Source organism: Kitasatospora indigofera (genome assembly GCF_014655955.1).
In the GTDB taxonomy this organism is placed as follows: Bacteria; Actinomycetota; Actinomycetes; order Streptomycetales; family Streptomycetaceae; genus Kitasatospora; species Kitasatospora indigofera.
The window spans coordinates 1-56,403 of the sequence record NZ_BNBO01000050.1; the positions used below are offsets into that span (position 1 = coordinate 1).

Genomic DNA, 56,403 nt, shown 5'->3' on the forward strand with positions numbered 1-56,403 from the left:
GCCGGCCCCCGCCGGGGAGCCGCCCGCTCCGGCGTGCCGGGAACTACCCCGCCACCTGCACCTTGTCGGCCTGGAGCCCCTTCGGGCCCTGGACCGCCTCGAAGGTCACCTTCTGCCCCTCGGCCAGGGACTTGAAGCCGTCTCCCTCGATCGCCCGGAAGTGCACGAACAGGTCGGGGCCGGACTCCGGGGTGATGAACCCGTAGCCCTTCTCGTCGTTGAACCACTTCACCGTGCCGTTCTGCCGCTCCGCCACAACCACTCCTGCCCGGAAGACCCGTGAATCGCAACACGGCGATCATGGCAGGGCCCGGGGCTCCGGCGAGGCCGCAACACAGGGCCGGCCGGCCCTTTCGGCCGGCGGTCACCCGGACCGGTGACCCGCGCGGCCGGTGTCGCGCGCGGCCGGTGTCGCGCCCGTGCGCGCCGGCGCGGCCGCCTCCGGCCCGTCAGTCCCGCAGGGCCGCCAACTGCGCCGCGAGGGTGTCGCTGTGCTGGAAGGTCAGGCCGGCCAGGGCCACGTGCTTCCAGCGGACGGTGCCGTCGCCGTCCAGGATGAAGACCGAGCGGCGCAGGCCGAGGCCGGGGACGGCGATGCCGTAGGCGCGGGCGATGGCGCGGTCGGTGTCGGCGAGCAGGGGGAAGGCCAGGCGGTGCTTGCGGGCGAAGCGCTCGTGGCTGTCGAGGTCCTGCGGGCTGACGCCCCAGACGGTGGCGCCGAGGTCCTTGAAGCGGTCCAGGTCCGAGGTGTACGAGCAGAGCTGCTTCGTGCAGACGGCGGTGTCGTCGCCGGGGTAGAAGACCAGCACGAGCGGGCTGCCCTTGGCCTCGGTGAGGCGGTAGTCGCGGCGTTCGGCGATGTCCTCTTCGAGCAGGACGCCGGGCAGGGTGAACTCGGGGGCCCGGCTGCCGGGCTCGGGGGGCTTGGGCATGAGGGTGGCCTTCCGGGGGGATGGGGGACGTTTCGGGAAGGTGGGGCGAGGGTGCCGCGGCGACGGCGGTGGGGCCGCCGGTCGCCTCCTCGCACCTTACGCCGCAGGTGCGGGGTGCCCTTCGGCCGAGTGGTCCCCCCGCGCGCTCCGGGACCGGCGCGGGCGTGGCCCCGGCCCGGCGGAGGTGGGCCGGGGGCGGGGCCGGTGCCCGCCGGGCCGGGCAACGGGATTGCCGGCCGGGCGTCCCGGAGCCGCCGGCCGCCCGCCGGGCCCGGTGCGGAGATCCGCACGCCGGCGGCGGGTCGCCCGGGCGGGTGACGGTGGCCGGTGGGGACCCGGCCCGCTGCTCGCGGGCCGACGGCTCCTCGGCGGCTACCCCGCGGCGTCCCCGGCGCGGGCGGCCCTGATCTCGTCGAGGTGCGTCTCGGCCCAGCGGCAGAGCTCCGCCAGCAGGGGCGCGAGGGAGTCGCCGAGCGGCGTCAGCGAGTACTCGACGTGCGGCGGCAGGACGGGGAGGGACTCCCGGCGGACGATGCCGTCGGCCTCCAGGCCCCGGAGCGTCTGGGTGAGCATCTTCTGGCTGATCCCGCCGAGCGCCCGCCGGAGTTCGGCGTGCCGCAGGGTGCGGCCGCGCAGGGCGTAGAGGACCAGGGCGCTCCACCGGTCGGCGATCAGGCCGAGCACCTCGCGTGATCCGCACCGGGGGTCGAACACGTCGGGTTCCATCGCTCTCCCCCGGGACAGGCACCGAAAAGTACGTACTACCGCCCCGGACGGTACCGCCCTACGGTCGGGTGCGGCAGCCGATCGGCCCGGGCGGACCGCGGGGCCGAGGGGCGGGCCGGGCCGAGGGCTCGTCCCCGCCCGGTGCCCGCCCCGGAGCAAGATCGGGAAGTGCCTGTCGGGGGCGCCGCCGACCGGCATGATCGGTCCGACGCCGTGGCCGCCGAACTCGCGGCCTCCGTACGGTGATGACGCATGGACGAGAAGGAGAGCAAGCGGATGAGGATCGCGGTTCTGGGCACCGGAGAGGTCGGCCGCAGGCTGGCCGGCAAGCTCGCCTCGCTCGGCCACCAGGTCACCCTCGGCTCCCGGACGGCGGACAACGCCGAGGCGAAGCAGTGGGCCGCGGACAACGGTGGTGCGCACGGCACCTTCGCGGACGCCGCCGCGGCCGGGGACCTGGTGGTGAACGCCACCGGTGGCCTGGTCTCGATGGCGGTGCTGGAGGCGGCCGGCGCGGACAGTCTGCGCGGCAAGGTGCTGGTCGACGTGTCCAACGCCCTGGACTTCTCCGCCGGCTTCCCGCCCGGCGTCGTCACCCCGGACGGCGGCAGCCTCGCGGAGCAGCTGCAGAAGGCGTTCCCGGAGACCCGGGTGGTCAAGACCCTGAACACCATGAACAACACCGTGATGGTCGACCCCGGCCGGGTCCCCGGCCACCACAACGTGTTCGTCAGCGGCGACGACGCGGGCGCCAAGGCGGAGGTCTCGGCGATCCTGGAGTCCTTCGGCTGGGCGCCGGACCGGATCATCGACCTGGGGGACCTGTCGAGTGCCCGCGCCACCGAGCTGCTGATGCCGCTGTGGCTCCGGCTGTACGGGGTGCTCGGCCCGGTGGACTTCAACATCTCGGTGGTCACGGGGCCGCCCGCGGAGTGACGTCGGTGCCCGGTGCCCGGTGCCCGGTGCCCGGTGCCCGGTGACGGTGACGGTGGTCGGTCCCGGTCCCGGTGACGGTGCCGGGCACCGGCCGCGCCGCAGGCCGCCCGCCGGGCCCGGCCGCGGGCCGTCGTAGGGTCGGGGCATGACCGTGCTGCGCTCCACCCTGCTGTTCGTCCTCGCCGCCGTCCTGGAGATCGGCGGTGCCTGGCTGGTCTGGCAGGGCGTGCGGGAGCACCGGGGGTGGGCCTGGGCCGGTGCGGGCGTGGTCGCGCTCGGGGCGTACGGCTTCGTCGCCACCCTCCAGCAGGACGCGAACTTCGGCCGGATCCTGGCGGCGTACGGCGGGGTGTTCGTGGCCGGCTCGCTGGCCTGGGGGATGGCGCTGGACGGCTACCGGCCTGACCGCTACGACGTGGCCGGCGCCCTGGTCTGCCTGGCCGGCGTGGCGGTCATCATGTACGCCCCGCGCGGCAACTGAGGCCGGCGGGGCGTCCGGCCGCCGCGCCCCGCCGCCGCCGCGCCCTGCCGCCGCCGCGCCCTGCCGCCGCCGTGCCCTGCCGCCGCCGTGCCCTACTGCCGGTACGTCGTCAGGAAGCGGCCGATCCGGCTGATCGCCGTCTCCAGGTCGTCGGCGCGCGGGAGGGTGACGAAGCGGAAGTGGTCGGGGCGGGGCCAGTTGAAGCCGGTCCCCTGGACGATGTGGATCTTCTCGCGGAGCAGCAGGTCCAGGACGAACTTCTCGTCGTCGACGATCTTGTGCACGGCCGGGTCGAGCTTGGCGAAGGCGTACAGCGCGCCCTTCGGCTTGACGCAGCTGACGCCGGGGATGTCGTTGAGGGCCCGCCAGGCGACGTCCCGCTGTTCGGCGAGCCGGCCGGTCGGCAGCACCAGGTCGTTGATGGACTGGTGACCGCCGAGTGCCGCCTGCACGGCGTACTGGGCGGGGACGTTGGGGCACAGGCGCATGCCGGCCAGCATGGTCAGGCCCTCCAGGTAGTCCTTGGCGCGGGCCTTGGGGCCGGAGACGACCAGCCAGCCGCTGCGGAAGCCCGCCACCCGGTAGGACTTGGAGAGGCCGTTGAAGGTGAGGGTGACCACGTCGTCGGCGAGGGCGGCCAGGCAGTGGTGCTCGGTGCCGTCGTAGAGGATCTTGTCGTAGATCTCGTCGGCGAGGACCATCAGGTTGTGCCGCCGGGCCAGGTCGAGGATGCCCTCCAGCAGTTCCTTCGGGTAGACGGCGCCCGTCGGGTTGTTGGGGTTGATGACGACGATGGCCTTGGTGCGGTGGGAGATCTTGGAGGCGATGTCGTCCAGGTCGGGGTACCAGTCGGCCTCCTCGTCGCAGAGGTAGTGCACGGCCTTGCCGCCGGCGAGCCGCACCACGGCCGTCCAGAGCGGGAAGTCGGGGGCCGGGACGAGTACTTCGTCGCCGTCGTCCACCAGGGCCTGCACGGACATCTGGATCAGCTCGGAGACGCCGTTGCCGAGGTAGACGTCGTCCACCGTGACGCCGGCGACGCCGCGCTGCTGGTAGTACTGCACCACGGCGCGGCGGGCCGGCAGGATGCCGCGCGAGTCGCTGTAGCCGTGGGCGTTCGGGAGGTTGCGGACGATGTCCTGGATGATCTCCTCGGGCGCCTCGAAGCCGAAGGTGGCGGGGTTGCCGGTGTTCAGCCGCAGGACGCTGTGCCCGGCCTCCTCCAGCGCGTTCGCCTGGTCGACCACCGGCCCGCGGATCTCGTAGCAGACATCCTTGAGCTTGCTGGACTGGCGGAACTCCATCAGCGGCCTCCCGAGCCTCACCCTCACCAACCTGGTCGCTTTGTTCTACCAAGTAACCACTTGGAAAGTCCAACCTTTTGGCTATGCTGATCCCCATGTCACGCCGAAGCTACGACCAGTACTGCGCCGTCGCCCGCGCCCTGGACGCGGTGGGGGAGCGCTGGAGCCTTCTGATCGTCCGTGAACTCCTCGGCGGCCCGCGCCGCTACACCGACCTGCACGCCGACCTGCCCGGCGTCTCCACCGACATCCTCGCCGCCCGCCTCAAGCAGCTGGAGGCGGACGGCCTCGTCCTGCGCCGCAAGCTGGAGCGGCCCGCCAACGCCGTGGTGTACGAGCTGACCGGGCGCGGCACCGCGCTGCGCCAGGTCGTCCTCGCGCTCGGGGAGTGGGGCACCGGCCTGCTCGGGGAGCAGCGCCCGACCGACGCCGTCCGGGAGCACTGGTTCGGCTCGCCGGCGGCGGTGCGGGCCGCCTCGGCCGGCGGCTGAGCACCGGCTGGACGGGGAGCAGGTGGACGGGGAGCGGGTGGACGGTGCCGCCGGAGCGGGTCCGGACCGGCGGGGTCAGGCGTACCGCACGGAGGACTTGAGCGCCACGGCCAGCCAGTGGTGCGCCGACCCCATGTCCGGCTCCCCGTCCGCCCGCAACTCGGCGGCCAGCGACCAGTAGCGCTCCATCCGGGTGTCCCGCCGCCCCGCCGTACGGTGGGCCAGCCCGCGGCGGAAGTCCGCCGTGTCGGTGCGGTGTTCGGCCGCCGCGTGGGCCTGGACGAAGCAGTCCAGCGCGCCGCCGGCGGCGGGCGGGCGGCCCGCCCGCAGCTCCTGCCCGGCCAGCTCGTACGCCTCGCCGAGCCCCTCGTACATCCGCACCGCGTCGCAGTCCGGCCCCGGGCCGGTCAGCTCCCGGATGGACGCGGCGGCGGCCCGGTCCGAGGCGAGCGCGTGCAGCCGGGCGTACGCCAGGGCCTGGCCCGGGGTCGGATCGCCCGGCAGCTCGGGCACGGCCGAGGCGACGATCGCCGACATCAGCCGGGCGGGCAGCCGGACCGGCAGGATCCGCCGCCAGAACGCCGCCAGGACGTCCGGGCCCGGCGGGTTCTCCAGGGCCTCGCCGAGCAGCTCCAGCCCCTCCGGCCCGGTGAGCTCGAAGGCCGCCAGGGTGGCCTCCCGCCAGCGCAGTTCCACCATCTGGCGACGGGTCTCCCGGCGTTGCCGGGCCAGTGCGCCGGCCAGTTCGGCCTCGCCGTGCAGGATCTCGGCGACCGCCGGCAGGGCCAGGCCCAGCGCCCGCAGCCGCCGGACCGTCCGCAGCCGCTCCAGCGCCCCGGCGCCGTACCGGCGGTGGCCGCCGGGGCTGCGCCCGGCCTCGGGCAGCAGCCCGGAGTCGGAGTAGAACCGGACGGTCTTCACACTGACCCCGGCCGCCTCGGCCAGCTCGCCGATGCTGTAGCCGGCCTGGTGCTCCGCCGCCGGGGCGTCCGGGGCGGCGGCCGGGCCGAGGAGCGCCGGCGGGTCCGCCGGCCGTGACGGTGCGTTCATTCCTGGCTTCCCCCTTGCCTTCGGATCTCCAGCATGACGCAGATCCGCCGCGGGGGCCGTCGGCCGGCCGGGCGGGGCGGGGGTGGGGGCCGGGCCGGGGCGGGCGCAGGGGGCGGGCGGCGGCCTGGGCCGCCGCCCGTCAGGAGGCCCACGGCGGGGTGAACACCGAGCCGTCGGGGAGGGTGGCGGTGAGCCCGGTGCTGGTGGTCACCCAGGCCTGCGCCGGCCGGTCGCCGGGGTTGTCGACCCGCAGGACGGTGCCGGCCGGGACGATCGCGGTGTCGCCGGGCAGCAGCGTGCGCGCCTGTTCGTCGAGGGTGATCAGCAGCGAGCCGTCGAGCAGCAGCAGGATCTCCTCGCGCCCGACGGTGTGCGGCACGCCCGCGCTGCCGGCCGGGACGTCCAGCCGCCAGGCGCACAGTTCGGTGCTGCCGGAGGCGGTGGACGCGTAGGAGGTGAAGCGGGCGCCGTGGATCTCGTGGACGGTGGCGGCGTCGGCGGGGACGAAGGGCATGGCGGGTTCCTCTTCCGATGGGTCGGGCGAAGGCCGGTCGGCCGGGCAAAGTAGTCAAGATGCTTGACTAGATGGTCAAGGGGATTGACCATCCTGTCAAGTGCTCTGGCAGACTCCCTGCCATGACCGAGAACGCCGACAGCTCCCTCGTCCCGCTGATCCTCGGCCTGGCCACGGACCTCGTGCAGGCCGTCGACGCCGGCGTCCGGGACCGCGGCTTCGACGACATCCGGCCCGCGCACGGCTTCGCCTTCGTCCGCCTCGCCCCGGACGGCGCCGGCGTCGGCGAGATCGCCGCCCACCTGGGCGTGACCAAGCAGGCGGCGAGCCAGCTGGTCGACGAACTCGTCCGCAAGGGCTACGTCGAGCGACGCCCGCACCCGACCGACGCCCGGGCCAGGCTGGTCGTCCTCACCGAACGCGGCTGGGCCTGCACCCGCGCCGCCGACGAGGCCGCCGCCGACGCCGTCCGCCCCTGGGCCGAGCTGCTCGGCGAGCGGCGGATCCGGGAGCTGCGCGAGGACCTGGCCCGGCTCGGCCCGTCCGGGCGGATCCGCCCGGTCTGGTGACCGGTGCCGGCCGCCGGCCGCACCCGGCGGGTCGCGCGGCGGGTCGCGCGGCGGCCGGCCGGGGGCCGGAGCCCGGACGGGTTACGGACGGGTAGGGGCAGTCGCGGGCGCCCCGACCGGTCCGCGTACGATCGTCGCGCCATGGAGAACTCAGCCACTTCCAGCGTGTCCCGCGGCCCCGGCCGCCCCGACCGCTACGCCAGCTTCACCAGCTACGTCGCCGTCGGGGACTCCTTCACCGAGGGCATGTGCGACGACGTGCTCCCGAACGGCCGTTACCGCGGCTGGGCCGACCGGGTGGCCGCCCGGCTGGCCGCGGAGCAGCCCGGGGGCGCGGGCCTCCGGTACGCCAACCTCGCCGTGCGCGGCAAGCTGATCGGCCAGATCCACGACGAGCAGATCGGCGAGGCGGCGGGTCTGCGCGGCGAGCTGGTCACCCTGGCCGGCGGCCTGAACGACGTCCTGCGACCCGGCTGCGACGTCGACCGGGTGGAGGAGCTGCTCGGGCGGTCCGCCGCCGCGCTGCTCGACTCCGGCGCCGTCGTCGTCCTCTTCAGCAGCACCGACCCGACCCGCCGGCTGGGCGGCAGCGCCCGGCTGCTGCCCGCGATCCTGCGGATGAAGGCCTTCGTCGAGGGCCTCGCCGCCGATCCCAGGGTGGTGGTCGTCGACCTGTTCTCGGCCCCCTGCTTCGACGACCCCAGGCTCTGGGCCGAGGACCGCCTGCACCTCTCGCCCGAGGGCCACCGCCGGGTCGCCGAGGCCGTCCTGGAGGCGCTCGGCCGCCCGGCCGGCTTCGACTGGCGGGCGCCGCTGCCGGCCGCCGCGCCGCCCGGCCGGCTCGCGAAGCTCCGGTCGGACCTGCGCTGGCTCGGCTCCCACCTCGGCCCGTGGATCGGCCGCCGCCTCACCGGCCGCTCCTCCGGCGACGGGATGACGGGCGCGCACTTCCGCCCGGAGCTCGGCCGGGTCGTCCCCACCGTGATCACCTGGCTGGGCATGCCGGCGGCGGGCGAGCGCCCCTGGGCGGACGACCTGCCGCACGGCGCGGCCCACGCCGAGGGGCGCTGAACGGCGGCGGAGCCCCCGGCCCGGACGGCCCTCGCGGCCGGCCGGGGCCCGGACGCCCGCGCCGTTCACCCCTGGCCATCACCCGGCGCCCGCCCTCGCGCAACCTGTAGAGTCGCTCGGCATCGGACAGCGCGCACCCTGGGGGGACAGTGCCGGACGGCCTGCTCGTGCACCTCGTGGATCAGTTCGTCACCCGCCGGGAGCAGGTGGCGACCGCAGGGCTTTCCTACCTCGCCCGGGAGTACCCGCCGGTGCGGGAGGTGCTCGGCGCACTGTCGGCCGTCGACCCGGCCGACCGGGACCGCCTGCTGTACCGGCCCGAGGCGGTGGCCGCGGACGCACAGGGGCGGCCCGACATCGTCGGCGAGCGCGGCGGCGAGCGCTGGGTGGTGGTCGAGGGGAAGTTCTGGGCGAAGCTGACCGACGCCCAGCCCTGCGGCTACCTGCGCGGGGTGTCCGAGGGCGGCGTGGTGCTGTTCCTCTGCCCGAGCTCCCGGATCGAGCCGCTCTGCGCCGAGCTGGCCGAGCGGGTGCGCCAGGAGGGCCTGGGCTACGACGAGTTCACCCCGGACGGCACCGGGCTGCAGGTGATGACCACCAGCGGCAGACGCCACCTGGTGGTGGCCTCCTGGCCGGTGCTGCTGCGCCGGATCCGCGCGGCCGCGGCCGGTGACTTCCCCCAGCTGGACTTCGAGGTGGATCAGTTGGAGGGGCTGGTGGGGCGCTTGGAGAAGGAACTGGTGGAGTGGTCGCGGGCCGAGCTTGAGCAGGGCGTCACCCGCGGCACCTTCCGCAAGGCCGTCACCACCGCCGAGCTGCTCTTCGACGGCATGGACCGGGACGCCCGCACCACCCGGACGGGCAACCCCAAGTGGGTGGACCGCAACGGGGTGCACTTCCGCGCCAGGTACGCGGTCGGCGGGCTGCACCTCTACGTCGGCTACGAGCCCGAGAAGTGGTCCCCGGACTTCCCGACCCCGCTCACCTTCGGCATCTGGAGCCCGGACGTCCCGCAGGAGCTGAAGCAGCCCCTGCACCGCGCGTACAGCGGCCTGGCCGCCCGGATCTGGGCCGCCTCCGACTTCCCCGGCCCCGGGTTCACCCCGGCGCACGAGGGCGCCACCTGGTGGTGGGGGCCGATACCGGTCGCCGCGGACCGCCCGGCGGACGAGACCAGGGCCCGCCTGACGCAGGGCCTGGACGAGCTGCTCGGGACGCTCGACGCCCTGCGCTGAGATGCGGCGGGGCGTGGGACGGCGGTGCCGCGCGGCGGTCGCGCACGGGGTGGCGGCGGGCGGTGCACGGGGCGGCGGTGCGCGGCCGTGGTGCGGGCTCGCGGGGCTGGGCTCAGCGGGCCAGGATCCGCCGGAGCCAGCGGGTGCGGGCCTCGCGCGCGTCCCGGCTGAGGGCCGCCCGTGGCGCGAGGGTGTCGAAGCCGTGGAACGCGCCGGGCCAGACGTGCAGTTCGGCCTCGCCGCCGGCCCGCCAGATCGCGTCGGCGTAGGCCACGCCCTCGTCCCGGAAGGTCTCGGCCGACCCGACCTCGACGTAGGCCGGGGGCAGGCCGGACAGGTCGGTGGCCCGCGCGGCGGCCGCGTACGGCGACAGGCCGGCGGCGCCGTACCGTTCGCCCAGCAGGGCCTGCCACGCGGTCGCGTTGGAGGTCCGGTCCCAGGTGTCGAGGCCCGCCAGCTGCCGGCCGGAGAAGGTGTTGTCGCGGTCGTCGAGCATCGGGCTGAGCAGCAGCTGGCCGATCGGGGCCGGGCCGCCGCGGTCGCGGGTCAGCAGGGCGAGTGCCGCCGCGAGCCCGCCGCCCGCGCTCTTCCCGCCGAGGACGACGCGGCCCGGGTCGAGGCCGAGCGCGGCCGCCCGCCCGGTCACCCCGACGAGGCCGGCGTAGCAGTCCTCCACGGGCTGCAGGTACCGCGCCCCCGGTGCCAGCCGGTACTCGACGGAGACGACCGCCAGGTGCAGCGGGAGGGCCCATTCGCGCAGCAGCCGGGGCAGCACGGACCACGCGTTGCCCATGATCATTCCGCCGCCGTGCAGGTAGTACAGGACGGGCAGCGGCCCGGCGGCCCCGGCCGGCCGGGCGACGACCAGGGCGACCTCCGTCCCGTCGGGGCCGGCCGGTGCCCGCAGCTCCGTCACCTCGAACCTGCCGTCGGCCCGCAGCTCCCCGAGCGTCGGCCGGGGCCGGGCCGTGGCGTCCCGCCGCTGGGCGGCCGCCAGGCCGGCCGGGGTGACCGGCCCCCTGGCCGCCGGCCCCGCGGCGGCCAGCGCGGCGGCCAGCTCCGGGTCGAAGGGCGGTACTTGCCGGGCCACCGGGCCGCGGTCGCGCCGCGGCTGGCTTCCCTCGTCGTCCACGACCCGACCCCCTCGGCCTGGGGAGGCCGGCGGCATCCCGTTCGGTACAGCGTGCGGGCCCGGGGCGATCCGGGGAGGGCCGGGCCTACCGCGCCCCCGCGGTGCGGGGCACCGCGGCCGCTCCTTGCTCGCCGACGGCGGCGACCAGGGACCGGACGTGCCTCGTGGCCAGCGCGCGGGAGGTGAACGGCAGGGTGACACTGCGCGGTTCCGGCCCGCCCACCTCGACGGTCAGGCGGTATCCCGGCCTCCTGCCGATCCGGCGCACGAGGGCCGACACCGCGGTTCCGACGCCGATGAGTACGGCGAGCACGAGCCCGGCGAGGACGCCTCCGGGCAGACTCGCGGCGGACCAGTCCAACTGCCCGCTGTCGGGCCCGCGCAGCCGGACCGTCACCGGGACGCCGTCCGGTCCGACGACCGCGTCGCCGAGCGACGCACCGTACTTCTGGTCCGGGTTCCCCTCCCGGAAGGCCAGGCCGGCGGTGTCCTCGGTGCCGAGGGCGGCGGCCCGCATGCCGAGGATCCGTCGGCCGGTGTCCTCCACACGCTTCCGGTCGCTGCTCGCCGTCGACCGCACCACCAGCTCCCGGCCGTCGCGCAGCCGCAGCTCGACCAGCCAGTAGTCCGTCCCCTTGCTCCCCCGCCCCTCGCGGACCGCGACCTCCTCGACGTCCTGCCAGGGGGTGCGGCGGGGGCGGAGCTGCACCCCTTCGGCGATGCCGTTCCGGTCGACGACCAGCCCCAGCCGGGCCGTCACGACGCACCAGGACGCGGAGAGGATCACGATGACGGCCGAGAACACCTGCCCGCCGACCGACGGGCGGAACAGGCCAGGGGCCGACAGCAGCAGGAAGAGCACGCCCAGGGCGACCAGGAGCAGCCGCGCCGGCTCGTAGGATTTCACCGGCTCCATGGAATCCCCCCATGATCCTTGACCGGCCGGCCCGTACGGCCGGTGGGTCCGGCGTACCGCCCGTCGGCCGGCGCACCGAACGTTCACCAATGACGCTGCGTCACATGGTAGCCCGGGGTGCGGTCGTCGCGCAGGGGCGGACCGCAACTTCCCGCCCGGCGGACGGGTGTGGCGGGCCGGGGGCGGCAACGTGCCGACGCAACGGCGTTGCCCCCGGCCGCGCCGGGATGTCAGGACCGGCGGATCTCGTTGCCGTCGTCGCCGATGCTGGTGGTGCCGTAGCAGCCGGTGCGCAGGTCCTGCCAGGTGCATCCGTCGCATCCGGCATCGGCGCGGACCCGGTGCTGGATCTTGCCGTGCGCCGAGCGGTCGTCGGCGGAGAGGCCGTTGACGTACAGCCGGTCGCCGTCCGGGTGGAAGGTCGAACTGCCCAGCTCTTGTTCGAGTGAGCTGAGACACGGGCCGGTGGCCCGGTCGTGCCGTGATGGTCGGGCGACGGTCCTCAGGAGGCTCCCGGTCGCCGGTCGTGCTGCTTTCCCTGTCCGCCGGGGGCTGTCCCGGGGGTTCGTTCGTCTGCGGGGGTTCCGCAACGAGCGATGTCTCGCTACGCAAAAACACAAGTCTCTGATGAAGTTTGATGGCACAGCTTTGCAAGTCTTTGGCAGAAGGCTTGTGGAGGGCCGTGTGCGCGCCCTACTGTCGCCTCACCCTCAAGGCGTTCGCGGGTGCCGCGCAGCGTCTCCAGGCACCCGCCCTCCCGAGAGAAACGAGCAGTGCGATGTCACGGAACGTCACAGGAACCGGCGCGAGACGGACCGCGCGGCGGACGGGCGGCAACGGCGGTGCCGCGGGGGCCGCGGTCGCGGCGGTGACCGCGGCGACCGTCGGCCTCGGCGTCCTGATGACCGGCCCGGCCTTCGCCGCCGGGGCCGGCCCGGCCGCGGCGGGCGGGGCCCAGGCGCCGGTGGTGACCCGCGCCGGGCTGGACCCCTCGCTCGTCGCGGGCCGCGGGGCGAGCGTCGGCTTCGCCGAGCAGGAAGCGGAGAACGCGGCCACCAACGGTTCGGTGATCGGCCCGGACCGCACCGCGTACACCCTGCCGGCGGAGGCCTCCGGCCGTAAGGCGGTCAAGCTGACGCCCGGCCAGTACGTCGAGTTCACCCTGCCGAGCGCGGCCAACGCGCTCACCGTCCGCTACAGCATCCCGGACGCGCCGGGCGGCGGCGGCATCACCGCGCCGCTGGACGTCACCGTGAACGGGAAGAACCGCACCACGGCGACCCTCACCTCGCAGTACTCCTGGCTCTACAACCAGTACCCGTTCAGCAACGACCCGGGCGCCGGCCTGCTGCACCCGGACTGGTGGATCACCGAGTGCGGCTGCGTGCCCGCCGCCACCACGCCGGCCCCCGAGATCACCAAGCCCTTCCGGCCGAACCACTTCTACGACGAGCAGCGCCTGCTGCTCGGCCAGAAGTACCGTGCGGGCGACAAGGTCCGGCTGACCGTCCCGGCCGGCAGCAACGCCGCCTGGACCGTCATCGACCTGGTCGACACGGAGCTGGTCGGACTGCCGCACGTCGACCTCGCCGCGGCCAACGTGCTCGCCTTCGGCGCCGACCCGACCGGCCGGCGGGACTCCGCCGACGCGATCGACCGGGCCATCGCGTTCGCGCAGCGCACGCACCTCAAGGTCTACATCCCGCCGGGCACCTACCAGGTGAACCGTCACATCGTCGTGGACAACGTGACGATCGAGGGCGCCGGCAGCTGGTACACGATCATCAAGGGCCACCAGGTCGACCTGGCCACCCCGGCCCCGGACGGCTCGGTGCACACCGGGGTCGGCTTCTACGGCAAGGACGCGGCGGCGGGCGGCAGCAGCAACGTCCACCTGTCCGGCTTCGCGATCGAGGGTGACGTCCGCGAGCGGATCGACACCGACCAGGTGAACGGCATCGGCGGCGCGCTGAGCGACTCCACCATCGACGGCCTGTACATCCACCACACCAAGGTGGGCCTCTGGTTCGACGGGCCGATGAAGAACCTGCGGATCACCCGCAACGTGATCGCCGACCAGATCGCCGACGGCCTCAACTTCCACACCGGCGTCACCGGTTCGCTGGTGCAGAACAACTTCGTCCGCAACTCCGGCGACGACGGCCTCGCCATGTGGTCCGAGAAGATCGCGGACGCGAACAACACCTTCGACCACAACACCGTCCAGACCCCGGTGCTGGCCAACGGCATCGCGATCTACGGCGGTACCGACAACACCGTCTCCGGCAACCTGATCGCCGACCCGGTCCGTGAGGGCAGCGCGATCCACGTCGGCTCCCGCTTCGGCGCCGAGGCCTTCACCGGGCGGCTGTCGATCACCGACAACACCACCGTCCGGGCCGGGACGTACGAGCTGAACTGGAACATCGGCCTCGGCGCGATCTGGTTCTCCGCGCTGGACAAGAGCATCGACGCCGACATCCGGGTCACGGGTGACAACTTCCTCGACAACACCTACAACGCGATCATGCTGGTCGCGGACTGGCCGGTGAAGGACCAGTACTCCATCACCAACGTCCACTTCAAGGACATCAAGGTCGACGGCACCGGCACCTCCGTGGTCAGTGCCCGCGCGGCCGGCTCCGCGACCTTCGAGAACGTGGACGCCCGCAACGTCGGCGCGGTCGGCGTGAACAACTGCGGGACCTTCCACTTCACCCCCGCCGGTTCGGAGTTCGCGCTGAACGACCTCGGCGGGAACGACGGCGGCGGCACCACCGGCCCCTGGCTGGCCGGCTGGGAGCTGCCGAACACCATCACCTGCGACGACCGCCCGCCGGTGGTCGCGCCGCCGGCGCCGTCCGCCTGGTGAACCGAGGGCGCTGACGCCCGCCCGGTGAACGGGGGACGCCGGCCCCGGCCGGAACCGCAGCACGTGCCGTACCGCCCCGCCACCGCGCGGCGCGGTACGGCACGGCCACGTGCGCCCGACGCAGGCCGGCGCCGCGGCCGGCGGATCGCGCCGGGTATCCTCCGACCGTCACGGCCGGACGGGCCGTCCCGCCCGGCCGCGCGCCGGCGGCCGGGAACGAGGAGAGGTCCGCCCGATGGACGAAGGCCGGCGCACCGGTCCGTGGAGCGGACCGCGGTGGTGAGCATGGACCAGCACCTCCCGGCCCTGGCCGGGCTGCCCGCCGACGAGCACGAGCGGTACGCGCACTACCTGCGTCTGCTGGCGGACGTCCCCGAGGCGGCGGAGTTCGCGCTGGTGGCGGCCGTTCTGCGGGACGCCGACCCGGCCATCGGCCGGGCCGCCGTCGAGTTCCACGTCGACCTGCGGGCCGCGGAGCTCCTGCGCACTCCGGCACTGGCCGGCTGGGCGGCGGCGATGTCGGAGCTGCTCGGGCCGGACTCGTTCGGGCACCGGCGGATCCGGGAGTGGCTGCTGCGCGCGGCCGTCGTACGCGGCGAGGAGTGGAGCGCCGACGACCTCACCGCCGCCTCGGTCTGGCTCCAACTCGCCCTGGTGGAGAGCGGTGAGTGCCCCGAGGTCCTGCCCCTGCTGGCCGAGAACGGCACGAGCCGCCGGATCCGCAACATTGCCGCCGCCCGGCTGCGGCGCCGCCCGCCTCGGGCCCTGACCGGGCCCTGACCGGGCCCTGACCGGGGCCCCGGGCAGGCCCCGCCCCTGCCCGCAGCCAGGATCAGGACCTGGATCAGGACCAGGACCGGGGTCGCCGATCCGCTGTCGGAGCCGCCCTCTAGGCTGCGCGGATGGTGTTCGATCGAATCAGTTTCCACCGCCCGGGCCGCAAGCCGGTCCAGCCGGCCCGACCGGCCCTGGCGGCCGGGTTCTCCCGCCTGGAGGCGGCCGTCGCGGCCGAGGACTCCGCGGCCTTCGAGGCCGCCTGCCGGGACCTCCAGCAGGCGATCGGCCGGGCCGAGCCCGTCGAACTCCGTTCGGCCGGGCCGAGGCTGGCGGGCATGCTGGCCGCCGTGCCGCCGTGGCCGCGCGCGTACCTGGCCGTGATGACCGGTGCCTGTGTGGAGAACGGCGCCGACCCGGTGGCCTGCTCGGGGCCGATCCTGGCCGGCGTACGGGAGGCGCTGGAGGGGGCGCTCCGGTTCGCCGAGGCCTGGGAACGGGCGGCCGGCGAGCGGGAGTTGCCGGAGCCGGAGGACGACGCCGACCCGGACGCGGCGACCGAGCTGCTGCTCGGCGGGGCGGATCCGGACGCGCCGGAGGCCCGCGACGTCCGCCGGGCCGTCACCGCCTGGTGGACCCTGCACCTGTGGGAGATGGCCGCGGTGGCGGTGCTCTCGCACGCCGCCGTCCGCCGGGCCGCGGCCGCGGCCGGCACGACCGCCGGCCTGCTCGCGCTCGCGGACCGCTACGCCGGGGCGCACCACGAACTCAAGTGCCTGACGTACGCGGCGGCGACGCTCGACGAGGAGCCGCTGCTGGTGCTGGACCGGCCGTCCGGCACCGGGTACCTGATGCGGATGAGCGGGGTGGTGGACAACTTCCAGCTGCACACCCTGCTGGCGCACGTCCTGATCGGTGGGCGGCACCTCGCGGGGGAGGCGCCGGAGCGGGCCGCGGTGGAGGTCTGCCGCGCAGAGGACCTCCCGCCGGAGCGCCGGCCGCACACCACGGGCTCGTTCAACCTGCTGGCCCCGGACGGCTCGTGGATCTGGAACGAGGGAACGCCGAGCGACATCCCGGTGGTGGACGGCGTCCGCACCCTCGTCCTGGACCCGCCGCCGTACCGGCGGAGCTGGCCGGCCGGCCGGTTCATCCCCGGGATCCCGGGCGATCTGGTGATGGTCCGGGTGCTGACGGCCGGGGAGAGCGCCGCGGCGCTGGCGAAGGTCTCCCCGTCGGAGCGCTGACCGGGCCGGAGTGCCGGCCGGTCCGGAGCGGCGGTGCCCGGGCGGCTCCGGCGGGTGCTCCCGCTACCGGCGCGGGCCGAGGTGGAGGTCGAACGCGGCCGTCCCGGGGTCGACGGCCGTCACCCCGCCGTCCACCGTGAGCACGGCGCCGTTGACGAGGCTCGCCGCGGGGGAGAGCAGCCAGCCGACGGCCTCGGCGACCTCGCGCGGCTCGCCGGGGCGGCGGACGGGCGTGAGGCCGGTCGCCTCCCGGTAGGCCTGCTCGACGCCGCCGGGCAGCGCCTCCTCCTCGGCGAACCGGGCCATCCGGCGGTCCGCCATCTCGGTGCGGACCCAGCTCGGGCAGACGATGTTCGCGCGCAGCCCGCGGTGGCCGTAGTCGACCGCGAGGGAGCGGCAGAGCTGCAGCAGTGCGGCCTTGGAGGTGGCGTACGCGGCGTTGCCGGCGCCGTTGCGCAGGGCGGACACCGAGGCGACCGCGACCACCGCGCCCCGGGACTCCAACAGGTGCGGCAGCGCGGCCTTCTGGAGCAGGAAGGGGCCGGTGACGTTGATCCGCATGACGGCCTCCCAGTCCTCCACCGAGAGGTCGCCGACCGCGCCGCCGCGTCCGATGCCGGCGTTGAGGACCAGACCGTCCAGCCGCCCGAACCGGGCCACGGTGGACGCCACCAGGTCGGTCACGTCCGCGGGGTCGGCGGTGTCGGAGGGGTGGGCCACCGCGCCGGTCTCCTCGGCGACCAGGCGCAGCGGCTCGGGCCGGCGGCCGGAGACCACCACCTGGTGGCCCTCGGCGCGGAGCAGCCGGGCGGTGGCCGCGCCGATGCCCGTCCCGCCGCCGGTGACGATGACAACTCGCTGGTCGGACATGGGGTTCGGAGCTCCGATGCAGGCCTGGACGGACGGTTCGATCATAGGCTCATGACGCCCCGTCAGTCGCGTCGGGCGTCGGGCGTCGGGCGTCGGGCGTCGGGCGTCGCGGGCGGGGCAGACGTACGTGGACAGGGCCGGTACGGGCGGCCGGTGTCCGGCCGCCCGACGGCCCTCAGACGCCGATCGCCCCGTCGATCCGCTCCCGGAGCAGGTCGGCGTGCCCGTTGTGCCGGGCGTACTCCTCGATCAGGTGGATGAGCACCCAGCGCAGCGACACCGGCCCTCGCCAGGGGTTCACGCCGCTGACGTCCAGGCCGGGTGCGGCCGCGACGAACTCCTCGGCGAACGCCACCTCTTCGTGCCAGGCCAGCCAGGCCTCGGTGACCAGAGCCGGGTCGGGCGCGGCCCCGTCGAAGTCCTGGTCGGGGGCGGTCTCGGAGGAGAAGCGCGGCGGCGCGTCCTGCCCGGCCAGGGTCCGCCGGAACCAGCCGCGTTCCACGTCGGCGAGGTGCCGGACGAGCCCGAGCAGCGAGAGGGTGGAGGGTTCCACCGCCCGCCGGGCCAGTTCGTCCGCCAGGCCGGCGCACTTGAGCTCCAGGGTGGCCCGCTGGCCGCGCAGGAAGTCGAGCAGCATGGTGCGCTCGTCGACGGTGGCGGAGGTGCTGAACCGGTCCTCCGACCGGGCGTCGGGGAACAGGTCGGCTCGTCTGGATGCGGGGAGGGTGGCCATGGCGGCCATTGTGCCTCCGCCCCCGTCCCCGCGTCCCGGACATCCGCGACGCGGGGACGGCCGGCGGCCTCAGCCGCTCGGGCAGGTGGTCCCGGCGGCGGGCATGGCGCCGCCGGTCAGGAAGCCGTTCACGGCGGTGCTGATGCAGGTGCTCTTCCCGTACCCGGTGTGGCCCTCGCCCTCGCGGGTGAGCAGCACGCCGTTGGCCAGCCCGGTGGCGAGCTTCTGCGACCAGGCGTACGGGGTGGCCGGGTCGCCGGTGGAGCCGACGACCAGGATCGGGGCGCTGCCGGTGGCCTTGATCTGGTGCGGCTGCTCGGTCGAACGGTAGGTCCAGGCACGGCAGTCGGGGTCGAACAGGGCTTGCTCGGGGTTGTGCTTGCTGACCAGCGGGGCCTTCTCGCGGAGTTCGGCGACGGTGGCCTGCAGCTTCTCGGGGGTGGGGGTGTCGACGCCGCCGTCCGCGCAGTGGATGGCGAGGTAGGCGTCCAGGGTGTTGCCGTAATGGCCCTGGGCGTCCCGCCCGTTGTAGTTGTCGGCGGCCTGGAGCAGGTAGTCCCCCTTGCCCTTCACCATGGCCCAGGCGATCACGTTGCGCAGGTTCTCCCAGCCCTTCTCGCTGCCGTAGAGGGAGCTGAGGACGGCCGTCCAGCCCTCGGAGGCGGTGAGTTTGCGGCCGTTGCCGGTGACCAGGGGCTTGTCCTTGAGGCCGTCGAGGAAGTCGGCGAGCTTCTGCGCGGCCCTGGCCGGGTCGCGGCCGAGCGAACAGCCGTCGTGCTTCACGCAGTCGGCCGCGAAGTCGTTGAGGGACTTCTCGAAGCCGGCCTGCTGCTGGACGTTGAGCTGCAGCAGGTCCATGGTCGGGTCGACGGCGCCGTCCAGGACGAGCCGGCCGGTCCGGTCCGGGAACTCCTCGGCGTACAGGCTGCCGAGGTACGTGCCGTAGGAGAAGCCCAGGTAGTTGAGCTTCTGGTCACCGAGGACGGCCCGCAGCACGTCCATGTCGCGGGCGCTGTTGCGGGTGCCGACGAACGGGAGCACCTTGCCGGAGTTGGCCTGGCAGGCGTCGGCGAGCACCTTGCCGTGGGCGGCGCCCTGGTCGTCCGTCTCGTTCCAGGCGTCGCGGGCGGTGTCGTCGAGGCAGCGCACCGGCGCGGTCTGCCGGACGCCGCGCGGGTCGAAGCCGACGATGTCGAAGCGGTCGCGCAGCGGGCCGGCCCAGCCCTCGGGGTCGGAGGTCACCATGGTGACGCCGGAGCCGCCGGGCCCGCCGGGGTTGACCAGCAGGGAGCCGAGCCGCTGGTCCGGCTTGCCGGCCGGGAACCGGGCGACCTCGACCTCGACGGTGTCGGCGGCCGGGTTGGCGTAGTCGAGGGGCACCCGCAGCTTGCCGCACTGGGCGGCCGACTCGTCGGCCTTCTTGGTGGCGGGGTCGTCCGCGCACTGCGCCCAGCTGATCTGCTGGCCGTAGAAGGGTTGCAGGGCGGGGTCCGCGGCGCCGGTGGGCTTGACGGTCGGGGTGGGTGCCGGGGCGGGGGTGGTGGCGGGGGCCGGACTCGCGGAGGCGGACGCCCGGTCGTCGGGGTGGCCCGCCGGGGTGCTGGTGCAGCCGGCCAGGACCGTTGCCGCGACGGCGGCGAGGAGGAGCCGGCGGGAGAGCCGGGAGACGGTGATGATCACCGCACACGACTATCACCTGACCATCATAAAGATCATCCGGTTATCGGCCCGGTCCCACTGGCTGGACCGGGACCCGGGGCCCGGGATGCGGACCCGTGCCCGCGCCGGAGCCTGGACCCGTCCCGTACCCCGACCGCCTACCGGCCGACCGCCTACCGGCCGACCGCCTACCGCCGGGCCCCGCCCGGCCGGGCCAGCGCCAGCCGGACCAGCGCCACGATCGCGCCCGGGGCCAGCAGGGCGGCGGTGAGCAGCGGCACCTGCCACCAGTTCTGGCCGTCGCTCGTCCAGCGGGCCCGCTGGGAGGCGTCCTGGGCGTAGAAGAACATGATCACGACGGCGAGCGCCGAGAGCCCCACCAGCAGGCCCAGGAACAGCCGGCGCACCGGCCCGCGGCCCATCGGCAGCAGCGCGAGGACCAGCCAGAAGACCGGTACCAGCAGGGAGACGCTCATCGGAGCCTCGCATTCTCTCGGCGTACCTGGAGTGTTGACGCTCAGACGGAGGTGTCCCGGTGTCGGTGTACCCAAGGCGGCCACCGGACATGCCGCGCCGGGCCACCGCCTGGGGCCCAACGGATTGGTCCCGGCACGGGCCTCGTCGCGCTGCCGGCCGCAACTCCGTGGTGTAAGTCGGCCTCTTGGAGGTCATGGTCGATCTGGCGGCCTCCGGCGGCGGATCCTGCCCCTGACCGGCGGGCGGCGGGCGACGGGCGCCGGTCAGTCGCGGAGGGCCGCGTCGAGCCGGTGCCGGAGCACCTCCGCCCGGCTGCGGCCGGGGCCGCGGGCGGGCAGCTGCGCCAGGATGCCGCGGACGGCGGGCGGGGCGTGCTCGATCGCCCGGCGGATCTCCAGGTCGCCGCAGCTGTCGCCGGTGCCGGTTCCGCTGCTGCCGTCGGCCGCGAGTTCGCGTGCGCGGGCCGTCTGGACGGCCGGGGCGAGCACGTGGTTCGACTGGTGCGGGCTGGCCAGCGCGTGGATGTACGGGGTCGCCGCCGCGTAGCCGGCCGCGCGGGCGGCGGCGGTGGCGGCCGGGGCGCCGGCCTCGCGAGCCGCTGCCAGGGCCGCATGGGCGAGGGGGCGCAGCGGACCGCGCGGGATCTCGCCGCGCGCGTAGCGCCGGATGCCCTCGATCGCCTCGCGCGGGCGGGTGTCGGCGGGGGCGTCGGCCTCGAACAGGTGCAGCACCCGCTCGGCGCAGTCGGCGGCCCAGGCGCCGAGTTGCCGGCGGTCCTCTTCGCTGATGGTGACCTCGTCCATCCGCACATTCTGCCGGTCGGTCCCCGAGCCCCGGTCCCCGGTCGCCACCTCCTCGGTGCCTGCCCGGGTGAACCGCAGGAGCAGCTGGGTGGCGGCCGGGTGCAGCGCCGCGACCTGTCCGGGCGTGACCCGGGCGCCGGCGCTCTGGCTGATGCTGGAGGCGAAGCCGACGATGGTCAGCGGCGGTGCGCCGGGCAGCAGCAGCCGGTTGCCGAGGGTCTCGCGGACGCCGTGGTGCTGGCCGGGCGGGCGCATCAGCACGATCTCGCCGGGTGCGCCGGCCCAGCGTCCCTCCCAGAGGTCGACCCGGTCCACCGGCCCGCCCGGGTCGGCGCGGCCGACGACGGTGATCGGCCCGGGGGCCGGGGTGTACACGCCGTCGACCGGGGCGGGCCGGCCGGGCGGCACGTTCAGCACGGCCTGCGGGAACGGTCCGGCGGTCTCCGTGCCCGCGGCCGCGCCGACGGCGCCCTTGGTGTCACGGACCGTCAGTGGTGTGGCAGAGTCGAGGAGTTGTCCCAGTGACCACTGTTGTACGCCGTACGAGGGGGAGCCATGGCTCACGAGATCGTCGCCCGGGAAGTCGCCGTCGAGGTCGGCGGCGGGGCCCCGATGGCCGCCTACCTGGCCCGGCCCGCGGCGCCGGCCGGGGCCGGCGGGTACCCGGCGGTGCTGGTCGGGTCGGAGCTGTGGGGGCTGACGGAGGAGGTCCGGGACGTCGTGCGGCAGGTGGCGGCGCTCGGGTACGTGGCGATCGCGCCGAACCTGTACCACCGGTCCGGCCCGGAGACGGCCGCCGGGCTGGTGGAGAGCGACGAGAACCGGGCGCGGGGCTTCGAGCTGCTCGGGCGGCTGACCCGGGACGAGGTGGAGGCCGATCTGAGGGCGGCCCTGGGCCACGTACGGGAGCGGGAGGCCGCCACCGGCAGGGCCGGGGTGCTCGGCTTCAGCCTCGGCGGGCACATCGCCTATTTCGCGGCCGGGCGGCTGGACCTCGCGGCGGCGGCGGTCTTCTACCCGGGCTGGCTGCCCACGGCGGGCACCGCGCTCAGCCGGCCGGACCCGTTGCTGGACGCGGTGACCGGCGGTGTCGCGGAGCGGGACGTCCGGCTGCTGATGTTCTTCGCGGAGCTGGACCACGTGATCGACGCCGAGCAGCGGGACCGGATCGGTGCGCGGCTGGCGGCGTCCGGGGTGCGGCACGAGCTGCTGGTGTACCCGGGGGCGCGGCACGCGTTCTTCTTCCCGGGCCGGGAGCCGTACGACAGGGCGGCGGCCGAGGACTCCTGGGCGCGGGTGCGGGAGCTCTTCGCGGCCGAGCTGGGCCAGGGCCCGTCCTAGGCGCCGGCCCGCCCGGGCGGGCCGCCCGCCCGCGGGCGGTGAAGGGGCCGGGGTGCGGGCACACAGGCCCCGGGTGCGGGCGCGAGGAGGCCGGGGTGCGGACAGCTCCGCACCCCGGTACCGGCGAGGACCGGGATCCCGCCGTCGTTCCCGCGGTGTACTCGCGCGGGGATCGGTCAGGGCTGCGCCTGGTACGGCAGCCGGGCCGCCGGGTCGGTGCTCTCGATGACGCTGATCCGGCGGGGCCGCGGCGTCCGCGGGCCGTTGTCACGCCGGGGCAGTTCGATGACCTTGGTGCCGGCGCCGGCCAGGAAGTCGGCGACGGAGTTGGCGGTGTGCTCGTCGAGGGAGAAGACCCAGCGGCCGGGGACCAGAACGGTGTCGATCAGTTCGACGGAGGCCAGCGAGAGCAGCAGGCGCAGCTGGGGCTGGACGCCCCGGCAGGAGACACCGTTGTCAAGGAACTTCCGGGGGGTGCCCAGGCCGAGCCGGCGGGCGTGGTCCTCCAGCGCTTGCGCGTGGGCCTGCATCTGCCAGTCGTCGTAGGGATAGCAGCGCAGGTAGGCCGCGGTTCTGACCCGGTTGGTGGGTTTGATCGTCATCGTCGCTCCTCGTCGAGCGGGCTGGTCCCAGGCGGTGGCCCAGTGAAGACCTCCTCCGTCGGCGGACGGGATTCCGGCCGGCAGCCGTAGGGCGTGCGGTCACGAGGAGGTGAACGGTGCGCGGGCCCGGCGGGGATCGCGCGATGGGCTGTGTCCGGCCGGTGGGGGTTGCCGCCGGCAGGCGGTGGGTGCGGGCCGGACGCAGACGAGGGGAGCCGCGGTCGGCGGCGGGGTCGGCGGCGCGGGGCGGGGCGTCCGGGTGGGGGACGTCTCACCGACGGGAGTCGGCCTCGGCGGGCGGAGTGCGGCGCGGCCGGTGTCGGCCATGTCCGTAAACCTCCCGGTTCGTGTCTCATGGTGACCCAGGCCGTCCGTGCATGTCTAGACCAACTTTCCTCAAGATCGGCTACCGACCGTAACCGGGGCCGGGCGCCGGGAGCAGCCCGGGAACACCCTGTGACCGTACGGGTACGGGGCGCCGGACCGGGGCGCCGGCCGTCCGGGGGAGGCGGTCGGGCGGTCAGGCGACCGGGCGTCCCCCGCGTCCGTTCCAGTCGGCCTCGAACTCCCACAGGGGGTGGCTGTCACTGCCGAGCAGTTCCCGGCTCAGGTGGTACTCGCCGGTGATCAGTGCGGCCAGGAATGCCGTGGTGCCGCCGGGGAAGACGTCCCACAGCTCCAGGTCCTGGATCCAGACCACGACGGGCCAGCGGTCCTGGTCGGGGTCGGCCGTGAGCCAGAAGACGTAGTTGCCCCGGTTGTCACCGCCCCAGGGCAGCAGCCCTCCCGGCTCCGGGAGCATCTCGTAGGGCGGCCGGTCGGGGGTCTCCGGGAACCGCGGCTCCTCATGCGTCAGTTCGACCTGCTCGTAGGCGTCCGCCGTGTAGGCCCGGAACGCCGCGAAGCCCCCGCGGTCCCGCTGCGGGCCGTAGATCCCGAAGTCGGACCTGATCCTGATCTCCCCGTAGGTGTCCACCAGCCACCGGTAGTCGGCCGGGAAGCGGAGACCGTCGAGGACGGCCGCGCTGTCCTCCCACGGCACCTGGGCGGGCCGCCGGTCCGGTGCCCCGAGGAGCCCGGCAAGTCTCTCCACCGTCATGTCCGCCGGTCTCCTCGATGGTCGGGCCGTCGCCGCTCGACGGGTTCCCCAGTCTGTCAGCCGGCTGGTCCGGGCACTCCGCCGCCCGGGCCCCGGTGCCGTCAGGGCCCGCTGCCGCCAGGGCCGTCGGGGCGTCCCGTCCGGTGCGGACGGGACGCCCCGACGGCCGTGCGTCGTGCGTCGTGCGGTTCGTCAGCGGAGCGGGAGCCGGCGCAGGAACGCGTCGGCGTGGCCGTCGGTGTCCTGGGGGACGAGGGTGCCGTCGTCGGAGCTGAACAGGGCGGTCGTGCCGAGTGCGTCGATCACCGCTCCGGACGAGGAACCGGTGGACTGGGCGCCGTCCGCGGCGACGCTGACCCGTTCGACCGCGCCGGTCCGGAGGTCGCGCCGGAAGACGTCCTGGGCCTGGTTGGTGTCGCCGGCGACCAGGTTGGTGGCGGCGGAGGAGAAGTACACCCGGCGGCCGTCGGCCGAGATGACGCCGTCCCAGGACATCCCGTCGCCCTGGGTGCCGTCGGCCGCCGAACTGACCAGCCGGTTCCGGCCGGTGGCGAGGTCGCGGACGAAGACGTCGATCTGGCGGTTGGTGTCGCCGGGGACCACGGTGTCGGAGTTGGTGCTGAACACCACGTACCGGCCGTCGGCGCTGAGCGTCCCGGTGTTGGCCCAGGTGAGTTCTCCGTCGGCCCCGACGCTGCCGCCGACGGTGCGGCCGGCCCGCAGGTCGCGGACGTAGTAGGGGTAGACCCGCGGCTTGTTGATCCCCGGCTCCCCGGCGCCCGCGGGGGCCTCGGCCCGGGCCGGTGTCCCGGGGAGCAGGTTGCCCGCCCGGGAGGTGAAGCCGACGCTGCCGCCGTCCGCGGAGATGTGCGGGTTGGTGGAGGCACTGTCGGCCTCGCTCCCGTCGGCCCCGACGGTGGCCCTGGTGGTGGTCCCGGTCCAGCGGTCCACCACGAAGACGTCGGCCGCGTGGTTGGTGTCGCCGGGCACCAGGTCGCTGCGGCCGGAGACGAAGGCCACGTAGCGGCCGTTCCAGCTGATCGAGGGCGTGTCCGAGCCGCCGGGCTGCTGCTGGGCCGGGTCGCCGGCGGTGAGCCGCTCGGTGCGCCCGGTCCACCGGTCCCGGACGAAGACGTCCGAGGTGCCGTTGGTGTCGCCGGGCACCAGGTTGTCGGAGTCCGAGGCGAAGGCGACGTACCGGCCGTCCGCGCTGACGGCGCCGCCGGCCGAGAAGGCGTTGCCCTGGACGCCGCCCGTTCCCACGCTGACCCGCTCGGTGCGGCCGTCGCGCAGGTCCCGGAGGAAGACGTCGTAGAAGCCGTTGGTGTCCCCCGGTACCAGGTTGTCGGCCTCGGAGCTGAACACCGCGAAGCGGCCGTCCGCGCTGAGCGACTCGCCGTACGCCATGGCGTTCGCCCGGACGCCGCCCGCGCCGACGCTGACCTGCTCGGTCCGGGCCGGTCCGCCCGCCGCCCCGGCCGGCGTCACGGTCGCCGCCAGGGCGACCGCGGTCAGCGCCACGGCGCCGCGGACGGTCGTCCGCCTGGTCCGTCCTGATCCGTTCATCGTGCCCTCCCCTTGGTGGAGCTCCCCCCGGTGGGCGCAGGCCGGTGCAGGGCGTCGCCCACCGATGACGAGCCGTCCCCTCGGCCGCCTGATCGGCCTCGGCTCGCCTCCAGCTTCGCCGCAACTCCCGATCCCCGCAGGGGAATTCGGAAGTCCGGCCGAAAGGGTGGCCGGGCGCGGGCGGGTCGGCGGGGGCCGGGCAGCTCAGCGCGGGCGTACCCCGTCGATGGCGAGGCTGAGCAACCGGTCGGCCTCGGCCGCGCCGTCGGGCTCCCGCTCGGTGGCCAGGGCGATGGCGCTGACGAGCTTGAGCAGTTGGGTGGTGGTGACCTCGGGGCGGACGGCGTGCGCCTGGCGGGCGCGGGCGAGGAGGGCGTCGCCGGCGTCGACGATCATGGCGTGGCAGGTGCTCCCGAGTGCTGGGTCCGCGTCGCGGGCGCCCTGCATCAGCGACGCCCCGAGGCCCCGGTTGGCCACGGCGTGGGCGCCGACGGCGCGGAGCCAGGTGATCAGTGCGGCGGCCGGGTCCGGGTCGGGGAGCAGGTCCTGCGCCTTGGCGCAGAGCGCCTCCACCCGGCCCTTGAAGACGGTCTCCAGGAGCGCCTGCCGGGTCGGGAAGTGCCGGTGCAGGGTGGCGGAGCCGACGCCGGCGTGGCGGGCGATCTGTTCCAGGGAGGCCTCGGCGCCGTGTTCGGCGATCACGGCCCCGGCGACGGCCACGATCCGGTCGTGGTTGCGGCGGGCGTCGGCGCGCATCGCCGGCGGCTGGGGCTGGGGCTGGCGCTGGGGGCGTGCGGGCGGCGCCGGGTGGGTCGGCGGCCGGCCGGGCGGGGTCGGGGCGGCGTCCTCGGGCACGGGAACTCCTGGTCGCCTGCTAACCGGGGTGGGCCCCCATATCGTAGCGAACGGTAACCGGAGGGCCACCCCGGTTGTCGGGCGGAGCCTGCCGCCCCGGGTGGGCGAGGGGAGAGAGCGTGGAACGGACAGGAAGGCCGGCCGTCGGCGTGGCGGTGGCCGGGCCGCCGGCGGTGGCAGCGGCGGGGGTCATGCCGGTGGTGGTGACGGCAGCCGGTTCGCGGGCCGGAGCGCCGCCGGCCGCCCGGGGCGGCACGGAGCCGCGCGCATGAGCGCCGGCGGGCCCGTGCTCGGGCGCGTCGGGATCTGGGCGGGCGACAGCGACGGGTACCCGGCGGCCGGTCTGCGCGCCGCCGCCGCGGCGGTCGAGGAGCTCGGCTACGGCGCCCTCTGGTTCGCCGAGACCGCCGGGCGGGAGGCGATGGCGCAGGCCGCGATCCTGCTGTCGGCCACCCGGCGGATCACGGTGGCCGCCGGCATGACCGACATCTACGCCCGCGACGCCGTCACCACCGCCGCCGCCCGGCGCACCCTGGCGGAGGCGTTCCCGGGCCGGTTCCTGCTCGGCCTCTGGGAGAGCCACCCCAGCCTCGCCGAGGAGGTCCGCGGTCACCGCTTCCGGCCGGCGCAGGAGGCCGTGCGCTCGTACCTGGACGCCCTGGACGCCGCCCCGTTCGGGCCGTCCGCCGGGACCGGCCCGCCGGGCCACCTGCTCGCCGCCCTGGACGTCGGCATGCTTCGGCTCGCCGCCGAACGCACCCGGGGGGCCAACGTGCTGGGCATGCCGGTCGAGCACACCCGCAGGGCGAGGGCGGCGCTCGGCCCCGACCGCCTGCTGGCCGTCACCCAACTGTGCGTGCTCGGGCCCGACCGCTCCCGCACGGCCGGGCCGGCCCGGGCCACGGCGGCGGCTGCCCTGCCCAACCGCCGGGCCCTGCTCGACGACCTGGGGCACCGGGAGGTGGACGCGCTCGGCGAGCGGCTGGTGGACGCGATCGTGGCCCACGGCGACGCCGGGGCGATCGCCCGCCGCGTCCATGAGCACCTCGACGCCGGTGCCGATCACGTCAGCCTCCACCTGGTCACCGCCACGCCGCACGTCCCGCCCGTGCGGGAGTGGGAGCAACTGGCCGGGTACCTCCCGGTCTGACCGGGAGCCGGCCGTGGCACCTGGGTGGCGGTCGCCCGGCGCCCAGGAGGCGCGCACGGCGCAGGCGACCGCCCGGGCGCCCGTGAGGCGTTCGCCTAGGAAGCCCCGCCCACGGTCAACGCGGTCCGGGCCAGCCCGCGCAGCCATGCGTGGGCCTGGTCGGTGTCGTAGCGCTGGTGCCACGACAGGTGGACCGGCGCCGGCGGCAGTTCGAGCGGCAGGGGGAGCACGGCCAGGCCCAGGCCGGCGGCCGCGGAGCGGGTGGTGGCCCCGGGGACGCTGATCAGCAGGTCGGAGGCGCGCGCGAACTCCAGCGCGGCCGCCTCCGTGGGCGCGGTCGCCACCACGCGACGGGTGAGGCCGAGCCGCGCCAGCGCGTCGTCGAGGGCGTTGCCCAGGTTTCCCCGGCGCGAGACGGTGACGTGCTCGGCGGCGGCGTACTGCTCGGCGGTGACGGTCCCGGCGCGGGTGAGGGGGTGTCCCTGCCGCACGACGATGACGACGCGGGTCTCGCCCACCTTCTCGGTGCGGATGTCCGGTGCGCCCGCGCGGTTGGCGTTCGCCTCCAGGTCGACCTCGCCGCGCCGCAGCCCGGGGGTGTCCACGTCCGATTCCGCGACGAAGCGCAGCCGCACGCCCGGCGCCTCCCGGCGCACGGCCGCCAGCAGTGCGGGGCCGCTCAGGGCGACGAGGGAATCGTGCCAGCGGAGGGTGAAGGTGCGCTCCAGCGTCGCCAGATCGAGTTCACGGCTCGGTGCCAGCACCCCCTGGACCTCGTGCAGCAGCTCGTGCACCTGCTGCCGGACGGCGACGGCGTACGGCGTCGGGGTCATCGTGCGGCCGGTGCGGACCAGGATCTGGTCCCCGGTCGTCCGCCGGATCCGGCCCAGGCTCCGGCTCATCGCGGGGGCGGTGACGTGCAGGCGCGCGGCCGCCCCGGCCACGCTGCCCTCCTCCAGCAGGGCGTCGAGCGCGGCGAGCAGGTTCAAGTCCAATTGCATGTGAGTAATCCTATCCGTGCTTGACATGCATTTGAAGTTAATGGCGGGGCTCTATACCTTCGAGGAGAAGGCGCAGGACGGAATGCGCCGCCCGGCCCGAACGGCCGAATCCCCCCTCCTCGCAAAGGAGTTCCACCATGTCCGAGCTGCTTCAGACCACCGGTGCCGCCGCCTCCGACGCCGACCTGCTCAGCGGGACCGTGACCGCCGTGCGTGCGGCCGGATCGGTACTGCGCGAGCGCTTCGGCGAGGTGGTCCCCTACGGGACCCGCGAGGAGCTGATGCGCGCGCTCGCCGCCAACGACGACGCGGCCCTCGACATCCTGCGCCCCGGCCTCACCCGCCTGCGCCCGGACGCCGGCTGGGTGGAGGACGAACTGGACGGCGGGGAGCTGCCGCCCGGCGAATGGTGGGTCGTGGACCCGGCCGAAGGCAACGTCAACCACCTGCACGCCCTGCCGGACTGGGCCGTGACCGCCACCCTGGTGCGCGACAACCGGCCGGTGCTCACCGTGGTCCACCTGCCGTTGACCGGCGAGACCTACACCGCGCTCACCGGCGCGGGCGCCCACCTCGACGGGCGGCCGTTGCGCGTCTCCCCGACCGCGGACCTCGGCCTGAGCATCGTGGCCACCAGCCAGGCCCGGCCGGACGAGGACGAGGAGGTCGTGCGGCGGGTCGGCTCCTCGATCACCGCCATGCTCTTCGACGCGCTGGTCGTCCGGACCGCCGTGCCCGCGACCCTGCACCTGGTGAACGTGGCCGCCGGCCGGACGGACGTCTTCTGGCAGTTCGCCGGCGCCCGCGCGGACCTGCTGCCCGGCGCCCTGCTCGTCACCGAGGCCGGCGGGCGGATCTCCGACGCCGAGGGCCGCCCCTGGACCCCGGGGAGCGGGAGCTTCCTGGCCGCCGCGCCGGGCGTCCACGCCGAGGCCGTCGCCACGCTCTCCCGCTGACCCCGCTGACCCCGCAGACCCCGCAGACCTGAACCTGCCTCACGACCTGCGCCTGAACCCGCACCACGACCTGCACCCGAACCAGCACCCAGGAATGGACCGGATCATCATGACCACGATCGCAGTTCTCGGAAACGGCCGCGTCGGCGGCAACCTCGCCACCGCCCTCACCCGGGCCGGGCACGAGGTGACCGTCGCGGACCGCACACCCGGTGCCGCCGCCGACGCCACCCGGACGGCCCGGATCGTCATCAACGCCACCCCCGGCGCCGGCTCGCTGGAGCGGCTCGCCGACCTGCGCGCGGAACTGCGCGGCAAGATCCTCGTCGACGTCTCCAACGCCACCGTCGACGGACCGGACGGACTGCCCGCCGACCTGATCCACCCCGGCTCCAGCCTCGCCGAGCACCTGCAGGAAGCACTCCCGGAGACGCGCGTCGTCAAGACGCTCAACACCATGCTCTACCCGGTGATGACCGCCCCGGCCATGCTCACCCGGGCGCCCGACGCCTTCCTCTCCGGCGATGACCCGCAGGCCAAGCAGACCGTCCACGACCTGCTCCTCGACCTCGGCTGGCACAAGGAGTGGATCACCGACCTCGGCGGGATCCGGACCGCCCGCGCCACGGAGGCCGCGATCCTGTTCGTGCCGCACGTGATCCGGTCCGGCGGATTCGCGCCGTTCGCGATCTCGATCGCGCGCTGACCCGCCCGAGCGTCCGCCAAGTACGGCCGTATCCGCAGGACTTGAACGGTCAGTGGCCGACGGCGGGGAGCTCGCCCTGCCGGACGCCGGTGACGAAGGACTGCCAGGCGTCGGGGCGGAACAGCAGGGCGGGGCCCTCGGGGTCCTTGGAGTCGCGGACGGGGACGAGGCCGGGGACGTTCTCGGCGACCTCGATGCAGTTGCCGGCGTCGTGGTCGCTGTAACTGGCCTTGCGCCAGGAGGCCTTGGAGAGATCGGGGGTGGTGGAGTCCATGTTGAGCAGTCCTTCCATCACACTGCGGATCAGGCGCGCGCTGTCCTGGGCGGAGAGGGCCTCTGCCCGCAGCAGATCATACCGACGCTGCCATCGCTGGACTCGTTGCGGATCCTCGTCGAAGCGGCCGTGCGTGAGGCTTTCCGAGTAGGCGCGCCTTTTCCCGTCGGGTGAGGTCAGGATGATGAGGGAGGAGCCGAAACGAACTCGCTCGCCAAGGGAGAACGGGGCGACCTGGATCGTCACGTTCGGCAGTCGTCCCATGCGCAGAAGGTGTTGCAGTTGATCATGCATCACCTGCGGTCCGCCAACTGTCTGGCGCAGCGCGGTTTCGCCGAGGATCACCGTCAGCAATGGCGCGTCAGGTCCGGTGAGACGGTGTTGCCGGGCAAGGCGGGCGGCGACCCATTCTTCGATCTGCCGTGGATCGTCGGCCGCGTTCCCGAGGGAGATCAGCGCGCGGGCGTACGCCTCGGTCTGCAACAGCCCGGAGATCCAAGGCGTCTGGAACTCCTGGATGCTCGTGGCCTTCGCCTCGATGAGCACGAAGCGCTGGAACCAGTTCGGATGGTCCACCTGCGCGTACCAGTCGACCTCCTCCCAGATCTCCAGCAACTCCCCACCGGTCTCCAGGATGCGGTCACAGGCCGTCACCAGGGGGTGCTGCGGCACCCGGCTCCCGTTCTCGATCCGGGTGAGGTGCGGGCGGCTGCAGGGGATCTGCCGGGCCAGCTCGCCCTGCGACATCTTGCGGGCCTCGCGGGTCCGCCGCAGGAGCGTCCCGAACAGGCCGGCGGCGCTGGATCGCAGGTGGGGTCCGCTGGGCGGTACACGGGTCATGGTGGGTCCCCAGGTGTCAGAGAGGCCGGTGGAACCGGCTGATCTCTCGTCACGGTAGCTCCACCTGACGATGCTTGGTGGCAGAACGAGTCAGCTTGCTCGCTCTGCGTGACTCCGCGCGCCCGGTCTCTCCGCCGTGCGCCGGATCACGCCCCCGACCAGGACTTTCCGCTCCCTCGGAGGTGGTTGCGCCATGCCCGGAACCCTCGACAGACCATCACCCGCCGTGACGGTCGACTTCGCTGCCTGGCTGCCCCGGCACCGCCGCTCGGCCGGTGCCGCCAGGCGGCTGCTGCGGACCTTCCTGGCCGGCCTGGACGGTGCGGAACCGCTGCTGGAAGTGGGCGAGTTGCTCGCCGGCGAGCTGGTGGCGAACGCCGTCGAGCACGCCCGGGGCCCGTCCGGGCGGCTGGTCGAGGTCCGGTACGCGGTGAGCGCGGGGCGGTTGCGGATCGAGGTGCACGACGCGGGCAACGAGCTGCCTGAGGTGCGCGAGCCGGCGCCGGAGGAGGAGTCCGGGCGCGGACTGTGGCTGGTCCGGGAGCTCGCCGCCGCGTGGGGCTGCTGCCCGCGCGAGGGCGGGGCCGGCAAGTGCGTCTGGGCGGTGGTCGGGCCGCCGGCACCGCCCGGCGGCGGCCTCGCCGGGGGGCCCGTGACGGACCTGCCCGCTCAGGCCGCGACGGGCCGGGGGGCGGCCGCGTGAGCAGGCGTGGACCGGCGGCGCTCTGGGCGGCCGTCCTGCGGGCCCACGAGGAGGGGCGGCCCCGGACCCTGAAGGAGGTCATCGGCCCCGTCCGGGCCTACCTGCTCTGGGCGTTGGACGCCGACCGGCCGTTCGAGGGCGCGACGGTCTTCGCGGGCGAGATCGACCAGGCCGGCCGGACGGCCGTCCGGGTCCGGGTGGAGCTGGTCGCCGTCGAGCCGGACGGCCGGGTGGCGGGCGGACCTCCGGTCCGTCCGCCGGTGCCCGGAGAGCCCGGGCCCTCCTCCGCGGACTCTAGGGAGAAGGACTGATGGCGCCGTTCAGGTCCATGTCGAAGAGGCCGTTGGTCTTGCCGCCGACATTGGTGTGCTTCAGCCAGTGCTTCGACACGTTGTGCAGGTTCTTGTGCTGCACCTCCCAGGGCATCGAGTGGCCGGCGCACTTCACCGTGACCAGCAGCTTGTGCGGCCCCGTGATGGCGTTGTAGAGCGCGGGGACGTGGAAGTCGAGCGCGGGGACGGCGGGGTTGGGCGGCGTCGTGTTGGCGGTCCGGTCGAACTCGCCGTGCACGATGAGCACGGGCACGCTGCCGCCCAGGACACCGCCCTGGCCCGCGGTGGTGCTGTTCCAGCCCCACGACACGAAGTTGCGGTACCGGCTGGCGCCCGCGGGCTTCCCGGTCGACGCGTCGATCTTGCCCCAGGTGCGGCCGATCGGGTCGTTCTCCATCAGGGCGGCCCACGCGACGTCGATCATGCCGGGCTCGCGCTGGGTCGCGCAGTGCACCTCGTTGGACCAGGCCTGGTCCAGGCCCGGGTACGTGAGCACGTGGGTGGGGAAACCGGGGGCCGGCAGGGTCGGCGGGTCCGGGGGGCCGGCCGGCGGGAAGATCGGCGCGAGCAGGAAGAGGCTCTCCACCTTGCCCGGATTCCTGACGGCGTAGGGCCCCATGGCGAACGCGGCCGCCGACCACCCGATGAGCGCGACCTTGGAGACGTCGCGCAGGGCCCGGATGTACTCGACCACGGTACTGAGCTCGTCCTGGTCGCTCTGGGAGTTGGTCAGGACGAAGGGGTAGCTCGCGGTGCGCGGGCCCGACAGCGGGGGAGTGACGGCGGCCTGCTGCTTCGGGTTGACGTTGCACGGGTCCTCCATCCGGGGGCGGGGTGACCGGCCCGAGCCCTGGAGGTCCATCATGAAGACGTCGTAGCCGGCCTGGGCCAATGCCTCGGCCCACCCGTACGAGGTGTGCTGGAGGTCGAAACCGGCCAGCACCGGCACGCTCCTGCCGTGCAGCATGAGGACGACCTTGCGGTCCGCCGGGGGGGCCGGCGGGCGCCTTGGCGCACTCGCGTACGAAGAGTTCGACGTGTTCGCCCCTGTTGGCGGGGACGGTCGACGTGTGGGGGACGAGGTGGTCCGTCCTGGTGACAGCCATGGAGATCCTTCCGGGCAGCAAGATCGTAGACGAAGTACTTCTTCGGCCCAGGGTCGGTGAGGTGGACGCCCACCGCCACCGGAGCTCGGCCGCCCGGCCCCGGCGGGCGGGACGCACCCGCCCGCCGGGCCCGCGGCGCCCGCCGCCCCTTCCTTCAGTCGTCCGCCTGGACGAGCGTCCGGGGGCGCATCAGGTCGTCGTCCCCGTGTTCGGGCATGTGGCAGTGGTGGACGTACCTCGCGGGGAGTTCGGTACCGCTGCCAGGGACGGAGGCGACCGGCTCCGTCGGCGGGCCGAACCGGGTGACGTACCCTCGGCCGGCGTTCAGCTGCCTGCGGGCGACTCCGCCGAGGCCTGCAGCAGCAGGTCGCGCAGGGCGACGGCGGCGTCCGAGGGCTCGGCGGGGGTGAGGACGACCTGGTCGGCGGTGGTCGAAGGGCCGGCCAGGGGGATGACGCGCAGACCGGGCGGCTCGTGGTCGAGGGCGGACTCGACGGTGATGCCGATGCCCGTGCCCGCGGCGACATGGGCGGCGATGGCGTGCACGCTGTCGGCGGTCCTGATGATCCGCAGGTCGGCCCCGCCGATCCGGAAGGCGGACAGGAGGCGGTCGCAGAGGCCGCTGTTGATCTGGTGCGGCCAGGTCAGCAGGTCCGCGGTGGAGAGTTCGGACGCGCTCAGCTCGGCGTGCCCGGCCAGGGGGTGGGCCGCGGGCACCAGCGCCATGAACCGCTCGGTGGACAGCACCCTCGCCCGTACGCCGGTGACCCCGTCGGTCGCCCAGCCGATGCCCAGCCCGATCGTCTCCGCCCGCAGGGCGGTGAGCTGGGCCGCGGTCGGCATGGTCTCCGGCACGATCGTCACCTCGGGGAACCGGTCGCGCAGTTGCGGCAGGCAGCGCAACAGCAGCTGGTGGCCGGTGTATTCGGCGTGCGCGACCACGAGGGTGGTGCGGGTGCCCCCACCGGCGGCCAGGGATCGCCCGCGCTGCTGGAACCGGCGCAACTGGGCCAGCGCGGCGTGCGCGTCCGGCAGCAGCGCCTCACCCAGGCCGGTCAACGACACCCGGCGGCTGGTGCGGTGGAACAGCCGCCCGCCCAGCGTGCTCTCCAGCCGCCTGACGGCGTCGCTGACGGTGGGCTGCCCCCGGTGCAGGCGCTCGGCGGCGCGGCCGAAGTGAAGCTCCTCCGCGACCGCGACGAAGGCTTCCAGTTCCATCCTGTCCACCCGGCCAGCCTACGGCCTGTCCCGGCACGATCGATCGGTACGACCGATCGCTGTGCGCCGAAGTTCGCCGTTGATGCCCTGCCCCGGGCGGAGTGTGATGGCTGGACAGCAGGGACCTCCCACGACCGAAGGCAGCGACAAGACATGACATTCGACGAAGCCGGCCATGAGCACGACGTCCCCACGGTCACGGTGACGGTGGTCCACCACTCGGTGCACGGGCACACCCGGGTGCTGGCCGAGCACCTCGCCGACGGCGCCCGGCTGGTGCCGGGCGCCCGGGTGCACCTCGTCGAGATCAGGCCCGAGGACGTCGTCGCGGGCCGCTGGCACGACGCCGGGGTGCTGGCGCTGCTCGACCGCTCGGACGCGATCGTGCTCGGCTGCCCGACCCTGATGGGCAGCGTGTCGGCGGTGTTCAAGGCGTTCATGGAGGCGGCGTTCACGCCGTTCACGACCCAGGCCTGGAAGGACAAGCTGGCCGGCGGGTTCACCATGTCCGCCTCGCAGAGCGGCGACAAGCTGGCCGTCCTGGAGCAACTCGCGGTCTTCGCCGCGCAGCTGGGCATGCAGTGGATCGGCGTGGGCGACATGCCGGGCAACAACTGGACCGGCGGCACCCGCGACGACCTGAACCGGCTGGGGTCGTGGCTGGGCCTGATGAGCCAGAGCCACGCCGACCAGGGCCCCGAGCAGGCCGGGTCGCGCGGCGACCTGATCACCGCGCAGCGCTACGGCGAGCGGATCGCCCGGCTGACCCAGCGCTGGGTCAACGCCGTGCCGTACGAGACCCCCAGGACGACCGAGCACGAGGCCCGCGCCCTGTCCGCCTCCCTCCGGGAGCCGCAGGACGCACCGCCGGCGCTGACCGGCGCCTGACCTCGCGGACCGCCCGCCGGACGGCCCCGGCCCGGCGGGTACGCCGGCGGCCACCCCGTGAGCGCTCGCCGGACCGGGGCCGGGCACCGTCATGATCGCGGTACTAGGCTGGCGCCATGACGACGCGCGGGCCCGTACAGGTGAATGTCGACGCGATGATCGAGGACCTCAGGACCCTCGTCGAGGTCGAGTCCCCGTCGCGCGACCACGAGGCGCTGACGGCGTCGGCCAAGACCGTCGCCGGCGTCGTCGAGAGCCGGCTCGGCGGGCACGCCCGCCTGGTGGAGGGGGAGGCCGGGCCGCACGTCCACTGGTCGGGCGGGGGCGAACCGAGGGTGCTGATCCTCGGGCACCACGACACGGTCTTCCCGCTCGGGACGCTGGCGCGCCGGCCGTTCCGGGTCGAGGGCGGGCACGCCACCGGCCCGGGGGTCTTCGACATGCTCGGCGGCCTGGTGCAGGCCGTGCACGGGGTGGCGGCGCTCGACGACCGGTCCGGGGTCGAGATCCTGGTGACGGCGGACGAAGAGGTCGGCTCCCGCACCTCCCGCGCCCTGCTGGAGGAGCGCGCCCTCGCCTGCGGGGCCGTCCTGGTGATGGAGGGAGCGGCCGACGGCGGCGGCCTGAAGACCGGCCGCAAGGGCTGCGGCACCTTCGAGGTGACCGTCACCGGCCGGGCCTCGCACGCCGGCCTGGAGCCCGCGGCCGGGATCAACGCCCTGGTCGAGGCCGCGCACCAGGTGCTCGCCATCGCGGCGCTGGGCCGCCCCGAGGCCGGGACCACCGTCACCCCGACCGTCGCCACCGCGGGGACCCTCGACAACGTCGTGCCCGCCGGGGCGACCGTGACCGTCGACGTCCGGGTGGAGACGGCCGAGGAGACGGAACGCGTGGAAGCCGCCTTCGCCGCCCTGGCCCCGCACCTGCCGGGGGCGCGGATCACCGTCCGGGGCTCGGTCGGCCGGCCGCCGATGCCCGAGTCCGCATCGGCCGGGCTCTTCGCGCTCGCCCGGGAGCTGCACCCGGGCCTGGCGGGCCGGGCGGTCGGCGGCGGCAGCGACGGCAACTTCACCGCCGCGCTCGGAGTGCCGACGCTCGACGGGCTGGGCGCGGTCGGCGGCGGCGCCCACGCCGACCACGAGTACCTGGTGGTCGACGCGATGGCCGAACGGGCGGGCCTGGTCGCCGGGCTGGTGGACGCGATCCGGAACGGCCGGCAGGCCGGGGAGCTCGCGGCCGGCGCCCCGCGGCGGGGCGGCGGCCGGTAACAGAACCGGCCCGGAGGCGTCCCGAAGACGTTCCGAATCCCCGGGAACCCGATGCGCCGGTGATCGCGTCACTACGGTGGGTCGCGGTTCCAGTTGTCAGGGGTGAGGGGACATCATGAATCCGGTCCGAAGAATCACAGCGTTCGCCATGCTCGCGCCCGCCGTCCTGCTGACGGCCTGTGAGGGGAGCGGCGGCGGTGGGGCGGACGCCGCCCCGAGCACCCGTACCACCGCGACCGGCGCCGCTCCGACGGCCGCGGACTCGCCGTCCGCCGGCGCCCGGAGCACCGGGCCGAGCGCGGCCGCCGTGCCCTCGGCCGTACCGCTGCCGGCCCTGGTGGACCCGGCCTCGCTGCCGGCCGGCGGCGAGGCCCGCGGGCTGGTCCTCTCGCAGCTGCGGAACGAGGGGAAGGCCGACGAGAGCTGCGTCCTGGTCACCATCGGCGCCGACGGCCCGCTCGCCCGGGTCCGGACCTTCGTCATCGGGAACAGCACCACCAGTCCGCCGGCGAGCTTCATCGGCTGCGCCGACCCGGCCGTCTTCACGGTCGGCTTCACCGGCATGGTCGGCATCGGCCACTACGACTTCAAAACCCCCGTCCAGAACGGCGACCCGCACATCTCGCTGCTCGGCCAGGGCGGCCCGACCGACCACAAGGACATCTCCGGCCTGCCGGCCGGCCCCGGGAACTACCAGGACACCCCGGTGGTCGACCCTGCCTCCGGCGACGTCGTCCACTGGAACAAGGCGAAGACCGGCGGCTACCGCCTGCGGGCCGTCCACCCGGACGGCACCGGGGAGCGCTTCCTGGAGACGCCCGCCGGGGTGAAGGACCTCAACCGCGTCGTGTTCCTCGGCGGCCGGATGGTGAAGAGCGACACGGCCGACCGGGCGGTCGCGAATCCCGACGGCTCGCTCGCCGCCTTCGTCGACGACAACCGCAAGCTGCGCGTGGGGCCGGTGGCCACGCTGGAGACCAACCCCGTCGCGGTGTCCGACGGCGGCAGGATGCTCAACCCGAAGGCGTTCGTCGGGACCAACCAGGTCCTCAGCGTCAGCGGCAACGAGATCTCCCTGGCGACCCTCGACGTCTCCGACCCCGCCGCGCCGCGCTTCACCCTGCGCGCGATCGCTGATGTCCCGCCGGCGCTCAGCGGCGCCCGGGGAGCCCAGGACGAGACCTTCGTGATCAGCCGCGGCGAGAACGCGGCCTACACCACGATGAATCTGAGCGCCGACAAGCTCGGGAACCCCAGGCGCGTGGTGGTGCTGCGGATCGACCTCGCCACCGGCGCCCTGAAGGTGGTCGCCCTGCTGAAGGTCGACGGCAGCGGGTTCGCCCCGCTGGCGTACGTCGGGTAGGTCCGGTCCGGCGGACCCGGAGGAGTCCCGGCCGGGGGCCGGGGCTCCTCCGATCCCCGGCGCGGGGCCGGTGAACCGGGGCGGGGGTAGGTGTTCGGGCCGGGCCGGACGGGCGGTAGGCTGCGGCGCTCCACGTTCTTGATCAATTGGGGGAGAAGCCGTGAGCAACGTCCACCAGGAACCTCCGCCCGAGGCCCCGGGCCCGCCCGGAGCGCCGGGCGCGCCGGGCTGGTGGCCCGGACCGCAGGGTTGGCCGCCGTACGTTCCCGCCGCCCCGCAGCCCGGGGTGATCCCGCTGCGCCCGCTCGGACTGGGCGACATCCTCCGCGCCGTCGTCGCCGTGATCCGCCGGTACGGCACGGTCCTCTACCGCCAGTTGCTCGGGGCGACCGTCGGGGCCCTGCTGGTCGTACCGGCCTACGCCGTCTTCGCCGACGCGGCGCTGTCCGGGCTCATCCGGGACACCCAGGCGGACCCGGACCACACGCCGACCGGTGGCCAGGTGGCCGCGCTGATCGGGGTGGCCGGCGGCGGCTACCTGCTGCTCCTCGGCTTCGCCCTGGCGATCCAGGTCATCGCGACGGCCACCAGCACGAAGCTGGTGCAGCACGCGGTGCTCGGCCGCCCGGTGAGCGCCCGCCGGCTGGCCGCCGAGGCGCGCCCGTACCTGTGGCGGGTCTGCGGCTCCTTCGTGCTGCTGGCGCTCGGGGTCGCCGCCGTGATGGTGGTCGGCCTGCTGCCGGCCGCGATCGCCGGCCTGGCCGGCGCCGGGCCGTTCTCCCTGATGCTGCTCCCGCTGGCGGCTCTCGCCGCCGGCGCGGGAGTGTACGCGCAGGTCAGGCTGGTGCTGCAGATGCCCGTCCTGATCATGGAGGACGCCCGGCCGGCGGCCGCCGTCCGGCGGGCCTGGCGGCTCAACGAGGGTGCCTGGTGGCGCAGTCTGGGCATCCCGTACCTGGTCGGCATGATCGGCTCGGCAGCGGCCCAGATCCTGATGGCGCCGTTCTTCTTCCTCGGCTTCGTGCTGATGATCGTCTTCGGCGGGACCTCGGCGGACGGTACCTGGGAGCCCGGCCCCACCTCGCTGATCGCCCTGTCGGCGTGCCTGCTCGCGGGCCTGCTGGTGGCGGTCGTGGTCGGCGCGCCGCTGGCGCCGCTGACCCATGCACTGCTGTACGTCGACCAGCGGATCCGCCGGGAGGGCCTGGACATCGCCCTGGCGCAGGCCGCCGGCCTTCACCCCGGCCCGGCCGCTCCCGGTCCGGCCGCTCCCGTCCCGGCCCAGGCCGGGCCCCCGGAGGCCGGCGCGGCGCAGCCGCCCACCGGGGCTCCGGGTACGGGTCAGGCGGGCGCGGCCCCGGAGGCCGTTGCACCGGAGGCCGTTGCCCCGGACAGCGCCGGATCGGACGTCGCCGCCCGGGACAGTGCCGGGCCCGACCTCGCCAAGCGGCCCGGCCCGGTCGTCCCGGCTCAGGGCCAGGGCCAGGACGAGCCCCAGGGCCAGGGCCAGGGCCAGGACGAGAGTCAGGGCCAGGGCCAGGGCGAGGACCAGAGCCAGGGCCAGGGCCCCGGGACGCCCACCGCCGAACGGCCCGACCCGGAGGCGAACGGCCCGGCCCGGACCTGATCCGGTCCGGAGGCCAGGCCCCACCCGGTCACCGCTGCAAGGTTTCTGTCACCGGGTCACCCGGTCCGTGCCCGCCACCCCGCCCGGGGCGGCGGGCACGGGCGTGCCGGCGGCCGGCGCCGAGGTCCGGGACCGTCGCCCCGGCACTCCGAACTAGAGTCTTGATCATGATGTTCTTCAGGTCGAAGAAGACCGCCGCCCCTCACGACCCGCACCTGCCCGCCCTGACCGTCGACGAGGCCGAGCGCCTGCGCGAGCTGGTCCGCCACGAACTCGCCCGCAGGGGAGTCGCCGTGACGGTCGCCGGCGACACCGTGCACGCGCCCCAGGGCACCAACTCCCTGTTCAACCTGGCCGAGACGTGCCGCCGCTCCGACCCGCGGAGCTGGCCCCAGCTGGTGGAGCAGCACTTCGGCGCGCTGGCGAACGCCGGCCGGACGATGGACGACGGCGCCGCCCAACTCCTGCGCGGCGCCTACCTGCGGCTCGTCCCGGACGACTCCCTCCCGCCCGAGGCGCTGGCCGACTCCTTCCGCTACGCCCGCCCGGTCGCCACCGGACTGCTGGAGGCCCTCGCGCTGGACCTCCCGGACTCCGTCCGGCTCCTCACCGACCAGGACGTCGCCCGGGCCGGCCTCGACGCGCTGCGCACCGCCGGGCGGGCCAACCTGCTCGCCGAGCCCGCCGAGCACGAGGTGATAGCCACCCCGAGTGGCGCCACCCTGCACAGCGTCTCCGGTCCGTCGCTGTTCGTCGCCAGCAAGGCCCTGGTCCTGGCGGACCTGGTCCGCTCGCTGACCGGACGTGAAGTACCGGAGCACGGCGTGCTGTTCACCGTGCCCAGCCGCCACCTCCTGGTGTTCCACCCGGTGGCCGACCGGCACGCGGTCGGCGCGGTCAACGACCTGGCGGCCTTCGGGCTCGGCGCCCACCAGGACAACCCCGGCCCGCTCTCGCCCCGCCTGTACTGGTGGCACCAGGGCGCCGTGACCTGCCTGACCCGGATCGACGAGGTGACCCGGACCTTCTCCATCGCCGCGCCGGACGAGCTGATGACCGCCCTGCGCGCCCTGAGCGCCTGACGGCCCGGGGCAGGCACCGTACCGGCCCGGGGCGGGCCCGCCGGGGGGACGGCCGGGGGCCCGCCCGCCGCCCGGCCGGCCGTACCGTCCGAACGGGCGGCCGCACCGCTCCCGAGGGGGCCTCAGCCCTGTCGTTCGCGCAGCTCCGCCGCGTCCGGCGGATTCGCCCCGGCCCGGGACACGGTGACGGCGGCGGCCAGCGCGGCCTGCGCCAGGACCTCCGCCAGCGCCGGCCCGTCCAGGGCGGCGAGGGCCGCCCGGGCCGGGGCGCCGAGCAGCGAGCGGGCGGCCAGGGCGTCCAGGGTCGCGGACATGAACGAGTCGCCGGCGCCGACCGTGTCCACCACCGTGGTCCGGACGGCCGGGCGGGCCACCTCGGCGGACCGGGTGAACCCCACCGCGCCGTCACCGCCGCGGGTCACCACGACCACCGCCGGCCCGGCCGCCAGCCAGCGGGCCGCCACCCGCTCGACCGGCTCGCCCGGGTACAGCCAGGCCAGGTCCTCGTCACTGGCCTTCACCAGGTCGCTGAGCGCCACGCAGCGCTCGACCCGGGCCAGGGCCCCGGCCCGGTCCCCCGACAGGGCGGGCCTGATGTTCGGGTCGTAGCTCACCGAGGCGTCCGCCCCAAGCCGCTCCGCCAGCGCCACCACGGTCGCCGCGCCTGGCTCCCGGACGGCGGCCACCGATCCCAGGTGCACGTGCCGCGGCGCGGCCGGCGGCTCCACCGCCCGCAGGGTCCAGTCGAAGTCGAAGGCGTACGAGGCCCGGCCCTCCCCGTCGAGGCTGACGACCGCCGTGGGCGTCCGCACCTCCGGCCGTCCGTCCGTCAGCACCCGGACGCCCGCCGAACGCAGGTGGGCGCCGATCAGCGCGCCCATCGGGTCCCGGCCCAACTGGGTCAGCAGCGTCACCGGCCGGCCGAGCCGGGCCAGCCCGTACGCGACGTTGGCGGGGCTGCCGCCCGGGTGCGCGACGTCGGCCCGGCCGGGCACGCGGACGATGTCGGCGACGCACTCGCCGATCACCAGGAAGTCGGTCATCTGCTCGAACTCCGGAGGCGGTGGGGCGGGCCGTCCCGAGGACGTCCCGGGGGAGCGGGTGAGGGGCGCGGGCGGGTGTCCGGCCGCGGGCCGGGAGCCCGCGGGCGCCGGCCGCCGCGGCGGCCGCCCCCGGACAGGGTAGGCGCCCGGGCCCACGCCCGGCCGCACGCCCGGTACCGTCCCGGGCGCGGTAGGGCCCGAGCCCGGTACTCCCGCACGCCGGCGGGCGGTCCGGCGCTACCGTGGGGCGGAGCAGGTCTGTTGAGCACAGGGGAAGGTCTGGCCGCTGATGGTGATACCGAAGGGCGCGAACGTGCCGCTGGACGCGGCCGGTGTCCGCGTCGAACTCGGCTGGCAGGGCGGACCGGGCGTGCCCGACGCCGATGCCTCCGCGCTGCTGCTCGCCGGCGGCAAGGTCCGCTCCGACGACGACTTCGTCTTCTACAACCAGCCGCAGGACGCCTCCGGCGCGGTCCGCCACCTCGGGAAGCAGCAGCTCCCCGGTGGCGTCGTCGACACGCTGACGGTGTCGCTCGCCGCACTCGAACCGGCCGTGCAGACGGTGCTGCTGGCCGCCTCCAGCGACGGCGGGACCTTCGGCAGCCTGCCCGGCCTGCACCTGCGGGTGCTGGACGCGGACTCGGGACGGGAGCTGGTCCGCTTCGAGGACACCGGGGCCAGCACCGAGACGGCCTTCGTCCTCGGCGAGCTGTACCGGCGCGGCGAGGGCTGGAAGTTCCGCGCGGTCGGCCAGGGCTACGACTCCGGGCTGGCGGGGCTGGCCACCGACTACGGCATCCAGGTCGACGCGGAGCCGGCACCCGCTCAGGCACCCGCCCCGGCCGCCGTTTCCGCTCCCGTGCCCGTCCTGGCCCCCGAGCCCGCCCCGGCCCCCGCGCCCCCGCAGCACCCGTTCGCCGCGACGCCGGCGCCGCCCGCGCAGCCGTCCGCACCGGAGCCGGAGCCGGAGCACTTCCAGCTCCCGGACCCGCAGCAGTACGCGCCGCCGCAGCAGTTCCCGACGCCCCCGGCGTCGTACCAGCCGGCCTCGTACCCGCCGCAGCCGCTGCCCTCGGCGCCGGACCCCCGGCAGTTCGGGGCCCCGCCGGTACCGCCCGCCCCGACCCTCGCCCAGCCCGTGCCGTACCCGGACCCGGCCCCGTACCCCGCTCCTGTCCCGCAGCCGCAGCCGCAGCCGCAGCCGTACCCCGGGCCCGCGCCGTACCCGGCCCCGGACCAGCAGTCGTACGGGGGCCACGGCCAGGCCCCGCCCGCCGCCGCGCCGCTCAACCTCAGCAAGGTCTCGCTGACCGCCAAGGACCCGGTGCTCTCGCTGGTCAAGCACGGCGCTACCGGCGGCCTGATGCGGGTGAACCTCAACTGGACACCCGTCGGCGGCGCGCCGAAGGCACCGGAGCGCGGTGGCTGGCTCGGCAAGAAGCTCCGGGGCGCGCAGGGCGCGGGCCCGGCTCCGCAGGACAGCGGCCGGGACCTGGACCTCGCCTGCCTGTGGGAACTGCAGGACGGCAGCAGGGACATCGTCCAGGCGGTCGGCCAGAAGTTCGGGAACCTCTACGCGCCGCCGTTCATCCAACTGGCCAACGACGACCGCACCGGTTCGCTGGCCACCGGTGAGGACCTCTGGATCAACCTCGACCGGGCCGCCGAGATCAAGCGGCTGCTGATCTTCGCCTTCGCCTTCGACCAGCGCCCGCTGACCGGCCTCCACGGCCTGGCCACGCTCTTCCCCGCGGCCGGGCCGCCGGTGGAACTCGCCGTCGACGGATGCGAGTTCCCGGCCACCAGCTGCGTGGTGGCGCTGCTGGAGAACGACGGCACCGGCCTCACCGTGCACCGGCAGGGCCAGTACTACCAGCGCACCCCCGACTTCTCGGACCATCAGTTCATCGACCAGGCCTACGGCTGGGGCCTCACCTGGGTGAACGGCAAGAAGTAGCCGGGCACGGCCGGGTCGGGGCCGGCCGCCCGGGCACGGCCGACCGGTACCGGCCGGCTGCCGGGCGGCCCGCACCCGGCCGGGTTCACCCGCGGGCGAACCCGGCCAGGTAGGCCTTGAGCGCGTCCGGGTCGCCGAACACGTCGAGCCGCTCGGCCGGACGGCGGCCCCAGAGGAGCAGCAGCAGGTCCGAGGCGGTGCCCCGGACGGCCGCCGCGCCCCTGCCGTGCTCGTGGCCGATCCGCCAGCCGCCGTCCACCGCCCGCAGCGTCCACTCGCCGCCGGCCTCGCCCGCCGCACCGTCGGTGGCGTGCAGGTGCAGCCCGGCCGCGGCCAGCCCGGCGGGCGGCACGGGCGGCAGGAAGTGGGCCAGCAACTCGTCCACGCCGTCCAGCGCGAGGAGCCGCTCCACCGGTTCGTCCCGGCCGGCGGCGTTCACCGCGTCCCAGGCGTGCACGGCGGTCTCCTGGGCCATCCGGCGCTGGATGAACCCGGCGTCCGCGCGGTCCGCCCAACTCCACCGGGGGAGTGCCGGGTCCAGAGCCTCCAGGACGGCCGCGGCGCGCTCGGCTCCCTCGGCGAACCAGGCGACCAGGTCCGGCTCGGGCGGCCGCGACGGCTCGGTGTGCTGCTCGGGGCCGGCGATCTCCCCGGCGGCGACCAGCCGCCAGAACCGGTGCACCACACCGGTGTGCCAGACCAGGTCGGCCACCGTCCAGTCCGGGCAGCTCGGCACCCGCGCCGTGAGACCGCCCTCGGCGGCGGCCGCCAGGCGGGCACTGTCGCGGCGGAGGGCCGCAATGTAGTCGGTTCTGTCCATGCGGCCGACGGTAGGCCATGCCCGACGGTTCCCGCCCGGCATATTCTCCCGGCCGCGCGCCCCGCGCCCAGCCGGCCGGGTCCCGGCCTGACCGGCGGACCCGGCCGGCGGCGGCCGGGGTTCCCCGGCCCGTCGCCGCCCCCCACCTGGGCGGTCGTCAGCCGCAGGCTAGGATCTGCGGATCTTGGCCGAGTGGGAGGACGTTCCGTGAGTGGTGGGCCGAAACTGGTGGGACTCGTCGCATCGGTACGGATACAGGCGTCCCTGCTGCTCCCGGTGAGTCTGGTGAGCTGCGTGCCGGCCTATGCCTGGGGAACCCACCGGCTGGACCTCACGATGAGCGTGGCGATCGCCGTGCTCCTCTTCGCGACGACGTTCTCGGCACTCCTGAAGGCCCGCCGGCCCTGGTACGGGGAGCGGCTGGCGCGGATGACGCCGCCGCCGGCGGACGCTGAGCTGGTCGCGCGGGAGGAGACCTTCGACCTGTTCTCCCGCGGCCTCACCAAGCCGCTGCTGCTGGTCCTGCTGACCGGACTCGTGCTCAGCTACGCCACGGGGGTGCCGGCCGGCATGCTCCTGGCGGGCCTGGCGGGCGCGATGCTCCGGCAGTCCTGGTGGCTGGCGGCCGAGGAGGAGCGGCTGGGCGGCCGCATCGTGTGCCTGCACACGCCGGTCCACGTCACGGCCGACGACCCCGCCGGCCCGGCGTACCGGCGGGCCCGCTTCTGGATCGTCCGCGAGGCGTCCTGACCCGGCCGTCCCGAGCCGGCCGGGCCCCGGTCCGCGGCCGGCCGCCGGATTTTGATGAACATTGACCAAAGCGCGGGCGAGCGCTGACGAACCCCGTCCGTAGGGTCACCGGTATGCCCTCACAACCCCGGAGGCCCTCGGGGCTCCCCGTGCTGCCCTACCGCAAACCCACACCCGGGCGGGACTACTGGATCCTCGACGACGCACTGCCCGACATCGACGCCGTCCGCGCCCGCGTCCTCGCCCGCGACGACTGGGCCGAGGGCTACCCGCACAAGCCGGAGAGCTGGCCGGGCCTGCGGACCATGCCCGGCCTCGAACCGGACGAACTCGCCCACATCGAGAAGCTGGTACGGCGCGCCACCGGCGCCCACCGACTCTGGGTGGAGACCGCCCCCGGCGGCGCCACCCTCAACCACAACTGCATCCAGGTGGTCGGCAAGGACGAGTGCGAGCCACGCCCGCACACCGACTCCCGGGCGCTCTGCCGCTACGCCGCCGTGCTCTACCTCAACCCTGACGTGCCCAAGGACACCGGCACCAGCTTCTACCGGCAGAGCATGCCCGGCGGCCGGCTCGGCGGGAACCTGGTGACGGCCCCGCACACCAACCTGGTGGAGGCCCTGGGCACCCGTTTCGTCCCCGCCGACGCGTTCACCGAGGACGTCCGGGTGCCGAACCGCTACAACCGCCTGCTGCTCTACACCTCCAACCTGATCCACACCGCGACCGGCTACTGGGGCAGCACCCTGGAGGAGAAACGCATGACGGCGGTCTTCTTCTGGATGGCCTGAACCGGCCGGGTGGGGGCCCGAAGCCGACCGGACCGACGCCATGACCGCAGGCCCTGTCCGTCGTGAGCCCGAGCCGGATCCGGCCACCCCTCCTCACCGAGGCTGACCGTCCCCCGTCCCGCAGGGTGAGGCCGGACCGCTCCGCAGGACGATGCCCGCCCGCCCGGGCCGGTGCCAGGCTGGCCGCGAGGCCGGAGGGGACCGGCCCGGGAGGGAACACCATGCCTGACGTACAGTCGTCCGACCCGCGGGCCGGCCGCGCCCGCCGCACCGGCACCGGCCGCGCCGCCGCCCGCCGGATCGCCGCCGGGGTGCTGGCCGGCGCCGCCCTGCTGGCCTTCGCGCCCACCGCATCGGCCGCCGGCCTCCCGCCCGGGCCGGGCGACCCGGCCGCGGCCGGGGCCCGCCACGGCGACTCCGCCGCCCTGGACCGCGCCCTCGACGCGCTGGTCACCGACGCCGGTGTGTCGGCGGCGCTCGGCGAGGTCCGCGACCACGGCCGCGCGGTGTGGCGCGGTGCCTCCGGCCGGGCGGACCTGGACACCGGGGCCGCCGCCCGCCCCGACGGCCGGTTCCGGATCGGCAGCGTCACCAAGACCTTCGTGTCCACCGTCGTCCTGCAACTCGTCGCCGAGGGACGGGTGAAGCTGGACGAGCCGATCGAGCGGTACCTGCCCGGCGCGGTGCGCGGCGGCGAGGGCATCACCGTCCGCCAACTGCTCAACCACACCAGCGGCCTCCACGACTACCTGGCCGACCCGAGCGTCTACTTCCACGACGAGGCCGACCTGGACAGCTGGCTCACCACCGGCCGCTGGACCACCTACCGGCCCCAGCAACTGCTGGACATCGCCAACCGGTACGCCCCCGACTTCCCGCCCGGCCGGCAGTGGAGCTACTCCAACACCAACTACGTGGTGATCGGCATGATGATTGAGAAGATCACCGGCCGGACCTGGAACCAGGAGGTCGAACGCCGGATCATCCGCCCGCTCGGCCTCGACCGCACCACCATGCCGGCCGGCTCCACCACGATCCCGGGCCGCTACGCCCACGGCTACCTCAAGCGGGCCTCCGGGGAGCGGGTGGACGTCAGCGAACTCAACCCCTCGGTGGCCTACGCCGCCGGGGCCGGCATCTCCACCACCGACGACCTGGCCCGCTTCAACGCCGCCCTGCTCGGCGGCCGCCTGCTGCGCCCCGCCCAGCTGAAGGAGATGATGACCACCGTCCCCGTCGACGAGGACGGCCGCTACGGCTACGGGCTGGGGCTGACACGGCAGACGCTGCCCTGCGGGGATTTCTGGGGCCACGACGGCGGCATCGCCGGCTACGCCACCTTCCTGCTCGGCGACGCCGCCGGCCGGCACCAGGTGGCGCTGTCGGTGAACCCCTACCAGGGCGGCGACCCGGACCGCGCCGCCGCCGCGCTGGACGCCGCCCTGGTCAAGACGGCCTGCGGCCCCGACACGCCCGTCCCGCCGGCGCCGAAGGCCCCGGCCGCGCCCGGTGCCCGCGCGCAGGCCCTGACGGCGGTGCCGGGCCTGCGCTGAGGCCTGCGCCGAGACCTGCGCCGGGCCGGGGGAGGCTCGGGGGAGCGGGGTACGGGGGCTCGGGGGAGCGGGGGAGCGGCGTACGGGGGTACGGGGGAACGGGCCGGGCCCGCCACGCAGGGTGCGTGGCGGGCCCGGTGGTGCAGGTGGTTCGGGTGATGCGTGGGGGACCCCGGCGCGGGTCAGGCGATCCGCAGGCTCGACAGCCAGCCGCCGGTCAGCGTCTCGCGCGGGCCGAGCTGGACGGGCGGCTGCCAGACCTGGTCGGTGTACGGCATGCACTGCCAGAGGATCAGCCGGGTGTTGTCCGCCGTGCTGCTGCCCGGCGAGGCCAGGCACCAGTTGACGCCGTTGACGCCGTCGTAGCCCCGGTTCTGCAGGTGGCCGTCCGGCAGGCCCAGCCACTGCTGGGCCGGGGAGCCGTTGCAGGGCGCGAGCACGCCGAGCGGGTTGGAGTTGGGCGGCACCGTGATGTCCAGGCACTTGCCCAGCGTCATCAGGCTGTTGTTGTTCCAGGTCCAGTGCTGGTTGCCGCCGCCCAGGCAGGTGAACAGGATGGCGTCGGTCTGCGCGTAGGCGATGTCCACGCACTTGTTGCCGATGCCGGTGATGCTGCTGGAGACGGAGCTGCTGAAGCCGTTGGCGCCGTCGCCGTGCCAGAAGCGCATGGCGCCGTCGACGGTGATGCCGACCAGGTCGACCTTGCCGTCGAGGTCGAGGTCGCCCGGCGCGGAGAGGCTCTTCAGGGCGGCGGTGCCCCAGCCGGTGGTGCCCAGCGGCACCCGGGTCGAGCCGGCGCCGAGGCTGGTCGCGCCGGCGGCCGGGACGTACGGGTACATCCGCAGGCCGTCCGTGGTGGAGGTGCGGGAGCGGGCGATCAGGTCGGGGTTGCCGTCACCGGTGAGGTCCACCGCGCGGATGATCTCCATGCCGTTCCAGCCGGCGTTGCCGACCTCCTGCGGCGCGCTGAAGGCGCACTCGCCGTCGGTGGTGAGGCAGGCCCGGCCGTAGATGGCGTACAGCTTGTCGTTGGCCACCACCAGGAGGTCCTGGACGTTGTCCTTGGCCGTGGACGTGGCGGAGGTGCCGATGTCGCCCGCGGCGGCGAGCTGGGTCACGTCGGCCCAGCCGAAGGGGGCGCCCGCGGTCAGCTTCGGGTCGACGACGCTGGTGCCCATGGTGTTCTGGAACTGCACCGCGCCCGCGCCGGGCCCGCCACCGTCGTTGGCGTAGAGGTAGAGCGCGCGCCGGGTCGGGTCGCCGATGGCCGGCTGGATCGCCAGTACGTCCTGGGCGCCGTCGTCCCAGCTGGTCCGGGGCTGGCCGGCCGGCGGCTGGTCGGGGACGCCGTCGTTGACGTAGTCGCCGCCGCGGGCCACCAGGGCGCTCTGCCAGGCCGGCGGCTCGGCGGAGAGCGGATCGGTGCCGCGGGCGAAGGCGGAGGTCACCAGGCCGGTGGCGTTGTCGACGGAGGCGGTGCCCTTGTAGAAGTAGAGCCGCTCCTCGTCGCTCACGGTGCCGACCAGGTCCACGTAGCCGTCGTTGTCGAAGTCGCCCGCGACCTTGGGCGCGGTGGCCGGGCGGGTCGGGTAGAAGCGGTACGCGGCGGTGGAGGAGCGGTTTCCGGCCGGGTCCACGCTCGCCGCGTACAGGGTGTGCAGGCCGGCGCCGGCCGGCGTGTACGACGGCAGGGTGACCAGGCCGCCGGAGGTGGTGGTGGCCGTGCCGGCGAGGCTGTCGGTGTCGTACGAGTAGACGTACTTCACCACGTCCGGGTCGCCGCCCCCGTTGAGGGTGAAGTTGGTCGCGGTGCCGGCCGGGGCGCCGAACCGCTGCGCCGGGTACTGCGGCGAGGCGATGGCGGGCGGGTTCTTCGGGCCCAGCGGGTCCACCTTGAAGTGGCAGGGGACGGCGGGTACGCCGGCGGAGGCGTCGGTGCCGTCCTCGGCCCGGACCTGCCAGCGCAGGCTGATCGGCCGGTCGGTGGGGATGTACTGGGCCGGGATCGGGAAGCTCACCGGGCTGCCGCTGTTGACGAAGCCCGAGGTCCAGTCGGTCAGCAGGGTGTTGGTGTCGTCGTCGGCCAGCCAGAAGTGCGCCCGGACCTGGTCGCCCTGCGGGTCGCTGACGGTGGCCTGGAGCTGGATGAGGTTCGTCCCGGTGGTGGCGCCGAGGACGGTCGCGCCCGTCGCCGTGGTCGCGCAGACCGTGGACGGGTTGGTCCCGTAGGCCGTCGGCGCGTCCGGCGGGTAGTTGTAGTTGACGACCAGCCGGGGGTTGTTGTCGAACTTCTTCCAGCCGTAGGTGTCGCTCTCGTTGCTCGCCCGCAGGCCGAGGGTCAGGCTGGGCGACTGGTACTGCACGCCCGCCATCACGGCGTTGTAGGCGTTGAAGTAGACCCAGTCGTCACCGCAGCCGTGCGCCTCGTTGCCCTTGGCGACGTTCTGGGTGTCGGACCAGCCGCCCCAGCCCGGCTGGTTGTTCCAGTTGGTGCCGGAGTTGATCGCGCCGGTCCACCAGAGCTCCACCGGCCGCGCCGAGCAGCTCCAGGCGTGGGTCTCGACGATCTCGAAGCGGGCGCTGTTGATCCGCACGCCCGGCCGGGTGAAGTTCCAGCTGTCCATCTGGAAGAACGACCGGCTGGTGCCGCCGTCCTGGTCCTCGTGACCGACCCGGGCGATGTCGTTGGCGTTCCAGTAGGCCTGGTTGGGGTAGCTCTTGTCGACCCGGGTCCACGCCTGGCGCCCGAAGGCGGTCACGGACGGGTCGATCACCAGCGGGAACTCGGTGTCGGCGGCGGTGAGCAGCCGGGCGTCGGGCTTCACCTCCAGGGTGTCGCCCACCACGGAGATCGGCAGGTGGGCCGTCCGGTCGGTCGGATCGGGGGCCTCCTCGGCGGGGATGTCCTGCGGTCCGGGCGCGGCCGGCCCGGCACCGTCGGCGGCCGCCGCCGCTCCCTTGGCCGCGGGGCTCTTGGCCGCGGTGCCGGCGGCCGCCGCCGCGTCGCCGCGCGAGTCCCACATCAGGGCGCTGGGCCCGGCCCAGACGGTGGCGCCGGTGGTGTCCTTGACCTCCAGCCCGCCGCCCTCGCCGGTGGAGACGGCGACGTTCTGGCCGTCGAGACGGAACCGGAGGTCGGCCAGCCGGGGATCGAGCGCGGCCTGACGGGTCTTCACCACCAGTACCTGGGTGTAGCCGTCGCCGGTGGCGGTCACCTTGAGGTCGACGTCGGGCAGCACCGCCGGGTAGGTCGCGGTGGCGCCGTCCAGGGTCGGCGCGGGCAGCGCGTCGGGCCAGCTGATGCTGAGCCTGCGCGGCCCCTTGGCCAGGGTGATCAGCGGCTTGCCGCCGCCCCCGGAGAACGCGACGTCCACGGCGGAGGCCGCGGGCCTGACCGTCCCGTCGGCGGCGGCCTTCAGCGTGGGGTCGACCGGGGTCCAGCCGCCGCCGGTGCGGATCCGGACCGGCCGCAGGTGCTGGGTGACGGTGTGGCTGCCGTCCGGATTGACCACCTGCTCGCTGGTCTCGCTCCGGGCCGCGAGGAGCTCCACCGGCTGCCCGGTGCGCGCGGCCTGCTGGCGGGCGCTCTCCGCCTCGGCGGCCGGGGCGCTCTGCCCGGAGTCCGACCGCGGGGCGGCCGCGCCGGCCGGTGCGGCGGGAATCCCGGCGACCGACAGGGCCAGGCCGCCGACCAGGAGGGGTACGAGCCCCCGACCGCCGATTCTTCTGAATCTCACGTAATTCCTCCGGGTGAATATCGAATAGCAGGGACACCCTACTCACTGCGGTCGAAATCTGCTGGACAAATATGATCCGGACAATCCTTGCCAGGTGCGACAAAATCACGGAGGGATATCGGCATTTAGGTGGCATGTCCGATGTGGCCTGTGCTTCCCCGGTGCCTGATGCTGCATCACTTGCCCCGGTAGAAAGCCACTCATGACGTTCAGTTTGCTATGTCTGAATTGTTCCTGGGGTGTCGGTGGTCGAAATGTCGGGCTGCCGGAAATGCGCTGGGAAAAGGGGTGGGCAGGGTACTTGCCGCCCTGGTACGTTCCACGGGCCGCTGATCACTGTGGGGGGTTGCGACGTGCCTGTAACCGGCATGAGGACGTATTGGAAGTCGGGGATATCGGGGATACCCCGGCATCGCCGGCCGGTCGCCGCGATCGCCGTGGCGGTGGTGTCGGCGCTCGGGTTCTCCCTGCTGTCGCCGGTGCCCGCGCTGGCCGCCGGGAAGAAGCCCCCGGCCCCCCGCGCCCTGCAGAAGGACGCGCCGGTCAAGGGCGGCCCGGTGGCGTCCAAGCCCTTCGACGAGGCCCGGCTGGCCGAGAACAGATGGCCCGGCCCAGGAGCCGTCGACTGGCCGGCCGCGCAGTCCGTGGAGGTCGATCCGGCCGCGCCGGCGCCCACGGCCAAGTCCGCCGGGGCCGCGCCCGCGGCCGGGCAGCAGGCGGGCTCCTCGCCGGTCCGGATCTCGCCGGCCAGGACCGAGGCCGCCCCTGCGGCGCAGCCCGCCGCGGGCGCGCAGTCCGCCGCCGCGCCCGCCAAGGCGGCCGCCACCCCCGCCAAGGTCAGGGTGCGGACCCTCGACCGTCCCGCCACCGAGCGGGCCGGCGTCCGGGGCCTGCTGCTCGGACTCGCCCGCGCCGACGGCGCCGCCGCGCCCGGCGCGGTCACGGCCGAGATCGACTACTCCGGCTTCAAGAACGCCTTCGGCGGCGACTGGGCCTCCCGGCTCACCCTGGTGGAGCTGCCCGCCTGCGCGCTCACCACGCCCGAACTCGCCGAGTGCCGCACCCGGACGCCCGTCCCCACCGCCAACGACCTGGCCGGCGCCAAGCTCACCGCCGAGGTGGGCCTCGCCGCCGCGCCGGTCGCCGCGACCGGCCCGGAGGCACGCGCCGCCGCCCCCGTGAGCTCCGGCGTCACCCTGCTCGCCGCCGAGGCCGACGCCTCCGGCAGCGGCGGCACCTACGCCGCCACCTCGCTCTCGCCGTCCGGCTCCTGGCAGGTCGGCGGCTCCGCCGGGGACTTCACCTACTCCTACCCGATCGAGGTGCCGCCCTCGCTCGGCGGACCCTCCCCGCAGGTCGGCCTGACCTACTCCTCCGGTTCGGTGGACGGCCGCACCGTCGCCACCAACAGCCAGGCCTCCGCGATCGGTGACGGCTGGGAGGTGGGCGCCGGCGGCTACGTCGAGCGCCGCTACCGCCAGTGCGCCGACGACAAGGGCAAGAACCTCGCGAACCAGCTGCCCAACAACACCACCGACACCGGGGACCTCTGCTACGCGGGCCCGGTCGTCGCGATGTCGCTCAACGGCCGCTCCACCGAACTGATCCTGGACGACGCCACCGGGCAGTGGAAGCCCGCCAGCGACGACGGCAGCACCGTCGAGCTGAAGACCGGCGCCGCCAACGGCGCCTACGGCGGCGAGCACTGGGTGGTCACCACGCCCGAGGGCACCCGCTACACCTTCGGCAAGGGGCAGCTGCCCGGCTGGTCCAGCGGGAAGACCGAGACCAAGGCCGTCTTCACCGAGCCGGTCTACGGCAACCACCCCGGCGAGCCCTGCCACGCGGCCACCTACGCGGCCTCGCAGTGCGCCAACCTCGGCTGGCGCTGGAACCTCGACCTGGTCGAGGACGTGCACGGCAACGCGATGTCGTACTACTACGAGCCCGAGACCAACAACTACGCCCCCAACATGGGCAGCGCCGCCGTGAGTTACGTCCGCGGCGGCCAGCTGAAGCGGATCGACTACGGCCTGCGGGCGGACAACCTCTACGCCACCGCGCCCGCCCAGGTGAACTTCGCCACCGACGAGCGCTGCACGGCCAACTGCGGCGCCTTCGACAGTGCGCACGCCGCCAACTGGCCCGACGTCCCGTTCGACCAGGTCTGCTCGGCCGCCACCTGCACCCAGCACACCCCCTCCTTCTTCAACCGCAAGCGGCTGACCGCCATCAGCACCCAGGTCTGGAACGGCAGTTCCTACCAGGAGATCGACACCTGGAACCTGGACCAGGAGTTCAAGGGCGCGGGCGACGCCTTCTCCCCGGCGCTGTGGCTCAACGCCGTCACCCGGACCGGCAAGGCCGCCGGGGCGGGCATCGGCGGCGCGGCCGTCAAGCTCCCGCGCACCGTCTTCACCGGAAAGCCGATGGCCAACCGGGTCTGGGGCGGCACCGACCCGCTGCCCTACCTCGCCAGGCTGCGGATCACCGCGGTGGGCCTCGACTCGGGCGGCCAGATCGACGTCACCTACTCCGACCCGGAGTGCCGCCGTGAGGCGCCGGCCGTGCTGCCGGGCGCCCTCGACCAGAACACCCTGCGCTGCTTCCCGGTGCACTGGACGCCGCCGCAGAGCCAGGTCGCCCACGACGACCTCTTCCACAAGTACGTGGTCACCCGGGTCGACGAGAGCGACCGCCTGGCCGAGGCCCGCTCGAAGACCACCCGGTACGAGTACCTCGGCGGCGCCGCCTGGCACTACGACACCAGCGAGGGCACCGACGACGCCGACCGGACCTGGAGCGACTACCGCGGCTACGGCCGGGTCCGCACCCTGCACGGCGACGCCGGCCAGGGCGACCAGGTCACCCGGACGGAGTCCGTCTACTTCCGCGGGATGAACGGCGACAAGCTCGCGGGCGGCACCCGCAGCGTCACCGTCGCCGACTCCCAGGGCGCCGCCATCGCCGACGAGGACGGCCTCACCGGGACGCTGCGCGAGAGCATCACCTACTCGGGCGAGAACGGCACCCCCACCGGCACCGTCTCCTACGAGCCGTGGCGCTCGGACGCCACCGCCACCCGCAACCGGGCCGGCACCCCGGGCCCGCTGAAGGGCTACCGGCGCGACACCTCCAAGGTCGTCTCCCGCACCCTCGTCACCACCAGTTCGGCCGGCGCCACCGCCTGGCAGAGCACCGAGGTCGGCAAGACCTTCGACGCGCTCGGCCGGATCTCCACCGTCAACGACGAGGGCGACCCGACCCGCGCCGACGACGACTCCTGCACCCGCTTCTGGTACACCGACAGCGGCGGCCGGATCAAGGACAAGGTCTACCGGACGGAGAAGGTCGCGGTCGACTGCGCCACCACGCCCGTCTACCCGGCCGACAGCGTCCAGGACGCCCGGATCTACTACGACGACTCCGCCGGTCTGACCGCCGCACCCACCCGCGGCCTGGTCACCAGGACGGAGGAGGTCGCCTCGTACAGCGGGCAGACCCCGCAGTACCAGACCCTCACCCGGGCGAGCTTCGACGCCAACGGCCGCCCGTCGACCTCGACCGACGCCTACGGGGACACCACCCTCACCAGCTACACCACCAACACCAACGGCCTGACCACGTCCATCACCACCAAGGTGCCGATGGACCGCCCGGCCACCAAGTGGCTCACCAGCACCACCTACCTGGACGGCCTGCGCGGCGACCAGACCGGCTCGGAGGACGCCAACGCCAACCGGACGGACCTGGAGTACGACGCGGCCGGCCGGCTCGCCAAGGTCTGGCTGCCCGCCTGGACCAAGGCCGCCCACCCCACCCAGCCCAGCAGCAGCTTCGGCTACGCGCTGCCGGTCGACGCCACCAACAACGTCAACGGCCCGGTCTCCTCCAGCAGTTCGACCCGGATGGAGGCCGGCGGCTACCGCACCTCGTACCAGATCTTCGACGGCCTCGGCCGGATCCGGCAGACCCAGGAGCCCGGCGCCAAGTCCACCAGCACCACGGTGACCAACCGGATGGTGGCCGACACCTTCTACAACTCGCTCGGCGCGGTCAACCAGACCAACCCGCCCTACCTGGTCGCAGGCGCCCCCGGCGGTGCCGTCGAGAAGACCCCCGACAACAAGATCCCCACCCAGAACGGCTTCCTCTTCGACGGCCAGGGCCGCCCCACCGACGAGATCACCTACTCGCTCGCCGTCGAGAAGTGGCGCACCACCACCACCTACGGCGGCAACTGGGCCGCGACCGTACCGCCCGAGGGCGGCACCCGCACCCTGGTGGTCAACGACGCCACCGGCCGCCCGACCGAGATGCGGCAGTACCACTCGCAGAGCGCCGTCCCGGCCATCGACGCCACCGCCACCGCGTACGACACCACCCGCTACACCTACACCAAGCGCGGCGAGCAGGCCTCCGTGGTCGACGCCACCGGGGCCAACACCTGGAGCTGGACGTACGACCTGCGCGGCCGTCCGGTGGAGACCAACGACCCCGACAAGGGCCGGTCCACCGCGAGCTACGACTTCGCCGGCCGGATGCTGACCAGCACCGACGCGCGGGGCAAGACCCTCCAGCCGCAGTACGACGTGCTCGGCCGCAAGACCGCGATCAAGGACGCCGGCACCGGCACCACCCTCGCCACCTGGACCTTCGACACCGCGACCAAGGGCCTCGGCCTGCCCGCCTCGGCGACCCGGGTGGCCGGCGGCGCCTCCTACACCAGCGCCGTCACCGGCTACAACGCCGCCGGTCAGCCGCTCGGCAGCACCGTCACCATCCCGTCCGTCCCGGGCGAGGAGCAACTGGCCGGCAGCTACAGCACCAGCATGTCGTACACCTCGGTCGGCGCCCTCGGCTCGACCCTGCTCCCCAAGGCCGGCGGCCTGCCGCTGGAGAACCTGGTCCTCGGCTACTCCCCGATGGGCCAGCCCACCTCGCTGAGCGGCGCCACGTCGTACGTGCGCGGCACCACCT

Annotated in this window: 50 protein-coding genes (1 of these 50 only partly in view); 25 read left to right on the forward strand and 25 right to left on the reverse strand. The window is 74.6% G+C overall.

The features are described from left to right. Nucleotides 1-43 precede the first annotated feature (43 nt). The 3 genes from IE329_RS30695 to IE329_RS30705 all read right to left on the reverse strand — a co-directional run bounded on the left by IE329_RS30695 (nt 44) and on the right by IE329_RS30705 (nt 1,658). Nucleotides 44-256, reverse strand: a complete 213-nt coding sequence (locus IE329_RS30695; RefSeq protein ID WP_190214274.1) for a cold-shock protein — start codon at nt 254-256, stop codon at nt 44-46. A gap of 193 nt (nt 257-449) precedes the next feature. Beyond that, complete coding sequence (locus tag IE329_RS30700; protein ID WP_190214275.1) at nt 450-932, reverse strand: peroxiredoxin; 483 nt, start codon at nt 930-932, stop codon at nt 450-452. A 372-nt stretch (nt 933-1,304) separates the two neighbouring features. Beyond that, the gene (locus IE329_RS30705) at nt 1,305-1,658 is read right to left on the reverse strand and encodes a winged helix-turn-helix transcriptional regulator (protein ID WP_190214276.1); all 354 of its coding nucleotides are present in this window, start codon (nt 1,656-1,658) and stop codon (nt 1,305-1,307) included. A 276-nt stretch (nt 1,659-1,934) separates the two neighbouring features. On the opposite strand from IE329_RS30705, the gene IE329_RS30710 reads away from it, so the two are divergent. Next, nucleotides 1,935-2,594 carry an NADPH-dependent F420 reductase gene (locus tag IE329_RS30710; protein WP_190214324.1) on the forward strand — a complete coding sequence of 220 codons (660 nt, stop codon included), beginning with the start codon at nt 1,935-1,937 and terminating at the stop codon, nt 2,592-2,594. 145 nt (nt 2,595-2,739) lie between these two features. Beyond that, a complete protein-coding gene (locus IE329_RS30715) occupies nt 2,740-3,075 on the forward strand; it encodes a YnfA family protein (RefSeq protein ID WP_190214277.1) in 336 nt (111 codons plus the stop codon). A 92-nt stretch (nt 3,076-3,167) separates the two neighbouring features. Here the strand turns inward: IE329_RS30715 and IE329_RS30720 are convergent, their stop codons facing one another. Beyond that, nucleotides 3,168-4,379 (reverse strand): pyridoxal phosphate-dependent aminotransferase, encoded by a 1,212-nt coding sequence (locus tag IE329_RS30720; RefSeq protein ID WP_190214278.1) that lies wholly within the window; start codon nt 4,377-4,379, stop codon nt 3,168-3,170. 95 nt (nt 4,380-4,474) lie between these two features. Here IE329_RS30720 and IE329_RS30725 point away from each other — a divergent pair, with 95 nt between their 5' ends. Then, a complete protein-coding gene (locus IE329_RS30725; protein ID WP_190214279.1) occupies nt 4,475-4,870 on the forward strand; it encodes a winged helix-turn-helix transcriptional regulator in 396 nt (131 codons plus the stop codon). A 75-nt stretch (nt 4,871-4,945) separates the two neighbouring features. Here IE329_RS30725 and IE329_RS30730 read toward each other — a convergent pair whose 3' ends face one another. Both IE329_RS30730 and IE329_RS30735 read right to left on the reverse strand, forming a co-directional pair. Then, nucleotides 4,946-5,920 carry a helix-turn-helix domain-containing protein gene (locus IE329_RS30730; protein ID WP_190214280.1) on the reverse strand — a complete coding sequence of 325 codons (975 nt, stop codon included), beginning with the start codon at nt 5,918-5,920 and terminating at the stop codon, nt 4,946-4,948. A gap of 139 nt (nt 5,921-6,059) precedes the next feature. Then, entirely contained in the window at nt 6,060-6,434 is a 375-nt protein-coding gene (locus IE329_RS30735) for a cupin domain-containing protein (protein ID WP_190214281.1), read from the reverse strand. Between the two features lie 122 nt (nt 6,435-6,556). On the opposite strand from IE329_RS30735, the gene IE329_RS30740 reads away from it, so the two are divergent. The 3 genes from IE329_RS30740 (at nt 6,557) to IE329_RS30750 (ending at nt 9,309) form a co-directional block, all read left to right on the forward strand. After that, on the forward strand, nt 6,557-7,003 hold the full coding sequence (locus tag IE329_RS30740) for a MarR family winged helix-turn-helix transcriptional regulator (RefSeq protein WP_190214282.1): 447 nt from the start codon (nt 6,557-6,559) through the stop codon (nt 7,001-7,003). 141 nt (nt 7,004-7,144) lie between these two features. Next, nucleotides 7,145-8,074 (forward strand): SGNH/GDSL hydrolase family protein, encoded by a 930-nt coding sequence (locus tag IE329_RS30745; RefSeq protein WP_190214283.1) that lies wholly within the window; start codon nt 7,145-7,147, stop codon nt 8,072-8,074. A gap of 176 nt (nt 8,075-8,250) precedes the next feature. Continuing rightward, nucleotides 8,251-9,309, forward strand: coding sequence for a hypothetical protein (locus IE329_RS30750; RefSeq protein ID WP_190214284.1), 1,059 nt, complete (start codon nt 8,251-8,253; stop codon nt 9,307-9,309). A gap of 112 nt (nt 9,310-9,421) precedes the next feature. Here IE329_RS30750 and IE329_RS30755 read toward each other — a convergent pair whose 3' ends face one another. From IE329_RS30755 to IE329_RS30765, 3 genes are all read right to left on the reverse strand, one after another. Continuing rightward, the gene (locus IE329_RS30755; protein WP_229927898.1) at nt 9,422-10,441 is read right to left on the reverse strand and encodes an alpha/beta hydrolase; all 1,020 of its coding nucleotides are present in this window, start codon (nt 10,439-10,441) and stop codon (nt 9,422-9,424) included. A gap of 85 nt (nt 10,442-10,526) precedes the next feature. Then, entirely contained in the window at nt 10,527-11,357 is an 831-nt protein-coding gene (locus IE329_RS30760) for a PH domain-containing protein (protein ID WP_190214286.1), read from the reverse strand. Nucleotides 11,358-11,587: 230 nt separating this feature from the next. Beyond that, on the reverse strand, nt 11,588-11,947 hold the full coding sequence (locus IE329_RS30765) for a hypothetical protein (RefSeq protein ID WP_190214287.1): 360 nt from the start codon (nt 11,945-11,947) through the stop codon (nt 11,588-11,590). 311 nt (nt 11,948-12,258) lie between these two features. On the opposite strand from IE329_RS30765, the gene IE329_RS30770 reads away from it, so the two are divergent. From IE329_RS30770 to IE329_RS30780, 3 genes are all read left to right on the forward strand, one after another. Then, a complete protein-coding gene (locus IE329_RS30770) occupies nt 12,259-14,229 on the forward strand; it encodes a glycosyl hydrolase family 28-related protein (RefSeq protein WP_229927905.1) in 1,971 nt (656 codons plus the stop codon). A 285-nt stretch (nt 14,230-14,514) separates the two neighbouring features. Then, entirely contained in the window at nt 14,515-15,009 is a 495-nt protein-coding gene (locus IE329_RS30775) for a hypothetical protein (RefSeq protein WP_190214289.1), read from the forward strand. A 122-nt stretch (nt 15,010-15,131) separates the two neighbouring features. Then, nucleotides 15,132-16,250, forward strand: a complete 1,119-nt coding sequence (locus tag IE329_RS30780) for a hypothetical protein (protein WP_229927899.1) — start codon at nt 15,132-15,134, stop codon at nt 16,248-16,250. Between the two features lie 63 nt (nt 16,251-16,313). Here the strand turns inward: IE329_RS30780 and IE329_RS30785 are convergent, their stop codons facing one another. The 5 genes from IE329_RS30785 to IE329_RS40985 all read right to left on the reverse strand — a co-directional run bounded on the left by IE329_RS30785 (nt 16,314) and on the right by IE329_RS40985 (nt 21,356). Next, nucleotides 16,314-17,120 (reverse strand): SDR family NAD(P)-dependent oxidoreductase, encoded by an 807-nt coding sequence (locus IE329_RS30785; RefSeq protein WP_190214290.1) that lies wholly within the window; start codon nt 17,118-17,120, stop codon nt 16,314-16,316. A 175-nt stretch (nt 17,121-17,295) separates the two neighbouring features. Further along, nucleotides 17,296-17,853 carry a DinB family protein gene (locus tag IE329_RS30790; RefSeq protein ID WP_190214291.1) on the reverse strand — a complete coding sequence of 186 codons (558 nt, stop codon included), beginning with the start codon at nt 17,851-17,853 and terminating at the stop codon, nt 17,296-17,298. Between the two features lie 69 nt (nt 17,854-17,922). Then, complete coding sequence (locus IE329_RS30795; protein WP_190214292.1) at nt 17,923-19,533, reverse strand: alpha/beta hydrolase; 1,611 nt, start codon at nt 19,531-19,533, stop codon at nt 17,923-17,925. A gap of 167 nt (nt 19,534-19,700) precedes the next feature. Continuing rightward, on the reverse strand, nt 19,701-19,988 hold the full coding sequence (locus IE329_RS30800) for a hypothetical protein (RefSeq protein WP_190214293.1): 288 nt from the start codon (nt 19,986-19,988) through the stop codon (nt 19,701-19,703). Between the two features lie 264 nt (nt 19,989-20,252). Beyond that, on the reverse strand, nt 20,253-21,356 hold the full coding sequence (locus tag IE329_RS40985) for a putative immunity protein (protein ID WP_229927900.1): 1,104 nt from the start codon (nt 21,354-21,356) through the stop codon (nt 20,253-20,255). Here IE329_RS40985 and IE329_RS30810 point away from each other — a divergent pair. Beyond that, nucleotides 21,348-22,133 (forward strand): dienelactone hydrolase family protein, encoded by a 786-nt coding sequence (locus IE329_RS30810; RefSeq protein ID WP_190214294.1) that lies wholly within the window; start codon nt 21,348-21,350, stop codon nt 22,131-22,133. The two genes, IE329_RS40985 and IE329_RS30810, sit on opposite strands and share 9 nt — an antisense overlap. Before the next feature lie 176 nt (nt 22,134-22,309). Here IE329_RS30810 and IE329_RS30815 read toward each other — a convergent pair whose 3' ends face one another. The 4 genes from IE329_RS30815 to IE329_RS30830 form a co-directional block, all read right to left on the reverse strand. Next, entirely contained in the window at nt 22,310-22,735 is a 426-nt protein-coding gene (locus IE329_RS30815) for a hypothetical protein (RefSeq protein ID WP_190214295.1), read from the reverse strand. A 520-nt stretch (nt 22,736-23,255) separates the two neighbouring features. Beyond that, the gene (locus IE329_RS30820; protein ID WP_190214296.1) at nt 23,256-23,834 is read right to left on the reverse strand and encodes an SMI1/KNR4 family protein; all 579 of its coding nucleotides are present in this window, start codon (nt 23,832-23,834) and stop codon (nt 23,256-23,258) included. A 192-nt stretch (nt 23,835-24,026) separates the two neighbouring features. After that, a complete protein-coding gene (locus IE329_RS30825) occupies nt 24,027-25,400 on the reverse strand; it encodes a TolB family protein (protein WP_190214297.1) in 1,374 nt (457 codons plus the stop codon). 204 nt (nt 25,401-25,604) lie between these two features. Then, nucleotides 25,605-26,255 carry a TetR/AcrR family transcriptional regulator gene (locus IE329_RS30830; RefSeq protein WP_308438418.1) on the reverse strand — a complete coding sequence of 217 codons (651 nt, stop codon included), beginning with the start codon at nt 26,253-26,255 and terminating at the stop codon, nt 25,605-25,607. A 268-nt stretch (nt 26,256-26,523) separates the two neighbouring features. Between IE329_RS30830 and IE329_RS30835 the strand changes: the two genes are divergently transcribed. Further along, nucleotides 26,524-27,405: an LLM class flavin-dependent oxidoreductase gene (locus IE329_RS30835; protein ID WP_190214298.1), complete on the forward strand. Its 882-nt coding sequence runs from the start codon at nt 26,524-26,526 to the stop codon at nt 27,403-27,405. A gap of 95 nt (nt 27,406-27,500) precedes the next feature. Here IE329_RS30835 and IE329_RS30840 read toward each other — a convergent pair whose 3' ends face one another. Beyond that, entirely contained in the window at nt 27,501-28,406 is a 906-nt protein-coding gene (locus IE329_RS30840) for a LysR family transcriptional regulator (RefSeq protein WP_190214299.1), read from the reverse strand. A 137-nt stretch (nt 28,407-28,543) separates the two neighbouring features. Here IE329_RS30840 and IE329_RS30845 point away from each other — a divergent pair, with 137 nt between their 5' ends. Beyond that, a complete protein-coding gene (locus IE329_RS30845; protein WP_190214300.1) occupies nt 28,544-29,362 on the forward strand; it encodes an inositol monophosphatase family protein in 819 nt (272 codons plus the stop codon). A 109-nt stretch (nt 29,363-29,471) separates the two neighbouring features. Beyond that, a complete protein-coding gene (locus tag IE329_RS30850; protein WP_190214301.1) occupies nt 29,472-30,068 on the forward strand; it encodes an NADPH-dependent F420 reductase in 597 nt (198 codons plus the stop codon). A gap of 49 nt (nt 30,069-30,117) precedes the next feature. Here the strand turns inward: IE329_RS30850 and IE329_RS30855 are convergent, their stop codons facing one another. Continuing rightward, entirely contained in the window at nt 30,118-31,182 is a 1,065-nt protein-coding gene (locus IE329_RS30855) for a Scr1 family TA system antitoxin-like transcriptional regulator (RefSeq protein ID WP_190214302.1), read from the reverse strand. Between the two features lie 193 nt (nt 31,183-31,375). Between IE329_RS30855 and IE329_RS30860 the strand changes: the two genes are divergently transcribed. Both IE329_RS30860 and IE329_RS30865 read left to right on the forward strand, forming a co-directional pair. Next, nucleotides 31,376-31,885, forward strand: a complete 510-nt coding sequence (locus IE329_RS30860) for an ATP-binding protein (RefSeq protein ID WP_190214303.1) — start codon at nt 31,376-31,378, stop codon at nt 31,883-31,885. Beyond that, on the forward strand, nt 31,882-32,196 hold the full coding sequence (locus tag IE329_RS30865) for a hypothetical protein (protein ID WP_190214304.1): 315 nt from the start codon (nt 31,882-31,884) through the stop codon (nt 32,194-32,196). Before IE329_RS30860 ends, IE329_RS30865 begins: the two co-directional genes overlap by 4 nt. Here the strand turns inward: IE329_RS30865 and IE329_RS30870 are convergent. Beyond that, complete coding sequence (locus tag IE329_RS30870; RefSeq protein WP_229927901.1) at nt 32,180-33,184, reverse strand: alpha/beta fold hydrolase; 1,005 nt, start codon at nt 33,182-33,184, stop codon at nt 32,180-32,182. The genes IE329_RS30865 and IE329_RS30870 overlap by 17 nt on opposite strands. Nucleotides 33,185-33,647: 463 nt before the next feature. Further along, the gene (locus IE329_RS30875; RefSeq protein ID WP_229927908.1) at nt 33,648-34,541 is read right to left on the reverse strand and encodes a LysR family transcriptional regulator; all 894 of its coding nucleotides are present in this window, start codon (nt 34,539-34,541) and stop codon (nt 33,648-33,650) included. Between the two features lie 153 nt (nt 34,542-34,694). On the opposite strand from IE329_RS30875, the gene IE329_RS30880 reads away from it, so the two are divergent. The 5 genes from IE329_RS30880 to IE329_RS30900 all read left to right on the forward strand — a co-directional run bounded on the left by IE329_RS30880 (nt 34,695) and on the right by IE329_RS30900 (nt 40,769). Beyond that, on the forward strand, nt 34,695-35,429 hold the full coding sequence (locus tag IE329_RS30880) for a flavodoxin family protein (RefSeq protein ID WP_190214306.1): 735 nt from the start codon (nt 34,695-34,697) through the stop codon (nt 35,427-35,429). Nucleotides 35,430-35,545: 116 nt separating this feature from the next. Continuing rightward, the gene (locus IE329_RS30885; protein WP_190214307.1) at nt 35,546-36,697 is read left to right on the forward strand and encodes a M20 family metallopeptidase; all 1,152 of its coding nucleotides are present in this window, start codon (nt 35,546-35,548) and stop codon (nt 36,695-36,697) included. 148 nt (nt 36,698-36,845) lie between these two features. Beyond that, complete coding sequence (locus IE329_RS30890; RefSeq protein WP_229927902.1) at nt 36,846-38,060, forward strand: hypothetical protein; 1,215 nt, start codon at nt 36,846-36,848, stop codon at nt 38,058-38,060. A 160-nt stretch (nt 38,061-38,220) separates the two neighbouring features. Continuing rightward, complete coding sequence (locus tag IE329_RS30895) at nt 38,221-39,687, forward strand: hypothetical protein (RefSeq protein ID WP_190214309.1); 1,467 nt, start codon at nt 38,221-38,223, stop codon at nt 39,685-39,687. Between the two features lie 167 nt (nt 39,688-39,854). Beyond that, nucleotides 39,855-40,769 carry a hypothetical protein gene (locus IE329_RS30900; RefSeq protein ID WP_190214310.1) on the forward strand — a complete coding sequence of 305 codons (915 nt, stop codon included), beginning with the start codon at nt 39,855-39,857 and terminating at the stop codon, nt 40,767-40,769. A gap of 122 nt (nt 40,770-40,891) precedes the next feature. Here the strand turns inward: IE329_RS30900 and IE329_RS30905 are convergent, their stop codons facing one another. Beyond that, nucleotides 40,892-41,812 carry a carbohydrate kinase family protein gene (locus IE329_RS30905; protein ID WP_190214311.1) on the reverse strand — a complete coding sequence of 307 codons (921 nt, stop codon included), beginning with the start codon at nt 41,810-41,812 and terminating at the stop codon, nt 40,892-40,894. A 289-nt stretch (nt 41,813-42,101) separates the two neighbouring features. On the opposite strand from IE329_RS30905, the gene IE329_RS30910 reads away from it, so the two are divergent. Beyond that, on the forward strand, nt 42,102-43,769 hold the full coding sequence (locus IE329_RS30910) for a TerD family protein (protein WP_190214312.1): 1,668 nt from the start codon (nt 42,102-42,104) through the stop codon (nt 43,767-43,769). Between the two features lie 85 nt (nt 43,770-43,854). Here IE329_RS30910 and IE329_RS30915 read toward each other — a convergent pair whose 3' ends face one another. Further along, nucleotides 43,855-44,589, reverse strand: a complete 735-nt coding sequence (locus tag IE329_RS30915; protein ID WP_190214313.1) for a maleylpyruvate isomerase family mycothiol-dependent enzyme — start codon at nt 44,587-44,589, stop codon at nt 43,855-43,857. A gap of 228 nt (nt 44,590-44,817) precedes the next feature. Between IE329_RS30915 and IE329_RS30920 the strand changes: the two genes are divergently transcribed. From IE329_RS30920 to IE329_RS30930, 3 genes are all read left to right on the forward strand, one after another. Next, nucleotides 44,818-45,339 carry a hypothetical protein gene (locus tag IE329_RS30920; protein ID WP_190214314.1) on the forward strand — a complete coding sequence of 174 codons (522 nt, stop codon included), beginning with the start codon at nt 44,818-44,820 and terminating at the stop codon, nt 45,337-45,339. A gap of 113 nt (nt 45,340-45,452) precedes the next feature. Then, the gene (locus IE329_RS30925; RefSeq protein ID WP_190214315.1) at nt 45,453-46,133 is read left to right on the forward strand and encodes a DUF6445 family protein; all 681 of its coding nucleotides are present in this window, start codon (nt 45,453-45,455) and stop codon (nt 46,131-46,133) included. Between the two features lie 221 nt (nt 46,134-46,354). After that, a complete protein-coding gene (locus IE329_RS30930) occupies nt 46,355-47,686 on the forward strand; it encodes a serine hydrolase domain-containing protein (RefSeq protein ID WP_190214316.1) in 1,332 nt (443 codons plus the stop codon). A gap of 182 nt (nt 47,687-47,868) precedes the next feature. Here the strand turns inward: IE329_RS30930 and IE329_RS30935 are convergent, their stop codons facing one another. Further along, a complete protein-coding gene (locus IE329_RS30935) occupies nt 47,869-51,423 on the reverse strand; it encodes a ricin-type beta-trefoil lectin domain protein (RefSeq protein ID WP_190214317.1) in 3,555 nt (1,184 codons plus the stop codon). 368 nt (nt 51,424-51,791) lie between these two features. Here IE329_RS30935 and IE329_RS30940 point away from each other — a divergent pair, with 368 nt between their 5' ends. Then, on the forward strand, nt 51,792-56,403 hold the 5' portion of the coding sequence (locus IE329_RS30940) for an RHS repeat-associated core domain-containing protein (RefSeq protein WP_190214318.1). Its footprint extends 2,510 nt past the window's final position; the window shows 4,612 of its 7,122 coding nt (coding positions 1-4,612); its start codon is at nt 51,792-51,794; its stop codon lies off the right edge, out of view.

Coding starts and splice junctions, on each gene's coding strand:
- IE329_RS30700 (WP_190214275.1), bottom strand. CDS start 932: ATGCCCAAGCCCCCCGAGCCCGGCAGCCGGGCCCCCGAGTTCACCCTG.
- IE329_RS30705 (WP_190214276.1), bottom strand. CDS start 1,658: ATGGAACCCGACGTGTTCGACCCCCGGTGCGGATCACGCGAGGTGCTC.
- IE329_RS30710 (WP_190214324.1), top strand. CDS start 1,935: ATGAGGATCGCGGTTCTGGGCACCGGAGAGGTCGGCCGCAGGCTGGCC.
- IE329_RS30715 (WP_190214277.1), top strand. CDS start 2,740: ATGACCGTGCTGCGCTCCACCCTGCTGTTCGTCCTCGCCGCCGTCCTG.
- IE329_RS30720 (WP_190214278.1), bottom strand. CDS start 4,379: ATGGAGTTCCGCCAGTCCAGCAAGCTCAAGGATGTCTGCTACGAGATC.
- IE329_RS30725 (WP_190214279.1), top strand. CDS start 4,475: ATGTCACGCCGAAGCTACGACCAGTACTGCGCCGTCGCCCGCGCCCTG.
- IE329_RS30730 (WP_190214280.1), bottom strand. CDS start 5,920: ATGAACGCACCGTCACGGCCGGCGGACCCGCCGGCGCTCCTCGGCCCG.
- IE329_RS30735 (WP_190214281.1), bottom strand. CDS start 6,434: ATGCCCTTCGTCCCCGCCGACGCCGCCACCGTCCACGAGATCCACGGC.
- IE329_RS30740 (WP_190214282.1), top strand. CDS start 6,557: ATGACCGAGAACGCCGACAGCTCCCTCGTCCCGCTGATCCTCGGCCTG.
- IE329_RS30745 (WP_190214283.1), top strand. CDS start 7,145: ATGGAGAACTCAGCCACTTCCAGCGTGTCCCGCGGCCCCGGCCGCCCC.
- IE329_RS30760 (WP_190214286.1), bottom strand. CDS start 11,357: ATGGAGCCGGTGAAATCCTACGAGCCGGCGCGGCTGCTCCTGGTCGCC.
- IE329_RS30770 (WP_229927905.1), top strand. CDS start 12,259: ATGACCGGCCCGGCCTTCGCCGCCGGGGCCGGCCCGGCCGCGGCGGGC.
- IE329_RS30775 (WP_190214289.1), top strand. CDS start 14,515: ATGGACCAGCACCTCCCGGCCCTGGCCGGGCTGCCCGCCGACGAGCAC.
- IE329_RS30780 (WP_229927899.1), top strand. CDS start 15,132: ATGGTGTTCGATCGAATCAGTTTCCACCGCCCGGGCCGCAAGCCGGTC.
- IE329_RS30785 (WP_190214290.1), bottom strand. CDS start 17,120: ATGTCCGACCAGCGAGTTGTCATCGTCACCGGCGGCGGGACGGGCATC.
- IE329_RS30790 (WP_190214291.1), bottom strand. CDS start 17,853: ATGGCCACCCTCCCCGCATCCAGACGAGCCGACCTGTTCCCCGACGCC.
- IE329_RS30800 (WP_190214293.1), bottom strand. CDS start 19,988: ATGAGCGTCTCCCTGCTGGTACCGGTCTTCTGGCTGGTCCTCGCGCTG.
- IE329_RS30810 (WP_190214294.1), top strand. CDS start 21,348: ATGGCTCACGAGATCGTCGCCCGGGAAGTCGCCGTCGAGGTCGGCGGC.
- IE329_RS30815 (WP_190214295.1), bottom strand. CDS start 22,735: ATGACGATCAAACCCACCAACCGGGTCAGAACCGCGGCCTACCTGCGC.
- IE329_RS30820 (WP_190214296.1), bottom strand. CDS start 23,834: ATGACGGTGGAGAGACTTGCCGGGCTCCTCGGGGCACCGGACCGGCGG.
- IE329_RS30825 (WP_190214297.1), bottom strand. CDS start 25,400: ATGAACGGATCAGGACGGACCAGGCGGACGACCGTCCGCGGCGCCGTG.
- IE329_RS30835 (WP_190214298.1), top strand. CDS start 26,524: ATGAGCGCCGGCGGGCCCGTGCTCGGGCGCGTCGGGATCTGGGCGGGC.
- IE329_RS30840 (WP_190214299.1), bottom strand. CDS start 28,406: ATGCAATTGGACTTGAACCTGCTCGCCGCGCTCGACGCCCTGCTGGAG.
- IE329_RS30845 (WP_190214300.1), top strand. CDS start 28,544: ATGTCCGAGCTGCTTCAGACCACCGGTGCCGCCGCCTCCGACGCCGAC.
- IE329_RS30850 (WP_190214301.1), top strand. CDS start 29,472: ATGACCACGATCGCAGTTCTCGGAAACGGCCGCGTCGGCGGCAACCTC.
- IE329_RS30855 (WP_190214302.1), bottom strand. CDS start 31,182: ATGACCCGTGTACCGCCCAGCGGACCCCACCTGCGATCCAGCGCCGCC.
- IE329_RS30860 (WP_190214303.1), top strand. CDS start 31,376: ATGCCCGGAACCCTCGACAGACCATCACCCGCCGTGACGGTCGACTTC.
- IE329_RS30870 (WP_229927901.1), bottom strand. CDS start 33,184: ATGCTGCACGGCAGGAGCGTGCCGGTGCTGGCCGGTTTCGACCTCCAG.
- IE329_RS30875 (WP_229927908.1), bottom strand. CDS start 34,541: ATGGAACTGGAAGCCTTCGTCGCGGTCGCGGAGGAGCTTCACTTCGGC.
- IE329_RS30880 (WP_190214306.1), top strand. CDS start 34,695: ATGACATTCGACGAAGCCGGCCATGAGCACGACGTCCCCACGGTCACG.
- IE329_RS30885 (WP_190214307.1), top strand. CDS start 35,546: ATGACGACGCGCGGGCCCGTACAGGTGAATGTCGACGCGATGATCGAG.
- IE329_RS30890 (WP_229927902.1), top strand. CDS start 36,846: ATGCTCGCGCCCGCCGTCCTGCTGACGGCCTGTGAGGGGAGCGGCGGC.
- IE329_RS30900 (WP_190214310.1), top strand. CDS start 39,855: ATGATGTTCTTCAGGTCGAAGAAGACCGCCGCCCCTCACGACCCGCAC.
- IE329_RS30905 (WP_190214311.1), bottom strand. CDS start 41,812: ATGACCGACTTCCTGGTGATCGGCGAGTGCGTCGCCGACATCGTCCGC.
- IE329_RS30910 (WP_190214312.1), top strand. CDS start 42,102: ATGGTGATACCGAAGGGCGCGAACGTGCCGCTGGACGCGGCCGGTGTC.
- IE329_RS30915 (WP_190214313.1), bottom strand. CDS start 44,589: ATGGACAGAACCGACTACATTGCGGCCCTCCGCCGCGACAGTGCCCGC.
- IE329_RS30925 (WP_190214315.1), top strand. CDS start 45,453: ATGCCCTCACAACCCCGGAGGCCCTCGGGGCTCCCCGTGCTGCCCTAC.
- IE329_RS30930 (WP_190214316.1), top strand. CDS start 46,355: ATGCCTGACGTACAGTCGTCCGACCCGCGGGCCGGCCGCGCCCGCCGC.